The organism is Streptomyces sp. NPDC050625 (assembly GCF_040654755.1).
Classification (GTDB): Bacteria; Actinomycetota; Actinomycetes; order Streptomycetales; family Streptomycetaceae; genus Streptomyces.
In genome coordinates this window covers 169,104-226,142 of record NZ_JBFAIQ010000006.1, presented here as the reverse complement: position 1 = coordinate 226,142, position 57,039 = coordinate 169,104, and the positions used below count along the sequence as shown (strand labels likewise).

The window sequence follows — 57,039 nt, the reverse complement described above, 5'->3', positions numbered from 1 at the left end:
GGACGACAGTGTCGATCTCACCGCCGGCGACGAGGGTGTGCAGCTCCTCGACGCTGAGCGGGGGTGTGCGGTCTGCCACGGGAGAGCTCCTTCGGCTTCTGCGCTTTTTCGGCCGGGCCGGGAGCCATAAGGTATTGCGGAGAACCATTGCTTGGGAAGGGGGTACGGCCGGATGTCGCAGGACACTGAGCCCGGGAGGCTGGGCGACCGCCTCACGCCGGTGCTGCGGCCGGTGCGTGCGGGGAACGGCTTCGAGGAGGCTCTGGAGCAGATCCTGCAGGTCGTGCGGCTCGGTCTGGTGCCGGGAGGCGAGCGGCTGCCCGCCGAGCGGGAGCTGGCCGAGCGGCTCGGGATCAGCCGGGTGACGCTGCGCGAGGTGCTGAAGGTGCTGCAGGACCAGGGGCTGGTGGAGTCGCGGCGCGGGCGGTACGGCGGAACGTTCGTGCTGCCGCGGGCCGATGCCGGCGGCGAGGACGAGCTGCGGCGGCGGATCGCCGAGGTCGACATCGAGGACATGCTGCGCTTCCGGGAGGTCCTGGAGGTGGGCGCGGCCGGGCTGTGCGCGGCGCACGGACTGACCGACGAGCAGGCGGGGCGGCTGCGCGAGGCACTGGCCCGCACGCATGACGCTCCGCTGGCCGACTACCGGCGCCTGGACACGCTGCTCCACCTCACCCTGGCGGAGCTGTGCGGCTCGCCGACGCTGACCTCGCAGTACGCGGCGGTGCGGGCGACGGTGAACGACCTGCTCGACTGCATCCCGCTGCTGGTCCGCAATCTGGAGCATTCGCAGCGGCAGCACATCGCGCTGGTGGAGGCCGTGCTGGACGGCGACGCGGACGGGGCGCGGGAGATGATGCGGGAGCACTGCGCGGGCACGGCCGCGCTGCTGCGGGGGTTCCTGGCCTGAGGGCGCGGACTCCTCGCCCGGCGCGAGGGCTTGCCGTTCATCGGTACCTCGGCAAAGGTATGAACTCAATCCATTGCGGGGAGCGTGAGGACGTATGACGGGCAGGCCGCTGATCGGCATCAGTACCTATCTGGAGTCCGGGGTGCGGTGGAGCGCGTGGGCGATGGAGGCCGCGCTGCTGCCGGCCGGCTATCCGCGCCTGGTGCAGCGGGCCGGTGGGCTGGCCGCGATGCTGCCGCCGGACGGGCCGGAGCATGCGGCGGCGGCCGTGGCACGGCTGGACGGCCTGGTGATCGCCGGCGGTCCGGACGTCGAGCCGGTGCGCTACGGCGCGGAGCGCGACCCCCGTACGGGGCCGCCGGCCCGGGAGCGCGACGCCTGGGAACTGGCCCTGATCGACGCGGCGCTGGACGCGGGCGTACCGCTCCTCGGCATCTGCCGGGGTATGCAGCTGCTGAACGTCGCCCTCGGCGGCACGCTCACCCAGCACATCGACGGCCACGCGGAGGCGCCCGGGGTGTTCAGCGCGCACCCGGTCAAGCCGGTGCCGGGAACGCGGTACGCCCAGGCGGTCCCGGAGGAGACGTCCGTACCCACGTTCCACCACCAGGCGGTGGACCGCCTGGGCGAGGGACTCGTCGCATCGGCGCACGCGGCCGACGGCACGGTGGAGGCGATCGAACCGGCACTGGGCGACCGGTGGCTGCTGGGCGTGCAGTGGCATCCGGAGATGGGCGAGGACCTACGGGTGATGCGAGAACTGGTACGGGCCGCTTCATGAGCGGCAGCGGCGCCTGAGCGTTCACCCCCGCGCGAGGGGCAGGGCATCAAGCACCTGGCGGGTGCCGGAGCCGTGCTCCCGCAGTCGGCGAGGTGGCCGCCAAGGCGCGGGCCGCTTCGTGAGCGGCAGCCGCGCCTCAGCGGCGGCGTCCGCGCCGAAGCATTCACCTCCGCGTGAGCGACAGCAGCTCGCGTGCCTGAGGACCGCCGGGCCCGCCCCCGCCGACCGCGGAAGCTTTCACCACCCTGGTGCAGGAGAGCTCGATGAGCGGGCGGGCAAGGCCGCCAAGCGCCGCATCAAGCACCCGGCGGGTGCCGGAGCCGTGCTCCCGGCAGGATCGGCGAGGTGGCGGCCAAGGTGCGGGCCGCTTCGTGAGCGGCAGCCGTGCCTCAGCGGCGGCGTCCGCGCCGAAGCATTCACCTCCGCGTCAGCGACAGCAGCTCCCGTGCCTGACGACCGCCGGGCGCCCGCCCCCCGCCGACCGCGGAAGCTTCACCGTGTTCAGCCTCGCGTCAGTGACAACAGTTCCCGTGCCGGGCCCGTTGGGCGGTGGCCCGTCGGCCAGACCGCGCGTAGGTCTCTGGCCAGCAGGATCCCGTCGACGGGGATGCTCACCAGGCGGCGCATGGCGAGTTCCTCGCGAACCGCGAGTTCGCTGAGGACCGCCGGGCCCGCCCCGCTGACCGCGGAGGCCTTCACCGCCGTGGTGGAGGAGAGCTCGATGAGGGGCCGGGCCAGGCCCCCGAGGGCCGCGTCGAGAACCTGGCGGGTGCCGGAGCCGCGCTCGCGCAGGATCAGCGGGGTGGCCGCCAGTTCGGTGGCCGGGAGGGGCGTTCTGCGGCGGGCCCAGGGGTGGCCGGGGGCCGTGACGACGATCAGGCGGTCATGGGCGATCACGGCGGAGTCCAGCCCCGGAGGCACCGTCAGTCCCTCCACGAAGCCCACGTCGGCCTCGTCCGCCAGCAGGCGCTCCGCCACCGCCGTCGAGTTGCCGGCCAGCAGCGACACCGCCGTGTCGGGGCGATCGGCACGCAGCGCCAGCAGCCAGCCCGGGAGCAGATACTCGGCGATCGTCATGCTGGCCGCGACCCGCAGACGCGAGTCGCGGCGGTCGCGCAGCGCCTGCGCCCCCACGTCGAAGGCCTCCGCCGCCTCCACGACCCGTCTCGCCCAGTCCGTCACCAGCGCACCGGCGTCCGTGAGCCGGGAGCCGCGCGGCGAGCGGTCCACCAGGGCCACCCCCAGCTGGCGTTCCATCGAGCGGATCCGGCTGCTGGCCGCGGGCTGGGTGATGCCGACCTCCCGCGCGGCCGCCCCGAGACTGCCCAGCCGGGCCACCGCCAGCAGCAGTTCCAGCGCCCCGAGGTCCGGCACCCGGTGCGCCAGGGTTCCCGGTCCGCGCCGCTCCTCCACCTCACTCATAAGACCAGCTTATGCCCTCATAGAGACGAACTCCCTGGTCGCTGCCGTACGCCCGCACGAGGGTGGAGCCATGGTCACCACAGCCGTCCGCAATCTCGGCCCCAACTGGTACGCATCCGTCATGGGAACGGCGGTCGTGGGCACCGCCGGCGCCGCACTCCCCCTGCACAGCGGCGCCCTGCGCCTCGCGTGCACCGTCGTATGGGCGGCCTCGGGCGTGCTGCTCCTGGTCCTCCTCGGCGCCCGCGCCCTGCACTGGACCCACCACCGCGACCAGGCCCGGGCCCACCTCCTCGACCCGGCGACGGCCCCGTTCTACGGCTGTCTGTCCATGGCCCTGCTGGCCGTCGGCGGCGGCGCGATGGCCGTCGGACGGGACTGGATCGGCATCCGGGCGGCGGTCGCCCTCGACGGCGTGCTGTTCGTCGCCGGTACGGTCGTCGGGCTCGCGACCGCCGTCGCCGTGCCGTACCTCATGGCCGTACGGCACCGGATCGAGCCGGGGCAGGCCACACCCGTGTGGCTGCTGCCGTTGGTCGCCCCCATGGTGTCCGCCGCGCTCGGTCCTGCCCTGGTGCCCCATCTCCCGGCCGGCCAGCCCAGGGAGACCCTGCTGCTCGCCTGCTTCGCGATGTTCGGGCTCAGCCTGCTCGCCACGCTCCTGATGCTGCCCGTCGTCTTCGCCCGGCTGATCACTGGGGGCCCGCTGCCGCTCGCGCTCACACCGACGCTGTTCCTGGTCCTCGGGCCGCTCGGGCAGTCCACCACCGCCGTCGGGGCGTTCGCGGACGTCGCGCCCGGGGTCGTACCCGCCCCGTACGACCAGGGCTTCAGCCTGCTCGCCGTCCTCTACGGGGTGCCGGTCATGGGCTTCGCGCTGCTGTGGTTCGGGCTGGCCGCCGCCCATGTGGTGCGGGCCCGGCGGGACGGGATGGGGTTCGCGATGACGTGGTGGGCGTTCACCTTCCCGGTGGGCACCTGTGTCACCGGGGCCGCGGCGCTCGCCCGGCACACGGGGCTGGCCGTGTACGGCTGGCTGGCGGTGGGGCTGTACGCCGTGCTCGTCGCGGCCTGGGCGGCGGCGGCCCGCGGCACGGCGCGCGGGCTGGTCAGCGGTGAGCTGCTCGCAGGGCCCCGGCCAGCACCCGCGGCGCCTCGGCCAGTGACGGCCCGTACCACGTCAGGTGCCGTCCGCTGACGAGCGCGCAGGGCAGGCCGGGGAAGGCCTCCGGACCGTCCTCGGATGTGAAGCGGTACGGCTCGTCCGGGAGGACGACCAGGTCGGGAGCCGCCGCCCGCAGCTCGTCGAGCGGAATGCGGGGGTAGCGGTCCGCGTGCCCCGCGTAGAGGTGGTCGACCCCCAGGCGGGCGAGTACGTCGCCCGCGAAGGTGTCCCGGCCCAGGACCATCCACGGTCGCCGCCAGATCGGTACGACCGCCGTGGCCCGGGCAGCGGGTGCCGCGAGCGACGACCAGGCGCGCTCCGCCTCCACCAGCCAGCCGGGGCGTTCCGGCGCGCCGCACGCGGCCAGGACCCGGGTCAGCTCCCGGAAGGCCTGCGGTACGTCCCGGACCTCGGTGACCAGCACCTGAAGGCCGGCCGCGCGCAGGGCGTCGAGGTCGGGGGCGCGGTTCTCCTCCTCGTTGGCGACCACCAGGTCGGGGGCCAGGTCCACGATCCGGTCGAGCCGGGGGTTCTTGGTGCCGCCCACGCGGGTGACGTCCAGGCCCGCCGGATGGGTGCACCAGTCCGTCGCGCCGACCAGGACACCGGGCGCGGACACGGCCACCGCCTCGGTGAGCGAGGGGACCAGGGAGACGACTCGCACTAGCGGGACCGGTCCTGGACCGCCTCGATGTGCTCGGCCACCGCCACGACGATCACACGGGTGTCGGGCACCGTGGCCCGCCAGCGGTGCCGGACCCCGCCGGTGAGGTAGAGGGTGTCGCCGCGGCCGAGCCGGTAGGCGCGGCCCTCCGCCTCGATCTCCACGGCGCCGTCGGCGACGTACATCAACTCGTCGTTGCGGTGCTGGAATTCGCGTCCGGCGTCATGGTCGCCGGTGAACTCCGAGGCGTGCAGCTGATGGTGGCCGCGGACCAGGGAGCGCACCCGGGGCGTGAAGTCCTGCTCGGGGCTGTCGGAGCGCACGACGTCGACACTGCAGGCGGGGTCGGCGGCGGCGAGCAGTTCGACGGCCGTCGTGCGCAGGGCGTCGGCGACCTTCTCCAGGGAGCCTGTGCTGGGGCGTGCCCGGTCGTTCTCGATCTGGCTCAGGAAGGGCACCGACAGTCCGCTGCGCTCGGATACGACGGCGAGGGTGAGCTCCAGCGCACGGCGTCGTCGCCGGACGGCCGCGCCCACCCGAACGGGCTGTTGTTCTTTGTGGTCGCCCATCGCTCCGGCTCCCTCCTTCGCTCGTCGCTGAGCTGTACGGTGCCCGGCGTCGGGCACAACACGTCTGATGAGTTCTCTGCACCCTACGCATGTTCGGCAAACCGTTTCATGCGGCCGTCACATCCATGTCACATCGCGTGGGTGTGACCCTTACGGTTCGCGCCAGTGGACGAGCCCGTGCGCCCGCCCCGTCCTGGGGTCATGATCGTGCGTCACCCCCTCGATACCGTGCGCGGTCGGCCGCTCCCGGTCACGGCGACGCGAAACGTGGGCGCTGACGTAGCGCTATGTGGTTGGCCGGATCCTTCTCGTGGGCGGTGAAGGAGCCTAGGATCACCGCCGGTGGTCGGCATCGCTGTTGGGGGGACAACTGTGCAACGCCCGGACGACCGTCTCGCATCCGCACTGCGCTTCGCGACGGAGCTCGTGGCCTGGGTGGCCACGCCCTGGGTCCTGGCCGCGCACTCCTGGGCGTTGGCGGTGCTCTCGCTGGTGCTGCTGATCGGTCTGCCGACCGTCTTCGCGACGCCGGGCGACAAGTCGAACGTGATCGTCCCCGTTCCGGGCGAGGTCACCATCCTGCTCGTGCTGCTCCAGTTCGGCGCGGCCGTGACCTCGGCGTGGTACCTGTGGCCCGCCTGGGCGGCCGCCCTGGTGTCCGTCCTCACCGCCGTCGCCCTCGTCACGGAACGCCCGCGGTGGCGGTGGCTGCGGTCCCTGCCGTTTCGTCGCGGCGGGTGACCGTCAGTGCCGTACGGCATGATGCGAGGCGTGACCGGACGACTGATGCTCCTCGACACCGCCTCGCTGTACTTCCGCGCCTACTTCGGCGTCCCCGACTCGGTGAAGGCGCCTGACGGCACGCCGGTGAACGCCGTGCGCGGGCTGCTGGACTTCATCGACCGGCTGGTCAAGGACCACCGGCCCGACCACCTGGTGGCCTGCATGGACGCCGACTGGCGGCCGCGGTGGCGGGTCGACCTCATCCCCTCCTACAAGGCGCACCGGGTGGCCGAGGAGCACCAGGTGGGACCGGACGAGGAGGAGGTGCCGGACACGCTCTCCCCGCAGGTGCCGGTCATCGAGGACGTGCTCGACGCGCTGGGCATCGCGCGGGTGGGAGTGGCGGAGTACGAGGCCGACGACGTGATCGGCACGTTCACCGCGCGCGCCGACGGCCCGGTGGACATCGTCACCGGTGACCGCGACCTGTACCAACTGGTCGACGACGCGCGCGGGGTGCGGGTGCTGTACCCCCTCAAGGGCGTGGGCACCCTGCAGATGACCGACGAGGCGCTGCTGCGCGAGAAGTACGGGGTGGACGGCAGCGGGTACGCGGACCTGGCGCTGCTGCGCGGCGACCCGAGCGACGGACTGCCCGGCGTGCCCGGCATCGGCGAGAAGACCGCCGCCAAGCTGCTGGCCGAGTTCGGCAATCTGGACGGGATCATGGCCGCGGTCGACGACCCGAAGGCGAAGCTCACGCCGTCGCAGCGCAAGCGCCTCGACGAGGCCCGGCCGTACGTCGCCGTCGCCCCGAAGGTCGTCCGGGTGGCCGCGGACGTGCCGCTGCCGCAGGTCGACACGGCGCTGCCGCGCACACCGCGCGACCCTGCGGGGCTGGACGAGCTGGCGGTGCGCTGGGGCCTGGGAGGTTCCCTGCACCGGCTGCTGACGACGCTGGGGGCCTGAGCGGCCCGAGTATTTTTCCGGCAAAACACGGTCACCCGGTCCGCATGATGGAGGTGTCACCCGGAAGGGGATGCTAACTTAGGTAAACCTAACCAATGGAGCAGGGAGGCCGACATGGCAGAGCGCCCGGGACGCAGGCCGCGCAGGGCTCATTCCGCCCAGGTCGTCCGCACGCAGCGGCTGACCCCGCACATGCAGCGTGTGGTGCTCGGCGGCGACGGCCTCGCGGACTTCGTCGCGGACACCTGCACCGACCATTATGTGAAGCTCCTGTTCGGCCCCGCGGGCGTGACCTACCCGGAACCCTTCGACCTGCAGCGCATCCAGGAGGAGTTCCCGCGCGAGCAGTGGCCGGTGACCCGGACATACACCGTGCGCGACTGGGACCCCGAGACCCATGAGTTCACCCTTGACTTCGTGGTCCACGGCGACGAGGGCCTGGCCGGCCCGTGGGCGCTGCGGGCACAACCGGGCGACGTCGTACGGTTCATGGGCCCCGGCGGCGCCTACGCACCCGACACGGACGCCGACTGGCATCTGCTCGTCGGCGACGAGAGCGCGCTGCCCGCGATCGCCCGCTCCCTGGAGACGCTGCCCAAGGGCGCCAAGGCGGTTGCCTTCGTGGAGGTCTCCGGCCCCGAGGAGGAGCAGAAGATCGACTCCGACGCGGAGATCGTCTGGCTGCACCGCGGGGCCCGGCCGATCGGTGACGCTCTCGTGGAGGCCGTGCGGGCGCTGGAGTTCCCCGAGGGCCGGGTGCATGCGTTCGTGCACGGTGAGGCGAGCTTCGTGAAGGAGCTGCGCCGGCTGCTGCGGGTCGAGCGCGAGATCCCGCGCGAGGACCTGTCGATCTCCGGCTACTGGCGCCTGGGCCACAACGAGGACGGCTGGCAGGCCTCCAAGCGGGAATGGAACGCGCGCATCGAGGCGGAGCAGGAGGGCGGCTCGGCAGCCGCCGCGTGAGACGACGGGAGCGGCGGCACCTGACCGGGTGCCGCCGCTTCCGCGTTTTCGCGTCAGGAGGCAGGCACGCAAGGACGTGAGCACTTGGGTCCGCACCGGACACGCCGGTGTGATGCCCGCGAAACAGGCGGTCCCTAATTTCTGTCGCCCGACAGGAATACCGTGCCGAAGGCAGGTGCCGCCGTGACGACCACCGACGACCGCTCCCTGGAGGAGTTCGGCTACCGCCAGGAACTGCACCGCAGCCTGGGCCGGTACGCCTCGTTCGCCGCCGGGTTCTCCTTCATCTCCGTACTGACGACCGTCTTCCAGTTCTTCGCCTTCGGGTACTCCTTCGGCGGACCCGTCTTCTTCTGGGCCTGGCCCGCCGTGCTGATCGGCCAGTTGACGGTCGCGGCCTGCTTCGCGGAACTGGCGGCGCGCTATCCGATCTCGGGCGCGATCTACCAGTGGTCCTCGCGTCTGTCGAACGCCTCCTTCGGCTGGTTCGCCGGCTGGATCATGGTGATCGGGCAGATCGTGGTGGTGGCCGCGGCCGCGCTGGCGCTGCAGATGGTGCTTCCCGCGCTCTGGTCCGGCTTCCAGCTGGTCGGCGACGACCCGGCGCCCACATCGCCCGACGGGGCGGCCAACGCCGCCGTCCTCGGAGTGATCCTGCTGGCCCTGACGACGCTGGTGAACCTCGTGGACAACCGCGTGATGTCCGTGATCAACCGGGTCGGTGTCACCGCCGAGATCATCGGCGCGGTCCTCATCGTCGTACTCCTGCTCACCCACTCGAAGCGCTCCCCCGGCATCACCTTCCACACCGGGACCGCCGCCGGAGGCGGCCTGTTCGGCGCCCTGCTGGTGGGCTCGTTCACCGCGGCGTACGTGATGATCGGCTTCGACAGCGCCGGTGAGATGAGCGAGGAGACCCGCCTTCCGCGCCGCACCGCGCCCCGCACCATCCTCACCGCGCTGGGCGCGGCGGGTCTGCTCGGCGGACTCGTGGTGCTCGGCGGGCTGCTCGCCGCGCCCAGCCTCGGCGACGGGCAGCTGGCGGTCGACGGGCTCAGTTACGTCCTGACGAGCAGCCTCGGGGACGGAGTGGGCCGGGTGCTGCTCGCCGACGTGGTGGTGGCGATCGCCGTGGCGACACTGGCGATCCAGACGGCGGCCTGCCGGATGCTGTTCTCCATGGCCCGCGACGGCCAACTGCCCTTCGCCCGCCGTCTGTCCAGGGTCGACCCGCGCACCGGCATGCCCAGCGCCCCGGCCGTGGTCGTCGGCGTCCTGGCGGCGGCACTGCTGCTGCTCGACTTCGCCTCGCCGGACGCCTTCCTGGCCATCGGCACCACCTGCATCGTGATGCTGTACCTCGCCTACGCGATGGTCACCGGCCCCCTGCTGGTCCGCCGGCTGCGCGGTCGGTTCACCGTCGCCGGCACCGACGAGACGGGCGCCCCCTTGTTCTCCCTCGGTCGCTGGGGCGTCCCGGTCAACACGCTCGCCGTCCTCTACGGCCTGGCCATGACCGTCAATCTCGCGTGGCCGCGGGCAGCGGTGTACGACCCGACGGGCGGACACTGGTACTTCCGCTGGTTCACGGTGCTGTTCCTCGGCGCGACGGTCGTGCTGGGGGCCGCCTACCGCGTCCGCCGAGCGCGCACGGTCGTGATCGAGCCGGAGGCGGCCGAGCCGGTACCCGCGTAACGCCTACGCTTGGCACCGATGAGACGCAAGACCCGCACCCCGCCCTCCCCCCTGCCCCAGCGCGAGGGGGTGGACCCGGTGCGGGTGCGGCTGCCCATGGCCGGGTCCTGGGCCACCGTGGGCGAGCATCTGGTGGAGCGGTTGTCCGGGGCCGGGCCCGGGGTGGTCGAGGCGATGCTGGACGCGGGGCGGATCGTCGGGGCCGACGGGCTGGCGGTGGCGGCCGACGCTCCGTATGTGCCGGGGATGTTCGTGTGGTTCCACCGGGAGCTCGCCCCCGAGGTGCCGGTGCCGTTCCCGCTGACGGTGGTGTACCGCGACGCGCATGTCGTCGTGGCCGACAAGCCGCACTTCCTCGCCACCACACCGCGCGGCAGCCATGTCACCGAGACCGCGCTGGCCCGGCTGCGGCGGGAGCTGGACCTTCCGCAGCTCTCCGCGGCGCACCGGCTGGACCGGCTCACGGCCGGGCTGGTGCTGTTCACGGTGCGGCCGACGGAGCGCGGCGCGTACCAGACGCTGTTCCGCGACCGGCTGATACGCAAGGAGTACGAGGCCGTCGCCCCGTACGACCCCGCGCTCGCCCTGCCCCGCACCGTGCGCAGCCGGATCGTGAAGGAGCGCGGGGTCATGGCCGCGCGGGAGGTCGAGGGCGAACCCAACGCGGTGACGCGGGTCGAGCTGATCGAGCACCGGGAGGGCGACGGCCTGGGGCACTACCGGCTGATCCCCGACACCGGGCAGACCCATCAGCTGCGGGTGCACATGAACGCCCTGGGCGTGCCCATCCTCGGCGATCCCCTGTATCCGGAGGTGACCGACCCCGTGCCGGCCGGTGACTTCCGACGCCCGCTCCAACTGCTGGCGCGGAAGCTGGAGTTCACCGATCCGGTCACGGGCACGGAGCACCGGTTCACCAGCGGGCGCGAGCTGGAGGCCTGGTCCTCCCATGGGCGGTGGGCCGGTCAGTGACCGCGCCACCACCGCTTGAGACGCTGCCAGACACCGCGCGGGCGTGCCGATGGCGCGGCAGGGGGCGGAGTCGGAGTCGGGCTCGGGGGTGTCGGCAGGGGCTCGGCGGCGGGTGCCGGCTGTGGGCGGGCGGTGCTGACCTGCCAGTTGGGGCGCTGCGGCGGGACGGGGGCGGGGCTGGGCTTGAGCATGACGTCCTGCTGGGGCTTCGGTTCGAACCGCACGGGCAGTTCCACCAGATGCCGTGAGGAGATGGACGCGCGCCAGCGCAACTCGTCCTCCTCGCAGTCCAGTTGGATGTCGGAGAGTCGCGTCAGCAGCGCGTCGACGCCGACGTCGGCGATGGCGCGGCCGATGTCCTGGCCGGGGCACTCGTGCGGGCCGCCGCCGAAGGCGAGATGGGAGCGGTTGCCCTGCATGTTGGCCGACAGGTCGGGCCGTACCCGGGGGTCGATGTTGCCCGGAGCCGGGGCGAACAGCAGACCGTCGCCCCTGCTGATCTGCCGACCGCCCAGCTCGGTGTCCTGCTTGGCGAAGTAGCCGAGGACGGCGCTGAACGGCGGCTCGTCCCACAGGGACTGCTCGACCGCCTCCGGCACCGTCATCTGGCCGCCGTTGAGCTGGGCGCGGAAACCGGGCTCGGTCAGGACCATGCGCAGCGCGTTGGCGAGGAGGTTGGTGGTGGCCTCGTAGGCGGCGATGAGCACGACTCTGAGGTGCTGGCCGATCTCGTCGTCGGACAGCTTCGTCGGGTGGTTGATGAGGTGGCTGGTGAAGTCCTCCTCGGGCTGGGCGCGGCGGCGCGCGGTGAGCCGCATCAGGCAGCCCATGATGTACTCGTTGCTGGCGATCGCGGTCTCGGTGCCCTTGAGCATGTCGCGGGCGGCCTGCACGATCCGGTCGTTGTACTCCTCCGGCATGCCGAGGATCTCGCACATCACCGCCATCGGCAGGTGCTCGGCGAACTGGGAGACCAGGTCGGCCCGCCCCTTCTCGCAGAACTCGTTGACCAGGCGCTGGGTGTAGCGGCCGATGTGGCGGCGGATGGAACGGTGGTCGATGGTCGACATGGCGCCGGTGACCGCCGCGCGCAGCCGCTGGTGCTCGTCGCCCTCGGCGTGGGAGCAGATGGGCTGCCAGGCGATGTGCGGCATGAGCGGATGGTCGGGCTTGACCATGCCTTGCAGGAGCGGGGTCCAGATGCGGCTGTCCCGGGTGTACTGCGAGGGGGTACGGACCAGGTGCAGGTTCTCGGTGTGCCCGAGGACCACCCAGATCGGCACGTCGTCGTGGAGCAGCACCGGCGCCACGGGCCCGTACTGGTCGCGCAGTTTCTCGTACAGATCGCCCAGGTCGTCCGCCTCCGGGCCGTACAGCCGATGCAGTCCCCCGGGTCCGAGGCCGTGTGCCGGGCAGCCGGGCGGCGGGCCGGACATGGGGTCGTCCGTACCGGTCGGGGAGTGGGATTCAGGCGTCACAGTGGTCGCTCCGAAGCTGAGGTGGGTCCGGGGTGAGGGGAGGTGGGGGGTCAGCTGAGCACGCCGGCCATGGCGAGCGAGTGCAGGAAGTGCATCAGGGTCATCAGGACGTCGCGGCTGGAGGCCCGGCGGCGGGCGTCGCACTCCACGATGGGGATGTCGGGAGCGAGGTCGAGTGCCGTACGCAGTTCCTCGACGGGGTAACGGGGCGCGTCCGGGAAGGAGTTGACGGCCACGATGAAGGGCACGCCGCGCTCCTCCAGACGCCCTATGACCTCGAAGCTGACCTCGAGGCGGCGGGTGTCGGCCAGGACGACCGCGCCGAGGGCCCCTTCGAACAGCCCGTTCCACAGAAACCAGAAGCGCTCCTGGCCGGGGGTACCGAAGAGATAGAGCACCAGTCTCTCGGTGATGCTGATGCGGCCGAAGTCCATGGCGACGGTGGTGGCCGTCTTCGTGTCGGAGCCGTAGTTGTCGTCCACGCCGACACCGGCCTGGGTCATGGTCTCCTCGGTGGTCAGCGGCCTGATCTCGCTGACCGAGCCGACCATGGTGGTCTTGCCGACCCCGAAGCCGCCCACGATGACGATCTTCACCGCGGCCTGGGCCGTGTGCGGCAGATGGTCCTCCGTGCGTGGACCGGGGACGGTGTCAGAGCTTTTGAAGTCCATGCATCACCGCTTCGAGGATGGAACGGTCGGGGAGCGCCTGACGGACGATCGGGGCGCGCGCCTGCACCAGTTCGGCCGTGATCAGCTCGGTGATCAGCACCGTCATCGCGCTGAACGGCAGGTTGAGATAGGCCGAGAGTTCGGCCACGGACAGGGGGGAGGTACAGAGCCGGAGCAGCGCCGCCTGCTCCGGTGCGACGGACGGCGGTGGATCGGCGCGCGCCACGATCAGCGTCACGAGGTCGAGTTCGGCGCGCCCGCCGTCGGTGCCGCCGGCGATGACATACAGCCGCTCGGGGTTCTTCTCCTCCCCCTCCTGGTCCCCGGTGGCGGGAGGCACCAGGGGTGGCGGCGGGGGCGGCTCCTGCCTGGGGTGTCGCCGCTTGCGCTGCGGAGGAGTCATACGGTCTGCCCGTTCCGCCGGGGCGGACTGGTGAGATGGGCGCCGATACGGACGACGAGGTCGCGCATGCGGTTGCTCATCCGGCCGGGCTCGCAGACCACGTCGGCGAGCACGGCGAGATAGGCGTTGGCACCGGCCGACATGAGGTAGAAGTAGCCGCCGTCGATCTCGATGACGACCAGGTTCATGTCGCCGTTGCTGCCGGGGAGTTCCTGGGCGACGGCACCCGCGAGGCTCTGCACGCCCGCGCAGGCCGCGGCGAGGCGGTCGGCGGCGTCGGGGTCACCGCCGTGGCGGGCGATGCGCAGCCCGTCGGACGACAGCACCACGATCATCTCGATGCCCGGCACGCCGTCGGCGAGATCCTTGAGCATCCAATCGAAGTTCGCTCGCTGCTGGATCACTTGAGGTCCCCCTCGTCGTCGGCCTCGCTGGGGGCCGGCTTCTCGATCAGGTGCATGTATGCGGTGGGGTTGCGCGTGAAGTCGGTGGGGTGCACGCCCGGGTTGCCCTCCTTGAGGCCCTCCCAGAACGCCTCGACCCACATGCCGGGCTCGCGGTTGCGCAGCTTTTCGCGCTCGGGGTCGACCTCCGGTTCGGGTTCGGGTTCGGGCTTGGGCTGCGACCAGATGGTCGGCTTTCCCTCGCGTTCGGCCTTTTCGATGGCGGCCTGTTCGGCGTACCGCTGGGTCAGCGGGATCTTCATCTTGCTCCGGCGCTGCGGCAGGCCGCCCTCCGTCCACTCGGTGACGACGGGGACGTCGTCCTCCATGGAGATCCCGGCGGGGATGCGCGGACTGGTGGGGCGGCGCTTCTTGGGCGGGCGCTTGGGACCTTCCAGGGCGCCCAGTTCGGCCTTGGGCACGGCGGTGGCGCCGATGCCGTGCGCGAGTCCGGGGGCGCGTTCGGTGGTCATCATGTTGCTGGGCACGATGAGGACGGCACGGACACCGCCGTACGCCGAGGAGCGCAGCGAGACCTGCATGTTGTACGCCGAGCAGAGCCGGCCCACGACGGCGAGGCCGAGGCGGGGGCTCTCGCCGAGGTCGTCGAGGTCCACCCCGGCCATGGCGCGCTCCAGCATGTTCTCGACCCGGGCGCGGGACTCCTCGCTGAGGCTGACGCCGCCGTCCTCGATCTCGATGGCCACACCGGTCTGCACCTCGGTGGCGGTGACGTGCACCTTGGTCTGCGGCGGCGAGTAGCGGGTGGCGTTGTCGAGGAGCTCGGCCGCGGCGTGGATGACCGGCTCGACGCAGGTGCCCTTGATGTTGACCTTGGCGATGGAGGCCAGGTCGATGCGCCGGTACTCCAGGATCCGGGACATGGCGCCGCGCAGCACGCTGTACAGGGCCACGGGGTTGGGCCACTGGCGGCCGGGGCGGCCGCCGCCGAGCACGGAGATGGAGTCGGCGAGGCGGCCGATCAGCGCGGTGCCGTGGTCCAGCCGCAGCAGGTCGTCGAAGACCTCGGGGTTGCGGCCGTGGTCCTCCTCCATCTCCCTGAGTTCATTGGCCTGTTGGTGGACGATGGCCTGCACGCGCTGGGCGATGTTGACGAAGGAGCGCTGCGCGGCGTCGCGCATGGAGATCTCGTCGTCCACGCCCTTGAGCACGGTGCGCAGCAGGCGGCGCCGCGAGTCGGGGACCTGCCGCAGTTCGGGGTCGGCGTCGAGGACCGCGAGAATCGCCTCTCGGGGGGATTCTCCGGCGCGCACCCGGTAGAGCGCGGTCGGCACCACGTCCTTGCTGAACCGGACCCACTCCTCGTCGTGGGCGGCGATGCGCCGCTCCAGATACGCGGTGTGACGGTCGTGCTCGGCCCGCAGGCGCTTCAGGTTCCGTCCGCGTCGTACCGCTTCCGCCGCCGTCGCGGTCACCAGCACCGTGGCGACGGCTCCGCACCAGCCGACGGCGGCCCGGGCCGGCCCCGCCACGAGGGCGACGGCGGCCCCGGTCGCCGCGGCCATCACTATGGCCGGCAGCAACAGCACACGCGCAAGGGGAAGTTCACGGCCACCGGGAGGCGATTGCACACTCACCATGTATGCCCTCTGAGACGAATCGGCTGGGTGTCGGGGGAGCTCGCAAGGGGAAGAGTCCTGGGGTACTCGGGATCTTCGTGACCCTTGGGAACAAGCGCACGAATTCACCTCAACTCGGTGCGCCGCGGGCGAGCCTAGTCCGACCGGATCATCGCCGTGTCATATTCAGCAAGCGCCTGAAATCGCCTGTGCGACAGGAGTACTCTCGGCTCTTTTATACGCTCGGATTGCACTCGCACACGGCGCGTGACGGCACACGGGCGTACGACGACAACTCATCGTGACGAGTGAGCGGCCCGCGAAGAGGGGGACCGGACGAGGAGGGGGATCAGACGCCGACGATGCGCAGGGCCGCGTCGGCGGTGGCACGGGCGAACTCGGAGACGGGCCGCTCCGGATCCGACCGGTGCACGAGGATGACGCCCTCGATCAGCCCGAAGACCAGATCCGTGCGCAGGTCCAGCTCGCTCTTGGCCAGCGCTCCCCCGGCGCGGGTCGCGGCGAGCAACTGCCGGTAGGCGTCCTTCAGTTCGGCGCGCACGGCGTGGAAACCGGCGAAGCGCTCGGTGCGCACCTCGGGAAGGAGGTACAGCCCGCCGAGGTTGTGCGGCCCGCCGCACAGCAGCTGCACGTCCGTCCGGCACAGCTCCCACAGCCGGTCCTCGGCGGGGCTGCCGTCGTCCGCGAGCAGCTGGCGGGCGCGGGTCAGCGAGGGGGTGACGGTGGACTCCAGCAGCTCGGCGAGCAGTTCCTCCTTGCCGGAGACGTAGTGGTACATCGACGCCTGCCGCATACCCGCGCGCTCCGCGACGGCCCGGGTCGTGGTGGCGGCATAGCCCTGGCTGGTGAACAACTCGGCTGCGGCGACGAGCAGTTCGGCACGCGGCTCCATCCCCCGGTCCGGCCGCTGCGCAGCCCGCGGCCGCCCGACCCGACGACCACCGCTCGTTCCCATGCGTTCGATCCTCGCACACGGCGGCGCCGGTGGATCCGAGACGGGCGGGGCCGTGCGCCAGGCCCTGCGGTGAGGCCTCGGTAACCGCGCGGCAACGCGTCGGCAACGCCCGCGACCCGGCCCGCTCCTAATTTCTGTCGCACGACAGAAATGACGACGGAGCCGGAGGTCCCGCCATGGCGACAGCGACCACTTACGGAGCCCGGGCCCATGCCCGTGCCCAGGAGGGCACCCGTACCGAGGCCATGCCCGTGGTACCGGCGCGGGAGTGGCCCGCGCCGCCCTGCGCGGCCGGGCACCTGGTGTGGGCGGAGACGGTGGCGGGCGGCAACTACACACACCGCGTCCTGGCCCGCGGCACCGAACTGCGCCTGACCGACCTGCGTGGCGACGCCTGCGCCCATCTGCTGCTGTACGTCGCCGACCGCCCCTGGGAGCGGCTGAACGTGGCCGACACCGTGAAGGTCCAGTGGAACGCCTACCTGGGAGAGGGGCGGCTCCTGCTCTCCGACCAGGGACGGGTGCTCGCGTCGGTCGTCGCGGACACCTCCGGACGGCACGACGCGCTCTGCGGCACCTCCACCCTCGTCCGCAACACCGAACGCTACGGCGACGGCAGCCCGCACTCGCCCTCCCCCGCCGGCCGCGAGCTGTTCAAGCTGGCCGCCGCCAAGAACGGACTGGAGCCGCGCGATGTGTCACCGTCGCTCTCGTTCTTCCAGGGCGTCGAGGTGCGCGACGACGGCACCCTGGACTTCACCGGCTCGGCCGGCCCCGGCGGCAGCGTCACGCTCCGCGCCGAGCAGGACCTGACCGTACTGATCGCGAACGTCCCGCACCCGGCCGATCCCCGCCCCGGCTACCTCAGCACCCCGCTGGAGGTCCTGGCCTGGCGCGCCGCGCCCACCGCGCCCGGCGACCCGCTGTGGGAGGCCTCCCCCGAGAGCCGGCGTGCCTTCCTGAACACCGCCGAACTCCTTGCCGCGAGGGGGCTCGCATGACCGTGACCGTCGTCCCCGCACGCGCCGCCTGGTCGTCCGTCGTCCGCGCCGGCGAGACACTGACCATCACCGACCTGCACGGCAACCAGGCCGTCGACTTCCTCGTGTACGACGCCCACGACACCTCCGTCCGCTACAGCGCGCCCGACACGATGCACGCCCAGGGCAATGTCTTCCTGACCACCGGCAGCGTCCTGCTCTCCAACGAGCACACCCCGCTGATGACCCTCGTCGACGACGAGGTCGGCCGCCACGACACCCTCGGCGGCGCCTGCTCCAAGGAGTCGAACACCCTCCGCTACGGACACCACACCTGGTCGCAGCACGCGTGCGTGGACAACTTCCTCGCCGAGGGCGCCCGGTACGGCCTCGGCAAACGCGACCTCGTCTCCAACGTCAACTGGTACATGAACGTGCCCGTCGAGAAGGACGGCACGCTGGGCATCGTCGACGGCATCTCCGCCCCGGGCCTCGCCCTCACCCTGCGCGCCGATCGCGATGTGCTCGTCCTCGTCTCCAACTGCCCGCAGATCAACAACCCCTGCAACGGCTTCGAGCCGACGGCGGTGCGGATGACCATCACCGAGGCGGACGGCGCATGACCTTCGACACCCTCCTCGTCGCCAACCGGGGCGAGATCGCCGTCCGCATCATCCGCACCGCCCGCGAACTGGGCCTGCGCACCGTCGCCGTCCACTCCGACCCCGACCGCTCGGCGCCCCACGTACGGCTCGCCGACGAAGCGGTGCGCCTCGGCCCGGCACCCGCGAAGGAGTCGTACCTCGACCCGGATCTGATCCTGATGGCGGCCAAGGACACCGGCGCGGGCGCGATCCACCCCGGCTACGGCTTCCTGTCCGAGGACGCGGCCTTCGCACGGCGCTGCGAGGACGCCGGCATCGTGTTCGTGGGGCCGACGCCGGAGCAGCTGGAACTGTTCGGCGCCAAGCACACGGCACGGGCGGCGGCCGAGGCGGCCGGGGTGCCACTGGCGCCGGGGACCGGACTGCTGGGCTCGCTCGCACAGGCCCTCGACGCGGCTGAGCGCATCGGCTACCCCGTGATGCTCAAGGCCACCGGCGGTGGCGGCGGCATCGGTATGTCGGCATGTCGCTCCGCCGATGAACTGACCGGGGCCTGGGAGCAGGTGCAGCGCGTCGCCGCGGCCTCCTTCTCCTCCGCGGGCGTCTTCCTGGAACGGCTCGTGGAGCACGCCCGCCATGTCGAGGTGCAGGTCTTCGGCGACGGCGCCGGCCGGGTCGTCACCTTCGGCGACCGGGACTGCTCGCTGCAGCGCCGCAACCAGAAGGTGCTGGAGGAGGCCCCCGCACCGGGCCTGCCCACGCATGTCCGCGCCCGACTCGGCGCATCGGCAAGCAAGTTGTGCGCGTCGGTCGGCTACCGGTCCGCGGGCACGGTGGAGTTCGTGTACGACGCGGCCCGCGAGGAGGCCTACTTCCTGGAGGTCAACACCCGTCTCCAGGTGGAGCATCCGGTCACCGAGGAGATCTACGGCGTCGACCTGGTCGCCTGGATGCTGCGCCTCGCGCGCGGCGAGAAGGGCGTCGTCCGCGACCCCGGCCCGCCGCGCGGCCACGCCGTCGAGGCCCGTCTGTACGCCGAGGACCCCTCCCGTGGACACCGGCCCAGCGCGGGCCTGCTGACACGGGTCGAGTTCCCGGGCGGAGTGCGCGTCGACGGCTGGGTGGAGACGGGCACCGAGGTGACGACGTCGTACGACCCGATGCTCGCCAAGGTGATCGCCCGTGGCCCCGACCGCGAGCACGCGCTGCGCCGCCTCGACGAGGCCCTGGCCCGCACCCGCGTCGACGGCATCGAGACCAACCTGGGCCTGGTGCGGGCGGCACTCGCCGAGCCGGAGTTCCGGGCCGCCGCGCACTCCACGGCGACCCTGGCCGCCGTCACCGACCCGACCCCGCGCATCGAGGTGGCCTCGGGCGGCACGCTCACCACGGTCCAGGACTGGCCGGGCCGCACCGGCCACTGGCAGGTCGGCGTCCCCCCGAGCGGCCCGATGGACGGCCTGTCCTTCCGGCTCGGCAACCGTGCCCTCGGCAACCCGGAGGGCGCCCCCGGTCTCGAGTGCACGCTGAAGGGCCCGTCGCTGAGGTTCACGCACCCCACGACCGTGTGCGTCACCGGCGCTCCGGCCCCGGTCACCGTCGACGGCACGCCCGTCGCCCAGTGGGAGCCGGTGACCGTGCCGGCCGGCGCGGTGCTGGAGATCGGCGCACCCGAGGAACACGGCCTGCGGACGTACGTGCTCTTCGCGGGCGGCGGCCTGGACGTGCCGGCGTTCCTGGGCAGCGCCAGCACCTTCACACTGGGCCGGTTCGGCGGACACGGCGGCCGAGCCCTGCGCACCGGCGACGTCCTGCACGGCGGGAGCGTCACCACGGGGACACCGGTACCGCCCGCGGACCGCCCGGACTTCACCGCCGTATGGCACCTCGGGGCCGTCGAAGGCCCGCATGCCGCACCCGAGTTCTTCACCGAGGACGACATCCGCACCTTCTACGCGGCCGACTGGAAGGTCCACTTCAACTCGGCGCGCACCGGCGTCCGTCTGATCGGTCCCAAGCCGCGCTGGGCCCGCACCGACGGCGGCGAGGCGGGCCTGCACCCCTCCAACATCCACGACACCCCGTACTCGGTCGGCGCCATCGACTACACCGGCGACATGCCGGTGCTGCTCGGCCCCGACGGGCCCTCACTGGGCGGCTTCGTGTGCCCGGCGACGGTCCTGAGCACGGAGCGCTGGAAACTGGGACAGCTGCGGCCGGGCGACACGGTGCGGTTCGTACCGGTGGACGTGACGGGGACACCCAGGCCGGAGATCGTCGACGGGGGCGTGCTGGCGCGGGACGGGGACGTGACGTACCGCCGCAGCGGCGATGACAACCTGCTGGTCGAGTTCGGCCCGATGCAGCTCGACCTGGGGCTGCGGATGCGGGTGCACGCACTGATGGAGGCGGTGGCGGCGGCCGGCCCGGACGGGGTCACGGACCTCACTCCGGGCATCCGCTCGCTCCAGATCCGGACGGACCCGCACATCCTGCCCCTGCACCGGCTCCTCGCGGCCGTACGGCGGATCACGGCGGCGCTCCCGCCCACGGACGAGCTCGTCGTCCCCTCCAGGACGGTGCACCTGCCGCTGTCCTGGGACGATCCGGCGACCCGTGAGGCGATCGCCCGCTATATGGCGGGGGTCCGCGACGACGCTCCGTGGTGCCCCTGGAACATCGAGTTCATCCGCCGGATCAACGGCCTGGAGTCGGCGAAGGACGTGTACCGGACGGTCTTCGACGCGGAGTACCTGGTGCTGGGCCTGGGCGACGTGTATCTGGGCGCCCCCGTGGCCACCCCCCTGGACCCGCGCCACCGCCTGGTGACCACCAAGTACAACCCGGCACGCACCTGGACCGCCGAGAACTCCGTCGGCATCGGCGGCGCGTATCTGTGCGTCTACGGCATGGAGGGACCCGGTGGCTACCAGTTCGTGGGCCGTACGACCCAGGTGTGGTCGGCGTGGCAGCAGCGCGGCGCCTTCGAAGCGGGCTCGCCCTGGCTGCTCCGGTTCTTCGACCGCATCAAGTGGTATCCGGTGGAGGCGGACGAACTGCTGGAGCTACGGGCCGACATCACCTCGGGCCGGTTCGTGCCCCGTATCGAGGAGGGGACCTTCTCGCTCGCCGAGTACCGGTCCTTCCTCGCCGAACACGCCGATTCCATCGCGGAGTTCAGGTCCGGGCAGCGGGCCGCGTTCGCGGCGGAGCGGGACGCCTGGGAGGCGGCGGGAGAGTTCGCGCGGGCGGAGGCGGCGGCCGCACCGGTGGCGGCCCCGGCCGAGGTGACGGTACCGGAGGGCGGCCGGCTGGTGGAGGCGGAGTTCGCCGCTTCGGTGTGGCAGGTGAATGTGTCCCCGGACGACACGGTGACCGCGGGCCAGCCGCTCCTGGCCCTGGAGGCGATGAAGATGGAGTCCTGGGTGCGTGCGCCGGCCGACGGCGTGGTCGCCGAGATCCTGGCCGGTCCGGGCGACCAGGTCGAGGCGGGCACCGCCCTCATCGTCCTGGGACCGGCCCCGGTCCACCCGGTGGCGGGCGGGCGCACACTGAAAGTCGAGGAGCACGCATGACCACCACCGTGTCCCGGGTGCGCGCCGCGTACGCCCGGATCGAGGCCACGGACCGCCCCGAGATCTGGATCGACCTGCGTCCGCGCGAGGAGGTCGAGGCCGAGGCGCGGGAGCTCGACGCGCGCGTGGCCGCCGGTGAGCGCCTCCCGCTCGCCGGGCGCGTGTTCGCCGCCAAGGGCAACATCGACGTGCGCGGGCTGCCCACGACGGCGGGCTGCCCGTCGTACGCCTACGAGCCCGCGGCCGACGCGCCGGTCGTCGCCCGGCTGCGCGCCGCCGGTGCGATCGTCCTCGGCACGACCAATCTCGACCAGTTCGCGACGGGCCTGGTCGGCACCCGCTCCCCCTACGGCGCGGTCCGCAGCGCCCTCGACCCGACGAGGGTGGGCGGCGGCTCCAGCTCCGGTTCGGCGGTCGCGGTCGCCCTCGGCATCGTCGACTTCGCGCTGGGCACCGACACCGCCGGGTCGGGCCGGGTCCCGGCCGCGTTCAACGGCATCGTGGGCCTCAAGCCGACCCGGGGCCTGGTCCCGGCAGCGGGTGTGGTCCCGGCCTGCGCGTCCCTCGACTGCGTGACGGTGTTCGCGCGCACGCTGCCGGAGGCCGAGCAGGCGCTGGCCGTCATGGCGTCCCCGCCCGGCCGCGAGCTTCCGGCACTTCCGCCGCGAGCGCCCGGCCCCTGGCGCGTCGCGGTCGTCCCACGCGGGCGGCTCGGTGAGCTGGAGGAGGGCTGGGCGGAGGCCTACGAGGCGGTGGTGGCGCGACTGGCCGACGCGGGCGCCTCGGTGCGCGAGATCGACCCGGCCCCCTTCACCGAGGCGGCCGCGATGCTCTACGAGGGCGCGTTCGTCGCCGAGCGCTACACCGCCGTGGGGGGCTTTGTCGACAAGTTGATCGCCGAGGGCGGTGAGGGCCTCGACCCCACCGTCGCCGGGATCATCACCCGCGCCCGGGACATCCCGGCCCACCGCCTCTTCGCCGACCAGGCCCGGCTGGCCACCCTGCGCGCCCGCGCCCTGGCGGAACTGGGCGACGCGGACGCCCTGTTGCTCCCCACCACCCCCGGGCACCCCACCCTCGCCGAGGTGGCCGCCGACCCCCTGGGCGCCAATGCCCGGCTGGGCCGCTTCACCAACTCCACGAACCTCTTCGACCTGGCCGCCGTCGCCGTCCCGGCGGGCGAGGTCGACGGCCTGCCCTTCGGCGTGATGCTGATCGGCCCCGCGTTCACGGACGAGCGGCTGGCCGCGCTCGCCCGGTCGCTGGAGCCGGAGGTGAGGCTCGCCGTGGTGGGCGCCCATCTGACGGGGCAGCCCCTCAACCCTCAGCTGCTGTCCCTGGGCGCCCGCCTGGACCGCACGACCACGACGGCCCCGCTCTACCGCCTGCACGCCCTGCGCACCGACCCGCCCAAGCCGGGCCTGGTCCACGTCGGCGAGGGCGGGGCGGCGATCGAGACGGAGGTGTGGCGGCTACCCGCGCAGGGCCTGGGCCGCCTGTTGGCCATGCTCCCCCGCCCGATGACGCTGGGGCGGGTGGAACTGGCGGACGGCAGCAGGATCCCGGGCTTCCTGTGCGAACCGAGCGCACTCGAAGACGCGGAGGACATCACGCGATACGGCAGCTGGCGTGAGTTCGCGTGGGCGCGACAAGCCACAACGCACCCGCACCCGCACCCGCACCCACATCCACACCCGCCGACGAACCATCACCCCACCGACGAATAGGCGACAACACCCCGCAGCAACTGATCAACCGCCTTGCGCGCGACCTTGGCCACGGTCGAGCCCTCCACAGGAGACGCCGCCGAGATCTGGCCCAGCACATCGATCACCTGCTTGCACCACCGCACGAAGTCGCCCGCCGGCATCTCCGCCTCCCGCAGCACCTCGTCGAGCCCCTTCCCCGAGGCCCACATGTACGCGGCCCAGGCGAAGCCGAGGTCGGGCTCGCGCTGGCCGACGCCCTCGGTCTGGGTGATCCGGAACTCCTCCTCCAGCGCGTCGAGCCGGCCCCAGATACGGACCATCTCGCCGAGCGCGGCCTTCGCTTTGCCCGAGGGCAGCTTCGGCGCCATGGCGTCGTCGCCGACCCGCGCCTCGTACACCAACGCGGAGACGCACGCGGCGAGTTCGGCGGGCCCCAGGCCCTCCCAGACGCCCTCGCGCAGGCATTCGCTCGCCAGCAGGTCCAGCTCGCCGTACAGCCGGGCGAGCCGCTTGCCGTGCTCGGTGACCTCGTCGCCGCGCAGATAGTCGAGCTCGGTCAGCAGCGCCACGATCCGGTCGAAGGTGCGCGCGATGGTGTTCGTACGGCCCTCGATGCGCCGCTCCAGCTGCGAGGTGTCGCGCAGCAGCCGGTGGTAGCGCTCGGCCCAACGGGCGTGGTCCTCACGGTCGTTGCAGCCGTGGCAGGGGTGGGCGCGCAGCGCGGTGCGCAGCCGGGCGATCTCCCGGTCGTCGGCGGCCTGGGAGCGCTTCTTGCGGGCCCGCTCCGGCGGGATGTGCCCGGCCTTGGTGCGCAGCGCGGAGGCGAGGTCCCGGCGGGACTGCGGGGAGCGCGGGTTGAAGGACTTCGGGATCCGCATCCGCTCCAGCGGCTCGACGGGCACCGGGAAGTCCATCGACGCCAGCCGCTTGACCTGCCGCTCGGCGGTCAGGACCAGCGGGCGCGGGCCGTCGTGGTGCTCGAAGCCACGGTGGCCGTTGGAGCGCCCCGCGGGCAGGCCTGGGTCCAGCACCAGCGCCAGCCCCGCGTACTTGCCCGTCGGTACGTGGATGACGTCGCCCGGCTTCAGCTTCTCCAGGGCGACGGCCGCCTCGGCGCGCCGCTGGGCCACGCCCTGCCGGGCCAGTTCGGTCTCGCGGTCCTTGAGCTCGCGGCGCAGCCGCGCGTACTCCTCGAAGTCGCCGAGGTGGCAGGTCATGGAGGCCTTGTAGCCCTCCAGGCCCTCCTCGTTGCGCTGCACCTGCCGGGAGATCCCGACGACCGACTTGTCGGCCTGGAACTGCGCGAAGGAGGTCTCCAGCAGTTCGCGCGAGCGGTGCCGGCCGAACTGCTCGACGAGGTTGACCGCCATGTTGTACGACGGCTTGAAGCTGGAGCGCAGCGGGTAGGTGCGCGTACCCGCCAGACCCGCCAGGTGCTCGGGGCTCATGCCGCGCTGCCAGAGCACCACCGCGTGGCCCTCGACGTCGATGCCGCGGCGGCCCGCGCGGCCGGTCAGCTGGGTGTACTCACCGGGGGTGATGTCGGCGTGCTGCTCGCCGTTCCACTTGACGAGCTTCTCCAGCACCACCGAACGGGCCGGCATGTTGATGCCGAGGGCGAGGGTCTCGGTCGCGAACACGGCCTTGACCAGTCCGCGCACGAACAGTTCCTCGACGACCTCCTTGAAGGTCGGGAGCATGCCCGCGTGGTGGGCGGCGATACCGCGCTCCAGGCCCTCCAGCCACTCGTAGTAGCCGAGGACGTGCAGATCCTCGGAGGGGATGGAGGCGGTGCGCTCCTCGACGAGGGCGCGGACCTGTTCCCGTGCCTCCTCGTCGTTGAGTCTGAGGCCCGCGTACAGGCACTGCTGGACGGCGGCCTCGCAGGCCGCGCGGCTGAAGATGAAGGTGATCGCGGGCAGCAGGCCCTCGGCGTCGAGCCGCTCGATGACCTCGGGCCGGCCCGGCGTCCAGACGCGCGAGCGCTGTCTGCGCTCGCGCTCGCGGTCGGCCTCGCGCATCGCGCGGCCGCGTCTGCGGTCCTGGTAGGAGGGCCGGCTGGCCTCCATACGGGCCAGCCGGGCGAGGTCGGGGTTGACGGCCTTCTTGTGGCCCTCGCCCTCCTCGAACAGGTCGTACATCCGGCGTCCGGCCAGCACGTGCTGGAACAGCGGCACCGGCCGGTGCTCGGAGACGATCACCTCGGTGTCGCCACGGACCGTGTCGAGCCAGTCGCCGAACTCCTCGGCGTTGGACACGGTCGCCGACAGGGACACCAGGGTCACCGACTCGGGCAGGTGGATGATCACCTCTTCCCACACCGCGCCCCGGAAGCGGTCGGAGAGGTAGTGCACCTCGTCCATGACCACATATCCGAGGCCGAGGAGGGTCTGGGAACCGGCGTAGAGCATGTTCCGCAGCACCTCGGTGGTCATCACGACCACCGGGGCGTCGGGGTTGACGCTGTTGTCGCCGGTGAGGAGGCCGACCATGCCCGTGCCGTAGCGGCGGCACAGGTCGGCGTACTTCTGGTTCGACAGCGCCTTGATCGGTGTCGTGTAGAAGCACTTCTTGCCCTGCATCAGGGCGAGGTGGACGGCGAACTCGCCCACGATCGTCTTGCCGGAGCCGGTGGGGGCGGCCACCAGCACGCCCTTCCCCGCTTCGAGCGCCTGGCAGGCCTCGATCTGGAAGGGGTCGAGGCCGAAGTCGTACATCTCGCGGAAGGACGCGAGTGCGGTGGCCTGCTCGGCAGCCCGCCTGCGGGCCGCCGCATACCGCTCGGCCGGTGAGAGGTCCTCTGTCATCGTGCTTTCGAGCGTACCGGGCCGCACTGACAACAGGACGATCATTATCCGGAACGAGGGACGAACGACAACAGGAGGTGTCTTCGTCCTCGGGGACGAAGGCACCTCCTGACGGTGTGGCGGCCCGACGGTGTGGTGGCCTCGGGTCAGGTCACGTCGTCGTAGCCGTTGACCCGGTCCGGACCGGACTGCTCGGGCAGTGTCCGGCCGGCGGAGACGGCCTCGGCCTCGCCGATGTCCTCGGGGGTGAGATCCAGGTCGGAGGCCTCGTCGTCGTCGGGGCCCTCGGCCTCGCGGCGGCGCTTGCGCCTGTCGTTCATCAGCGAGAAGGCGACCGCGCCGAAGTACAGCACCCAGATCGGTCCGGCGAGCGCCAGCATGGACAGCGGGTCGGTGCTGGGCGTGGCCACGGCAGCGAAGACCGTGATGCCCAGGATCATCGCGCGCCACCAGCCGAGCATCCGCCTGCCGGTGATGATGCCGGTGAGATTGAGCATCACCAGGAGCAGCGGCAGCTCGAAGGAGAGACCGAAGACGATCACCATGCGGGTGACCAGCTGCAGCAGGTCGTCGAGCGGCAGCAGGTTGTCCACCCCGTGCGGGGTGAAGGTGATGAGCACCTTCGCGGTGGTCGGCAGGACCTTGTACGCGAAGAACGCGCCGCCGAAGAAGAGCGGGACGCCGGTACCGACGAACGCGTAGGCGTACTTCTTCTCGTGCTTGTGCAGACCGGGCGCGACGAAGGCCCACAGCTGGTACAGCCAGATCGGCGAGGCGAACACCACGCCGGCCATCAGGGAAACCTGCAGGGCCAGTGTGAAGGGCGCGAGCAGACCGTTGATCGTGATCTGTGCGCACGGGTGAGAGCTGGCCTTGGACTTGGCCAGTTGCTCGAAGGTCTCCCCGCACCCGACCGAGTCGAGAACCGGTCTGGTGAGGAAGTTGATGATGTCGTTGTAGAAGAAGGCGGCGACCACCGTGATGACGATGATGGCCAGCATCGCTTTCGCGAGCCGGTTGCGGAGCTCACGAAGGTGATCCGCGAGAGGCATCCGCCCCTCGGGATCCTTCTCCTGTTTGCGGGCAGACTTGGGCAACCCACGTCCTCATCTCGTGCGGCGGGCCGGGGGCTACCGGCCCTGCGTCAGCGCTGGGTGGTGTCCGTCGGCTCGTTGACCGGCCGCGAGCTGGTCACGTCGCCGGGAGCCGCCTGGATGGTGCGCTGCGCCGCGGGCTGCTCGTTGGTGGTGGGCGCCTGGGCGGAGGCGTTGCCCTCTTCCTTCATCGCCTTGGCCTCGCTCTTGAGGATGCGCGCGGACTTGCCGAGCGAGCGGGCCATGTCCGGAAGCTTCTTCGCGCCGAACAGCAGGATGATGACGACGAGGATGAGAATGATCTCGGGAGCTCCGAGCCTTCCGAACATAAGTCTTTACCTTCTCACCGAGGCGGCTGGGTGGGTGCTGTCCGATCCGTCGGACATGTGTCCGAGTGATCGTGCTGACAGCGATCGTAACGCTCAGGGGTAAACGTGAGGCAATCCCCGTGCGTACTCCCGGTCAGCGGTACGGGCCTCGTTCTCCGCGCCGCGATCAGCAGCGTACCTGCCGGGGTGGGCAGCAGGACAGGGCGAAGTGACGCAAAACGCTTGCGGCTCGGTACTCACAGTGCGTCCACAAGGGCCGTCACAGTGAGTCGACGGTGCGGGCCGCGCTCACGGCCGCCCGCTCCAGGTCCTCGGCCGCCCGGTTGATTCGGCGCGCCGAGTCCGCGACCTGCGCTCCCAGGCGCCGCGCCTCCAGGAAGACCCGGACGGCGAGCACGCCGAGGACGGCGAGACCCACGAAACCCACAGCTATCGCGAACATCGGCCAGAACATGAGGGCGAGCCTAACCCCCGTCACACCGTCGAGTGCAGCCGCAGCGTCTTGACCCCGCCCCCGGTCAGCAGTTCGACGATGCGTTCTCCCGCCGGCTTGCGGACAGAGACCCCGCAGTCCGGGCACGTGAAGGAGTAGAAAGTCGTACGGCTGGTGGCGCCGATGGCGAGGCGCAGGGCGCCCGCGGAGAGTTCGAACCTGCCCCGGCAGTCCGGGCAGCCCGCCTTGAACACCACGGGGACCACTCTCTTCATCCCCGCGAAAGCGGCCGCGACCGTCATTTCCCTGGCACCGGACACCGGAGACTCGCTCAAAGCTCTCGCTCCTCTTTCTCTGGTCGTTCGCCTCTGGGACGCCACAGCCGGCGTCGGCCACGGCGGCGGCCCGGGCCGCCGCGTCGCAGCCGGTCAGCCGGCTCCCTGCGCCGCCTCCAGCCCGTCGTACGCGGCCAGCGCCTCGCGGGCCGCCTGCCGGGCGCTGTCGGCGAGCTCGGGCGGCGAGACGATCCGGCCGTCACGGCCCAGGCGCAGCGCCAGTCGTCTCAGCGACGCCGGGTCGGGGGTACGCAGAGTAATACGCAGCCCGCCGTCGGGAAGCTCATCGGCGCTGTCGTGGGGGTAGTACTCGGCGACCCAGCGGCCGCCCGGGGCGACCTCGACGACGACCTCCGGGTCCTCGGCGGCCGGCTGGACCAGGGCCTGGGACAGATCGCGCAGCTCGATCTCCGGCGGCGCGGACGGCTCGTCCAGGATCCTGATCTCCGCGACCCGGTCGAGCCGGAAGGTGCGGCGCGCCTCGGAGCGGCGGCACCAGGCCTCCACATAGGTGTGCCCGACGCTGACCAGGCGGATGGGGTCGATCTCGCGCTCGGTGACCTCGTCACGGGCGGGCGAGTAGTAGCGGATCCACAGCCGGCGGCGCTCGGAGATCGCCCGGTCGACGTCGGCGAAGACACCGCCCTCGGACTCGAAGGTCACCGACAGGCGCGCGCTGGCGCCCGCCGCCTCACCGGCCGACGCCTCGACCTTGGCCGTCGCCCGCAGCAGGGCCTGCCGGTCGCCCTCGCGCAGACCCGGCAGGGTCGCCACCGCGCGGGCGGCCACCAGCAGCGCGGTCGCCTCGTCGGCGGCCAGTCTGAGCGGCTCGGCGGCCTCCGCCCCGAGGGCGGCGGGGTTGTGCCACCAGATGCGCTCGCCGTCGGTGTCGATGTCGAGCAGGTCGCCGCCGCGGAAGCTGGTGCCGCACATGGGCAGCACGTCGAGGTCGGAGACCAGCTCGTCCTCGCTGATGCCGAAGGCACGCGCGACGTCCGCGACCCGGGCGCCGGGGCGCTCCCGCAGATAGGTCACCAGGGAGAGCATCCGCCGGGTCTGGTCGATGGCGTTCACGGCCCTGACCGGTTTGCCTGCCACTGTCTTGCTCCGCTCCCCCTCAGCCCTTGGCCACGGCACGCAGCCGGTCCACCACGTCCGCACGCAGCTCGGCCGGCTCCAGCACCACCACGTCCGGCCCGAACTCCACCAGCCAGGCGTCCAGCCCGTGCCCGTACGGAATCTCCAACTCGTCCCACCCGTCACCGAGTTCCCGCACCGCGGTGGCCTTCGCCCGAAGGGGGTACCCCGAACCCGAGCGCAGCCGGATCAGCGCCGAGCGGTCGGCCGTCTCGCCGGCCCAGCTCGCGACGGTCTCGCGCACCGTGACGACGTCCGGCACCGGCGCCGTGAAGCCGGTGCCCCGGGAGCGGACCCTGCCGGGGATCCGGGACAGCCTGAAGACCCGCTCTGCGCCCCGGTCGCGGTCCCAGCCCGCCAGATACCAGTGGCCGCGCCAGCACTCCAGGGCCCACGGCTCCACATGCCGGGTCTCCGGGTGGGCGGCGTTGGCCTTGCGGTAGTCGAAGACCACCGGGCGGCGGTCGCGGCAGGCCAGCATCAACGGCTCGAAGGCGGCCTCGTGCACCGGGATGCGCGGCTCCAGGGCGCCATGGGCCTCGTACGGGTCGACGTCCTCGGGCAGCCCGGCCGCGCGCAGCTTCTGCAGGGCGCCGCTGGCCGCACCCGCGAGCCGGGCCTGCTGCCACACCTTGGCGGCCAGCCCCAGCGCGGCGGCCTCCTCGGCGTCCAGGGTGATGGGCGGGAGGCGGTTGCTGTCGCGGCGGGCCAGATAGCCGACCTCGCCGTCCAGGTTCTCGACGGTCTCGATGACCAGGCCCAGCTCGCGCAGGTCGTCCTTGTCCCGCTCGAACATACGGTTGAAGGAGTCGTCGCTGCCCGCTTCGAGATAGGCCTCGATGGACTCACGCAGCTCACGCTTGCTGAGCGGCCGCCGCGTCCCCAGCAGACACAGCGCCAGGTTCATCAGCCGCTCGGCCTTGGCAATGGCCATCGACGCCCTTCGCCTCCCTATGGTGCTTATGATCGAAGACCGTACCGCTCCGCGGTGGCGCGGCAAAAGCCGAGGGCCCATGCCGAGTCAGGCATGGGCCCCAGATGATCGACTCCGATCGGACGACGATCAGACCCCGAGCAGGTCCACGACGAAGATCAGCGTCTCACCGGGCTTGATCGCCGGCGTCGGGCTCTGGTTGCCGTAGGCGAGGTGGGCCGGGATGGTCAGCTGGCGACGGCCGCCGACCTTCATGCCCTGCACGCCCTGGTCCCAGCCCTTGATGACGCGCCCGCCGCCCAGCGGGAAGCGGAACGGGGTGCCCCTGTTCCAGCTGGCGTCGAACTCCTCGCCGGTGCTGAAGGCGACACCCACGTAGTGGACGGTGACAGTCTGACCCGCCTTCGCCACCTCGCCGTCGCCCTCCCAGATGTCCTTGATCTCAAGGTCCGCCGGGGGCTCGCCGCCCGGGAAGTCGATCTCGGGCTTGTCGATGCTCACGTCTCTAGCTCCTGCTTGTGTACGACACGGAACGCGAACAGTCTTTCATCTCCGCCCGGGTCCTGCCCGCGACGGCAGGCCCCGGACGGCGGGCTCCGCCCGCACCGCTACATCGCCGCGAGGATGTCCACGGAGAACACCAGGGTGGACCCCTTCTTGACGACACCGCCGGTCGGCGGGTTGTCGCCGTACGCCAGGTCCGGCGGGACGACGATCATCACCCGGCTGCCCACCTTCTTGCCGGTCACGCCCTGTGCCAGACCGTCGACGACCTGCTTCATCTGCTCCACCGAGAACTGGCTCAGCCGTCCCGAGTCGTACGTCTGCTGGAACGTCTGGCCACCGTCCCAGACCACGCCCTTGAACTGGCACAGGATCGTCTGGTCCGCCTTGACCTCGGCGCCGTCGCCCTCCAGGACGTAGTTCGACACCAGCTTCTTCGGCGGGTCCGTCTTGGGGATGTCGATCGAGGGAGCCTTGCCGTCGGTGTTGGTACCCACCTTCGGCAGGGCCGCGTCGCTCTGGGCGACCGGCTTGCCCTGGGAGGAGCTCTTCGAGTTGAAGGAGTCCAGCACGTCGACGACGAACACCAGCGTGTCCGTGCCCTTGATGCCCGCCTGCGAATTGCCCGACTTGCCGTAGCCCCACGTCGGCGGCACCGCCATTTCGACGCGGCTGCCGACCTTCTTGCCGGTCAGCGCGTACCGCCAGCCGTCGATCACGCTGCCCTGCGCGAGCTGGATGACGATCGGCCGGTTGCGGTCGTAGGAGTTGTCGAAGACCTTCCCCGAGGACCAGATCTGGCCGAGGTAGTTCGCCTGGATGAAGTCGTTCTCCGCGATCGGCTTCCCGGAGCCCGCGATCACCGTCTTGACCGCGAGGTTCGGCGACGGCTCCCCCGGCCCCTTGGCGACCGTCGGCTTCTCGTTGAACTTGGTGCCCGCCGTGATGGCCGGCAGCGGGCCCTCCACGATCTTCGGCGGTGGCACCGAGGCCGAGGGCGACGGCGACGCGCTCGCCTTGCTGGAGTCGGACTTGTCGTCACCGCATCCGGCGAGCGTGACCAGTCCTGCGGGCAGGGCGGCAAGGAGAAGTGAGCGTCGGCGCACGGTCATGACCTCGTAATCGGTCGATCTTGATGATGGCGTGCGCGCAACTCTACGGCGTGACAGGGGCGCCGTACGGAAACGTACGGCGCCCGTGTGGCGTTCCGGCACTCTGGTGCGGAAACGCTCCGCTCACCTCATACCGATCACATTCCTGCGATCAGCTTCTCCACCCGGTCGTCCACCGAACGGAACGGGTCCTTGCACAACACCGTGCGCTGTGCCTGATCGTTCAGCTTCAGATGTACCCAGTCGACCGTGAAGTCCCGGCGCTGTTCCTGCGCGCGCCGGATGAAATCGCCGCGCAGCCTGGCCCGAGTGGTCTGCGGGGGCACCGACTTGCCCTCGAAGATCTTCAAGTCATTGCAGATCCGGGCGGCTTGACCGCGCTTCTCCAGCAGGTAGTACAGGCCACGACGACGGTGGATGTCGTGGTACGCGAGGTCTATCTGCGCGACCCGCGGATGCGACATCGTCATATTGTGCTTGGCCCGGTACCGCTCGATGAGTTTGTACTTCATCACCCAGTCGATCTCGGTGCCGATCCGGTCCAGATCCTCCGCCTCGATGGCGTCCAGCGTGCGGCCCCACAGCTCCAGGACCTGCTCGACCGTGCCGGTGCGGATCCCGCGGCGCTCGCAGAAGTCCACGGCCTTCTCGTAGTACTCCCGCTGCACCTCCAGCGCGGAGGCCTCCCGGCCGCTGGCCAGGCGCACCTTGCGCCGGCCCGTGATGTCGTGGCTGACCTCGCGGATCGCCCGGATCGGGTTCTCCAGGGTCAGATCCCGCATCACCGTGCCCGCCTCGATCATGCGCAGCACCAGGTCCGTCGCGCCGACCTTCAGCAGCATCGTCGTCTCGGACATGTTCGAGTCGCCCACGATGACATGCAGCCGGCGGTAGCGCTCCGCGTCCGCGTGCGGCTCGTCCCGGGTGTTGATGATGGGCCGGGAACGGGTCGTCGCCGAGGAGACGCCCTCCCAGATGTGCTCCGCCCGCTGGCTCACGCAGTACACCGCACCCCGCGGCGTCTGCAGCACCTTGCCCGCGCCGCACAGCAGCTGCCGGGTCACCAGGAACGGAATGAGGATGTCGGCGAGCCGGGAGAACTCCCCGTGCCGCGCCACCAGATAGTTCTCGTGACAACCGTAGGAGTTGCCCGCCGAGTCCGTGTTGTTCTTGAAAAGGTAGACGTCGCCCGCGATTCCCTCCTCGTGCAGGCGTCGCTCCGCGTCCACCAGAAGCCCTTCGAGAATGCGCTCTCCGGCCTTGTCGTGGGTGACCAGTTCGATCACATTGTCACATTCGGGTGTCGCGTATTCCGGATGTGACCCCACGTCGAGATAGAGCCGGGCGCCGTTCCGCAGAAAGACATTGCTGCTACGACCCCATGACACGACACGGCGGAAGAGGTACCGCGCCACCTCGTCAGGCGACAGGCGGCGCTGTCCCCTGAACGTGCACGTGACGCCGTACTCGTTCTCCAGCCCGAAAATGCGGCGGTCCATGACTGAACATTACGCCCGATCCCCTGAGCTGAAACGGGGTTCGGCAGCACGATTTGGATCATTTTCCGATGAAGCCGCAACCACCGCACCCCCAGCGGGAGCTGCGAGGACCCGCCCGGTGGCCAGCAGAACCAGCAACGACACGGCCCCCGCCGCACCCGGCACCGCGAAGCCCCACAGCGCGCCACCCGACTGGACCACCGGGCCCGCCACGCCCGTTCCCACCGACGCGCCCACCGTGAACGTCGTCACGAGCCAGGAGAACGCCTCGGTGACCGTACCGCTCGGCGCATGCCGGTCCACGATCACGAACGCACAGGCGATGGCCGGCGCCAGGAAGACTCCCGCGACCACCGTGAGCAGCACCATCGCCACCGCGCCCGGCATCAGCATCAGCGGCAGGTAACACACCGCCAGAAGCCCCACCAGGACCCTGAGTCGCCGCTCCGGCGCGCCGGCCCACCGCCGCGCCCCGTACACGGACCCGCCCAGCAGCGCGCCAAGACCCAGCGCCGCCATCAGCCAGCCGTACACCGCGTCACCGCCGTGGTCGTCCGCGTACGGCACGGAGGCCACCGTGATGGAGCCCATCGCGATGCCCACGAACAGGAACGAGCCCAGCAGCGCCAGCAGCCCGGGCGACCTGAGCGCGCCCAGCCAGTGCGCCTCGCGCGGCGCCGAACGCCATGCGCGCGAAGGCGGCGAGACGACCACGGACAGCGCCCCCAGCACGCCGACGGCGCTCAGGACGAGCAGCGCGGCCCGCTCCGACCACAGCGACACGCACAGCGTCACGAGCAACGGCCCGACCGTGTACATCACTTCCTGGGCCACCGCGTCCATCGCGTACGCCGTGTGCACCTGCCCCTCCCGGCGCAGCACCGAGGGCCACAGAGCACGCAGCCCGCCCTCCAGGGGCGGAGTGAACAGACCCGCGCCCGCGACCGTCGCGTACGCCACGGGCAACGGGTCGGTGCCCGCGAAGGCGAAGGCGGTCATCGAGAGGGCCGACAGGACCGCGGCGGGAAACTGCACGCGCGGCTGCCCGTACAGGTCCACCAGACGCCCCAGCACCGGCTGTCCCACGGCGTTGGCCACTCCGTACACGGCCGCCAGGGCGCCGGCGAGGCTGTAGGTGCCGCCCTGCGCGCGGACGAACAGCACCATCGCGATCGCCGCCGTGGCGTTCGGCAGCCGGCCCACCAGCGTGCCCACCAGCAGCCGGGCCGCGTGCCTCGCCCTGAGGATCTCCAGGTATCCCGCGGCCATGCCCCACCCTCAAGTTTTACGTATAACTTCCACTCTCATACGTACCATGTGCGCTGTTCGGCCGTCCAGACGACGAACAGCACGGGACCCTACGAAGGAGCACATCCACGGTGTCACGCAGCAGCACGCGCCCCACAAGCCGTGACGTGGCACAGGCCGCCGGGGTCTCCCAGGCCGCCGTCTCGCTCGTGCTCGGCGACAAATGGCGCGGCCGCGTCGCCGAAGCCACCGCCGAACGCGTCCGCGAAGCCGCCCGCGAACTCGGCTACCGGCCCAACCTCGCCGCCCGCAACCTGCGCCTGGGCCGCACCCGCACCGTCCTCCTCGTCGTCCCGGCCCTCACCACCGAATTCTTCGCCGGCGTCTACACCGGCGCCGCCCGAGTCGCCGCCCAGCACGGCTTCGGCGTCGTCCTCTACCCCTCTCCCGAAGGCATCGGCCCCGCCCGCGACCCCTTCGCCTCCGCACAGGCCGCCCTCGACGGCGTCATCGCCTCCTCCATGGCCGCCGACGCCCTCACCGCCATCCGCGGCGACCAGCTCCCCCTCGTCATGCTCGACAGCGACCCGGAAGGCAGCCTCGGCGCCGCCACCGTCAACCTCGACATCACCGACGGCGTCCGCCAGGTCGCCGACCACCTCCTCGGCCTCGGCCACCGCCGCTTCCTCCACCTCGCCGCCGACATCGCCTCCTGGACCTTCGAGGTACGCGCCCGCGAACTGGCGGCACGCATCGGCACCGTCCCCGGCACGGACCTCCGCACCGTCCACGCCCCCATCTCGATCGAGGGCGCCCTCACCGCCACGGAAGCCGCGCTGACCCAGCCCGGCCCCCGGCCCACCGCCCTCGTGTGCGACGACGACAAGCTCGCAGCCGGCGCCTACAAGGCACTGCGCCGCCGAGGCCTGCGCATCCCCGACGACATCTCCGTCACCGGCCTCGACGACCTCGCCCTCGCCACCGCCATCGACCCCGAGCTCACCACCGTGCGCCTCGACGCGGAAACCTTCGGCGAACGCGGCATGCAGGCCCTCCTGGCCGTCCTGGAGGGCCGCGAGCCCGCCGGCGGCGACATCCCGGTGGAACTGGTCGTACGAGGCTCCACGGCGCCGCCACGGGACGCCTGAGGCCCGCCGCTCACCCCTCGGTCCCGCCCGCCATCACGACCGCGCCCCGGCCGATGACAACCGGCCGGGGCACACGGGGCGAGGTGAGACGCGGAGCTACTCCTCCTCGGAGCTCTCCGCCTCCGTGGCCGCACCGTCCGCCTCCAGCAGGCGGGACAGCTGACGGCCGACGATGCGCTTGAACTTGCGCTGCTGCGGACGCGTCCGGTCCAGCACCGCGACCTCCAGGCGCTCCGCGGGAATCTCCCGCTCACTGCCGTTCGTATCGCGGGACAGGGCCTGCACGGCCAGCTTCAGCGCCTCGGCCAGACTCATACCGTCCTGGTGACGCTGATCGAGAAAACTGCTGATCTGCTCGGCGTTACCGCCCACCGCAACCGAACCGTGCTCGTCCACGATCGACCCGTCGTGCGGCAGCCGGTAGATCTGGTCACCCTCCGGCGTCTCCCCGACCTCGGCCACCACCAGCTCCACCTCGTACGGCTTCTCGGCCGCACTGGAGAAGATCGTGCCCAGCGTCTGGGCGTACACGTTGGCCAGACCCCGGGCGGTCACATCGTCCCGGTCGTAGGTGTAACCCCGCAGATCGGCATAGCGGACACCGCCGATGCGCAGATTCTCGTACTCGTTGTACTTGCCGGCGGCCGCGAAGCCGATCCGGTCGTAGATCTCGCTGAACTTGTGCAGCGCGCGGGACGGGTTCTCACCGACGAAGACAATGCCGTCGGCGTACTGCAGCACGACCAGGCTGCGGCCACGGGCGATGCCCTTGCGGGCGTACTCCGCCCGGTCGGCCATGGCCTGCTGGGGTGAGACATAGAACGGCGTCGACACCGGTTATCCATCCCTTTCTGTCGAAGTCACTGGACCACCTTCACAAGACCGGGCGCCGGGCTAGAGCAGAGCGGCCCGCGGGCCGTCCGGCTCCTCCAGACGCCGCGCCAGCACCGCACGGGCGATCTCGGAGGACTCGTCCTCGGTCAGCCGGCGGAAACCGTCCTCGGTGATCACGGTGACGATCGGGTAGATCCGGCGGGCGACATCGGGACCACCGGTCGCCGAGTCGTCGTCTGCCGCGTCGTACAGGGCCTGCACCACGAGCGTGGTGGCCTGGTCCTCGGTCAGATCCTCACGGAACAGCTTCTTCATCGCACCGCGCGCGAAGATCGAGCCCGAGCCGGTGGCGGCGAAGTTGTGCTCCTCGGAGCGGCCGCCCGTCACGTCGTAGGAGAAGATCCGCCCCTTGGCCCGGTCCACGTCGAACCCGGCGAACAGCGGCACCACGGCCAGGCCCTGCATCGCCATGCCGAGGTTGGACCGGATCATCGTCGACAGCCGGTTCGCCTTGCCCTCCAGCGACAACTGCGCGCCTTCGACCTTCTCGAAGTGCTCCAGCTCCAGCTGGAAGAGCTTGACCATCTCGACGGCCAGACCGGCGGTGCCGGCGATACCGACGGCCGAGTACTCGTCGGCCGGGAACACCTTCTCGATGTCCCGCTGGGCGATGACGTTGCCCATGGTGGCCCGGCGGTCACCGGCGAGCACGACGCCCCCCGGGAAGGTCACGGCGACGATGGTGGTGCCATGGGGCGCCTCGATCACACCCTGCGTGGGCGGCAGCTGCCGCTTGCCGGGCAGCAGCTCGGGCTGGTGCTCGGAGAGAAAGTCCATGAAGGAGGAGGACCCTGGCGTCAGGAAGGCAGCTGGTAGACGCCCGGTGCCACGAGTATTGGCTTCCACGAGTTTCCTTCCAGATAGGCGGCGGCCCGGCGTACGGCGTCGGGATCGTCACCCAACTTGCCGATGGCCGAATTGCAGTTGAAGCACAGTACGCCACGGACCCTACCCGTCTTGTGGCAGTGATCCACATGTACGGCCGGGGCCTTCAGACAGATCACGCAGAGCCCCTTCTGAGCGGCGACCATCGCGTCACGCTCGGCTTCCGTCATGCCGTACTGGCGCTTCAGGTGACGCTCACGTCCCGCGACAGCTCGGCACGCTTTACAGCGCGTCGACAGCCCATCGGGGGCCGACGCATTCTTGTCCCACTCACTACACGGCTTGACCTCGTCACACCCCAGGCAGTGCTTGTGCCCCTCGGGCACATTCACTCGGCGAACCTTCTTGCCCTGAGCCTCGCGGCCCCGCCGGTAGGCCTCTGCCCCGCATTCGCGGCAACGATCCTGAAGCCCATCGAGCTTGGACCTGTTGGCCGCGAATGCGCTGGTGGGGAGTGTCCGCTTGCATGCCGAGCACGACTTCCCGACATCCAAATCGGACATTTACCGCTACTCCCCACCTTTCTGTACAAATGAGCGCACGAAGTCCTCCGCATTTTCCTCGAGGACGTCGTCAATCTCGTCCAGGACGGAGTCCACGTCGTCCGACAACTTCTCGTGCCGCTCCTTGAGGTCGTCGGAAGCCTGCGCGTCCTGCGCCTGCTCCTCGACCTCCTCCGTGGAGCGTGTCGCCTTCTGCTGGCCGCCGCCGGTGTCCTTGGTCGCCATTACCCTCACCCCGCTCAGTTCGCCCGACATGGTCGACAGGTCGGCATTCCTGCCGATCGGTGATGATCAGACCCTACAAGCCGGGTCCGACATCGGCCCCGCAGTTTCTCCAACGTACGGGGGCCACCTCGATGATTCCCGGGCGCCGGGATTTCCACCCCGCGCGCCCGATGCGGTCCGTGTGTCCGGTCAGCCGCCGGAAAGGACCCTGACCAGGTCTTCTGCGGTGCGGCAGCGGTCCAGGAGCTCCTTGACGTGATTTCGCGTTCCGCGAAGCGGTTCGAGGGTTGGGACGCGCTGGAGGCTGTCGCGGCCGGGGAGGTCGAAGATGACCGAGTCCCAGGAGGCCGCGGCGACGTCGTCCGCGTACTGCTCCAGGCAGCGGCCGCGGAAGTAGGCCCGGGTGTCCTCCGGAGGGCTCGTACGGGCCCGCTCGACGTCGGCCTCGTCCAGGAGCCGCTTCATGCGTCCACGGGCCGCCAGGCGGTTGTAGAGGCCCTTCTCGGCCCGTACGTCCGCGTACTGCAGGTCGACGAGGTGCAGCCGGGCGGCGTCCCAGTCGAGGCCGTCGCGGCGGCGGTAGCCCTCCATGAGCTCCCGCTTGGCCACCCAGTCCAGCTCCCCCGCAAGGCTCATGGGGTCGTTCTCCAGGCGGTTCAGGGTGTCCTCCCAGCGGGTGAGGACGTCCTTGGTCTGTTCGTCGGCGTCGGCGCCGAAGCGGTCCTCGACGTACTTGCGCGACAGCTCGAAGTACTCCATCTGCAGCTGGACCGCGGTGAGTGTCCGGCCGCTGCGGAGCGTGACGAGACGCTTGAGGGTCGGGTCGTGGGAGACCTGGTGCAGGGTCCTTACAGGCTGGTCCACGGCGAGGTCGACCGCGATGAAGCCGTCCTCGATCATGGACAGGACCAGGGCCGTCGTGCCGAGCTTCAGGTAGGTGGAGATCTCGGAGAGGTTCGCGTCGCCGATGATCACATGGAGGCGGCGGTACTTCTCCGCGTCGGCGTGGGGCTCGTCGCGGGTGTTGATGATCGGCCGCTTGAGGGTCGTCTCCAGGCCCACCTCGACCTCGAAGTAGTCGGCGCGCTGGCTGAGCTGGAAGCCGTGCTCGTGGCCGTCCTGGCCGATGCCGACGCGGCCCGCTCCGGCGAAGACCTGACGGGAGACGAAGAAGGGCGTGAGGTGGCGCACGATGTCCGAGAAGGGGGTCTCCCGCTTCATCAGGTAGTTCTCGTGCGTGCCGTAGGAGGCGCCCTTGTTGTCGGTGTTGTTCTTGTAGAGGTGGATGGGCTGGGCGCCGGGCAGCTGGGCGGCGCGTTCCGCGGCCTCGGCCATGATCCGCTCGCCGGCCTTGTCCCAGAGGACGGCGTCGCGGGGGTTGGTGACCTCGGGGGCGCTGTATTCGGGGTGTGCGTGGTCGACGTAGAGGCGGGCGCCGTTGGTGAGGATCACATTGGCGAGTCCGATGTCCTCGTCGGTGAGCTGGCTGGCGTCGGCGGCCTCGCGGGCGAGGTCGAAGCCTCGGGCGTCCCGCAGCGGGTTCTCCTCCTCGAAGTCCCAGCGGGCCCGGCGGGCCCGGTGCATCGCCGCCGCGTAGGCGTTGACGATCTGGGATGAGGTGAGCATGGCATTGGCGTTGGGGTGGCCGGGGACGGAGATCCCGTACTCCGTCTCGATGCCCATTACTCGCCGTACGGTCATGCGGCCCTCCTTGCCCGGCGGCACCCTCGGTCGTGGACGCCGCTCAAGTACCGCTGGCGCTCCGGTGCGTGTGCGGTGCCCGTCCCCGCACTGCGCGACTCGGCGGTAGGAAAGAGCCTAGAACGCCTTTGCGCTGGTGGGGAGATCATTTGCGTCATTGCCTGCTCCAGCCGTGGCCCGAAAAACAGTCGGCTGCGGGTACCCGGTGAGGGCACCCGCAGCCGCCCTGGCTTTTACAGGTACTGACCGGTGTTCGCCACCGTGTCGATGGAGCGACCGGTGTCCGCGCCCTGCTTTCCGGTGATGAGGGTACGGATGTAGACGATCCGTTCGCCCTTCTTTCCGGAGATCCGGGCCCAGTCGTCGGGGTTGGTGGTGTTGGGCAGGTCCTCGTTCTCCTTGAACTCGTCCACGCAGGCCTGGAGCAGGTGGGAGACGCGGAGACCCTTCTGGTTGTGTTCGAGGAATTCCTTGATCGCCATTTTCTTGGCGCGTCCGACAATGTTTTCGATCATGGCGCCGGAGTTGAAGTCCTTGAAGTAGAGGACTTCCTTGTCACCGTTGGCGTAGGTGACCTCCAGGAAGCGGTTTTCCTCGGTTTCGGCGTACATGTGCTCGACCGCGGTCTGGATCATGCTCTGGACCGTGGTGGACTTGTCGCCGCTGTGCTCGCCGAGGTCGTCCGCGTGCAGCGGGAGGCGCTCGGTGAGGTACTTCCCGAAGATGTCCTTGGCCGCTTCGGCGTCCGGACGCTCGATCTTGATCTTCACGTCGAGGCGGCCGGGGCGCAGGATGGCGGGGTCGATCATGTCCTCGCGGTTGGAGGCACCGATCACGACCACGTTCTGCAGGCCCTCGACACCGTCGATCTCGGCGAGCAGCTGGGGGACGATGGTGTTCTCCACGTCCGAGCTGACGCCGGAGCCACGGGTGCGGAAGAGGGATTCCATCTCGTCGAAGAAGACGATCACGGGGGTGCCCTCGCTGGCCTTCTCCCGTGCGCGCTGGAAGACGAGGCGGATCTGCCGCTCGGTCTCGCCGACGTACTTGTTCAGGAGCTCGGGGCCCTTGATGTTGAGGAAGAAGCTCTTGCCGGCGGCCTGGCCGGTCACCTCGGCGACCTTCTTGGCCAGCGAGTTGGCCACGGCCTTGGCGATGAGTGTCTTGCCGCATCCGGGGGGCCCGTACAGCAGGACGCCCTTCGGCGGCCGCAGTTCGTGCTCCTTGAACAGGTCGGGGTAGAGGTAGGGGAGCTCGACCGCGTCGCGGATGGCCTCGATCTGGTTGCCGAGGCCGCCGATGGCCTCGTAGCCGATGTCGGGCACCTCTTCGAGGACGAGTTCCTCGACCTCGCTCTTGGGGACGACCTCGTAGACGTAGCCGGAGCGGGGTTCGAGCAGGAGGGCGTCGCCGGGGCGGATGGTGACGTCCAGCAGCGGCTCGGCGAGCCGTACCACCCGTTCCTCGTCGGTGTGCCCGAGCACCAGGGCGCGCTCGCCGTCCTCGAGGATCTCCTTGAGGGTGACGATGTCCCCGACGCGCTCGTACTCCATGGCCTCGACCACGTTGAGCGCCTCGTTGAGCATGACTTCCTGGCCGCGCCTGAGGTCGTCGAGGTCGACGCTGGGGCTGACGTTCACCCGGAGCTTGCGGCCCCCGGTGAAGATGTCGGCCGTGCCGTCCTCGTTCGCCGTCAGGAAGACGCCGAAGCCGGCCGGTGGCTGCGCGAGCCTGTCGACCTCTTCCTTGAGGGCCACGATCTGGTCCCGGGCCTCGCGGAGCGTGTTGGCGAGTCGCTCGTTCTGGGCGGACACGCCGGCCAGGTTCGTCTGCAGCTCGACGATCCGCTCTTCGAGAATCCTCGTGTGTCGCGGAGAGTCGGCGAGCTTGCGTCGCAGGACGGCGATCTCCTGCTCAAGGTAGGCGATCTGCCCGGCCGGGTCGTCGGACCCTCGTCCCGGGCGGATGCCGCGGTTCATGTCGTCGTCGTGGGCTGCCACGGTCCTCACCTCCTCCAAGGGGAGCTGGACGCTTCCAGACCCTACCTGGGTGGGTGTCGATTGAAACCCCTAGATCACAAAGACTGTCAAGGAGTGTCCGATCTTCACCCTTGCGCTCTCCCTCACGCCAGGGGAATACCCACCGAACATGATTGGGAAGCCGCCGGAGGTAGGCTCCAAGGGTTCAACACCCGTCAGAGCTGGCCGGATTCCCGTCGGCTCGGCGCAGATACGTCAGGAGAGATGACCGTGCAGCAGGCGACCCGAAGCGACGGCGAGGCGCTGGAGGTCTGGATCGACCAGGACCTGTGTACGGGCGACGGGATCTGCGCCCAGTACGCGCCGGAAGTGTTCGAGCTGGACATCGACGGGCTGGCCTATGTGAAGGGTGCGGACGACGAGCTGCTGCAGGCCAAGGGGGCAGTCACCGCGGTGCCGTTGCCGCTTTTGACGGACGTGGTGGACTCGGCGAAGGAGTGCCCCGGCGAGTGCATTCATGTGCGTCGGATTTCGGACAAGGTGGAGGTCTACGGCCCCGACGCGGAGTGAGCATTCGACCACTCACCGTGATCATTGTCTGATTTCTCACACGCCCTGGGATCCCAGGGCGTGTTTCGTGTGTCCGGCGTGCGCGCCGGAGCTCACACGCTGTGGGCGCCGGCGGGTGTGGAGCGGACGAACGCGCCGTCCTTCCACTGCCACTTGGCTCCCGTCCTGACGTCGGGGCAGCAACTGGGCACGTCTGCCGTGGAGTAGCCGAGCAGGGTCGCGGTGACGGCTCCGGTGCGGACGGTGAAGTCGGTGACGGTGAGCCGGTCCTTGGGGTCGACGAGGGTGGCGACGACGCGGGGCCGTTGGGCGTCGGCGGCCTGGGTGAGGACGTAGACGCCGTCGGGCGGGGTGCCCATGGGGGCGTCGCAGTGGACCACCGCGACCGTCTCGGGCCGGCCGTCGCCGTCGAGGTCTCCGGTGGCCTTCTTCTGGACCTTCACTTTCACCGGACCGCATTTGAGGGGGAAGTCGACGCCCTCGGTGCTGGGCGGCGCGGCGGCCGCGGGGGCGGTCTTCGTCCCGGTGCCGGGGTCGGGCTGGGCGGCCTTGGCCGAGCCGGGCTGCAGCACGGAGGAGAGGGCGACGACGCCGGCGACGGCGGCCGCGGTGGTGACCCAGTGGATGGGGCGGGCGTGAGTGTGAGCCAGTTCCGGGACGGCGGATTGCTGCACTAGGAGTGTCTCCTGTGGTGGCTGTGCCGGTGGGGGTGGGTGTGGGGGTGGCCAGCATGGTGCCACACGTCACACTGCGGGGGAACGGCGGGGTCCGGGATTTCGGCAGGCTGTGCGGCTTGTGGGCGGCCAAGGCCCGGGAATCCTGGTGCTCTGCCAACGCGCGGGCGCCGTGGCCGAGTTCCGGAAAGGTCCTGGGAACTCGGCCACGGCGCCCGTGCGTTGTTCTGGCGAAAGGCGACGAAGGTGGCGATAAGGCGGCAGGAAGGCGCGATGGCGGCGCCTCAGCGACCGGCGCCTCCGTCGGCGTTGGGGCCTGCGTAGTCCTCGCCGTAGGCGCCCTTGGCGGGGCGGCGGCGGCGCATGGGCGGCTCGACGCCGTCGGCGAGGCGGCGGGCGGTGAGGAGGAAGCCGGTGTGGCCGATCATCCGGTGGTCGGGGCGGACGGCCAGGCCCTCGATGTGCCAGTTGCGGATCATCGTCTCCCAGGAGGTCGGCTCGTTGAAGCAGCCGATCTCGCGGATGGACTCGACGGTCCGGGCGAGCTGGGTGGTGGTGGCGACGTAGCAGCACAGGATGCCGCCGGGCACGAGTGCCTTGGAGACGGCCTCCAGGCACTCCCAGGGGGCGAGCATGTCGAGGATGACGCGGTCGACGTCGGTGTCGGAAAGGTTGTCCTGGAGGTCGCCGACGGTGAGCTGCCAGGCCGGGTGCGGGCCGCCGAAGTAGCGCTCGACGTTCTGCCGGGCGATGTCGGCGAAGTCGTCGCGGCGCTCGTAGGAGTGCAGCATGCCCTGGTCGCCGATGGCCCGCAGCAGGAAGCTGCTGAGCGAGCCGGAGCCGACGCCGGCCTCCACGACGCGGGCGCCGGGGAAGATGTCGGCGAAGGCGAGGATCTGTCCCGCGTCCTTCGGGTAGACGACGGCTGCCCCGCGGGGCATGGACAGGACGTAGTCGGGGAGCAGGGGGCGCAGCGCGAGGTAGGCGACGTTTCCGGTGGTGCGGACAACGCTGCCCTCGGGAGCGCCGATCAGCTCGTCGTGGGGGAAGGAGCCCTTGTGGGTGTGGAAGTTCTTCCCGGCTTCGAGCGTGAACGTGTAGTGGCGGCCCTTGGGGTCGGTCAGCTGTACCTGGTCCCCGACCTTGAAGGGCCCGCGCCTGCGGGCGGCACCGGTCGGTTCGGACATGTGAACAGCCTACCGGTCCCCACGGGCGGCTCGGACCAACGCAAGCGGCGGGCGGGCGGACGGTGCGGGCGAACGATGGGGGCCGGCCGCGGCCGCGTCACGCGGGTCTTGCCATGGCCTTGACGAAGGCGCGCTCGACGTCGGCGGCGGAGAGCACTCCGTAGATCTCCCCGGTCTCCTCGACGACGAGGTACTCGGTGGCCGGGGTGGCGCGCAGGGCGTCGAGGAGTTCCTCCCCGGAGAGCTCGGCGGAGACGCGCATGCCTTCGGTGAGTTCCTGGGCGAGACCGCCGACGGAGACCCAGGGGCGGCGGTGTTCGGGTACGCCGACGATGGCGGCCTCGCGGACGAGCGAGAGGGGGTTGCCGTCGGCGTCGACGACCACGAGGGCGCGGGCACCGGCCGCGTTGGCCCGGCGCAGGGCTTCCGAGAGCGGGGTGTCGGTCTGTACGGGGACGGCCCGGCGGGTGAGGGCGCGGGCGCGCAGCTCGGGGAGGTGTTCGCGCAGGCGGGCCATGCGGAGGCTGTTGCCGGCGCCGGTCCAGATGATCGCGGCGAGGATGGCGGCGAGCAGGGCGTCGGTGACCGTGTCCATGCCGTTGATCTCCGCGTTGCCGGAGCCGAGGGCGCCGGACTGGTTGAGGAGGGGCAGGCCGATCAGGACGGAGATGGCGAGGGCGCGGCCGACCCAGGCGGCGGCGACGGTGCCGCTCATGGGCTTGCCGGTGATCTTCCAGACGACGGCGCGGAGCATACGGCCGCCGTCGAGGGGGAGGCCGGGCAGCAGGTTGAAGGCGGCGACGATGAGGTTGGAGATCATCAGGCCGGCCAGCAGGACACCGGGGACGGTGCCGGGTCGCACGGGTTGCATGGCGAGGTAGAACACCCCGGCGAGCACGAGGGAGAGCAGCGGGCCGACGAAGGCCAGCACGAACTCCCGGCCCGGTGTCTCGGCCTCCTTCTCGATCTCGGAGACGCCGCCGAAGAACTGGAGCTGGATGCGGCGGACCGGGAGTTTGAAGCGGATGGCGGCGACGGTGTGGGCGAGCTCGTGGACCAGGACGGAGGCGTAGAAGGCGACCGCGAAGAAGAGGGACACGAGGTAGCGGGCGGCGCCGAGCTCCGGCAGCACGCGGTCCAGCTGTCCGCCGAACACCCAGGTGATCAGGGCGGCGACCAGGAACCAGCTGGGCGCCACGTAGACGGGCACTCCGAAGGGCCGTCCCATGAGCAGCCCGCCGCCGGGTTCCTTGGGTCGTACCGGCGGCTGCCCCTTGGCGATCCCGGCGTCGGCGTGGGACCGGTCGGGGTGCTTGTCGAAGCCGGGGGCGGGGTCGGGTTCCGGGTGGCCGGCGGGGGTGGTGCCGGGGGCCGGGGTGTCACCGGTGTCCTCCTCGCCGTCCGGGGCCGAGTCCTTGCCCTCGGCTTCCGCGGGAGTGGTCGGCTCCGGCTTCGGCTCGGGGCGGGTGGGGCTGTCGGCGCCGTCCGCGGTGGGCGGCCCGGCGGCGTCGTCGGGCTGCGGCCCGGGGGGCTCGGTGGCCGGGGTCGTAGGAACTGTGGGGTGTTCGGTCGGCTTTTCGTTGCCGGGCCGCGGCTGCCCGCTCCCGCCGCTCACGTCCACGGTGTCCCCTCGTTCGAAGCTTCTTCCGCACCATCCGGGCGGAAGGGTCTGTGGTCGATGGTATGCGGCCGTCGTGACTCGTTCCGCCCCGGCACCCCCTGTGTTTGCCCGGCGGCAGTACGGGACCGCGGCCCGCGGGTGGGTGACTGTCAGTGGCGGGCCGTATGGTCTGTGGTCATGGACAGCAGCATCGAGGGCGCAGAGGCGGTTCCACCGGTCACGACCGAGCCGGTGACGGCGGAGTCCGAGGCTGCGGCGGCGGCCGCTGCCCGGCCCGTGGTCATGGCGCCCGCTTCCCTGTCCCCCTCGCGGGCCAGTGACTTCATGCAGTGCCCGCTGCTGTACCGGTTCCGGGTGATCGACCGGCTGCCGGAGAAGCCGAGCGAGGCGGCGACCAGGGGCACCTTGGTGCATGCGGTCCTTGAGCGGCTCTTCGACGCACCCGCCGCCGAGCGGACCGCGCCCAGGGCGAAGTCGCTGATCCCGGGACAGTGGGACCGGCTGCGGGAGACGAAGCCCGAGGTGCTGGAGCTGTTCGCCGAGGATCCGGAGGGCGAGCGGCTCGCACGCTGGATGGGCGAGGCCGAGCGGCTCGTGGAGCGGTGGTTCACGCTGGAGGACCCGACGCGGCTGGAGCCCGCCGAGCGCGAGCTGTTCGTGGAGGCCGAGCTTGAGTCGGGGCTGCGGCTGCGCGGGATCATCGACCGGGTCGATGTGGCGCCGACCGGTGAGGTGCGGATCGTCGACTACAAGACGGGCAAGGCGCCCCGGCCCGAATACGCCGAGGGCGCGCTGTTCCAGATGAAGTTCTACGCCCTGGTCGTGTGGCGGCTGAAGAACGTGATCCCGCGGCGGCTGCAGCTCGTCTACCTCGGCAGTGGTGATGTGCTGACGTACGACCCGGTCCTCGCCGACCTGGAGCGCGTCGAGCGGAAGCTGCTCGCGCTGTGGGAGGCGATCCGGCAGGCCACCGAGACGGGCGAGTGGCGGCCGCGTCCGACCAAGCTGTGCGGCTGGTGCGACCACCAGGCGCACTGCCCGGAGTTCGGCGGCACTCCCCCGCCGTATCCGCTGCCGGTCACCGGGGCCGGGTCCGGCGAGGTGTGAGCCTTCGGGGCCGTGCCCCGGAGGCGAGCCGGTGAGCCCGCGCAGGGCAGAATGGGGCCGGACTAGCGAAGGAGACTCACGTGGCCATCCGCGTCCTACTGGTCGACGACCAGCCGCTGCTGCGTACGGGCTTCCGGATGATCCTGGAGGCCGAGCAGGACATCGCGGTCGTCGGCGAGGCCGGAGACGGCCTCCAGGCGCTCGACCAGGTGCGGGCCCTGCAGCCCGATGTGGTTCTGATGGACATCCGCATGCCGCGGATGGACGGTGTGGAGGCGACCCGGCAGATCACCGGGCCGGGCCGGGACGGGCCGGCGAAGGTGCTGGTGCTGACCACCTTCGACCTGGACGAGTACGTGGTGGAGGCGCTGCGGGCCGGGGCCAGCGGGTTCCTGCTGAAGGACGCGCCCGCCAATGAGCTGGTGCAGGCGATCCGGGTGGTGGCCGACGGTGAGGCCATGCTCGCGCCGAGCATCACGCGGCGGCTGCTCGACAAGTACGCCACGCATCTGCCGTCGGGTGACGAGCCGGTGCCGGACACGCTGCACACGCTCACCGACCGTGAGGTGGAGGTGCTGAAGCTGGTGGCGCGCGGCCTGTCGAACGCCGAGATCGCCGCGGACCTGTTCGTCAGCGAGACGACGGTCAAGACGCATGTCGGGCATGTGCTGACCAAGCTGGGGCTGCGGGACCGGGTGCAGGCGGCGGTGTACGCGTACGAGAGCGGGCTGGTGCGGCCCGGCGCGCAGTAGCAACTAGCGGCGAGAGCAACTAGCGACAGCGGTAGGAGAGCGGCGGAGCAGTCCGTCGTGACGACGAGGGCGCCTCTTCCCCGGTGGAGAGATCCGGGGGGAGGGGCGCCCTTCGTGTGTGTGCCGGGCGCCGTCAGCTCTTGCTGAGTTCCCAGAAGCGGAACACGGTCGAGGCGTCGAGGCAGTACTCCAGTCCGTAGACGCCGTCGCGGGTGACCGCGTACTGCTTGGCCTGCCAGACGGGGAGCACCGGGAGTTCGTCGGCGACGATGTCCTGGAGGCGGCCGAAGTCCCCGTCGGTGGCGGAGCGGTCGCTCTGGGCGGCGGTGCTCGGGATGAGGGAGCCGGTGATCGTGGTGTTGCGGTAGTTGTTGCTCAGCACGTTGCCCTTGCCGAAGAAGGGGGCCGTGAAGTTGTCGGCGTCCGGGTAGTCGGGCACCCAGCCCTTCACGTACACGCCGTACTTGCCCTTGGCGATGTCCTTCTCGTACTGGTCGAAGGCGACGGACTTGACGTCGGCGTCGAACAGGCCGCTGGCGTTGAGCTGCCCGGCGATGGCCTTCAGCTCCTGGTCGGTGGCGGGGCCGTAGCGGGACGGGGTGGACCAGAGGGTGAGCTTCACCTTGCCGTTGATGCCGGCGGAGTGCAGGGCGGCGGCGGCCTTGGCCTGGGAGGGGCGGGCGCCGTAGGTGTCGAAGAAGGCCGTGTTGTGGCCCGCGATACCGGCCGGGATGATCGAGTAGAGCGGGGTGGCGGTGCCCTGGTAGACGTTCTTGATCAGGGCGTCGCGGTCGATGAGATGGGCGATGGCCTTGCGGACGCCGACCTTTCCGGCGACCGGGTCGTGCATGTTGAAGACCAGGTGCTGGACCTCGGCGCTGCTGCCCTCGATGACCTCGATGCCCTTGGTGTCGTCCTGCTTCTCGATGTCGGCGATGTCGCTCGCGGTCAGACCGCGGTAGGCGATGTCGACCTCGTCGTCGAGGAGGGCCTTCTTGAGGGCGCTCTGGTCGCCGTGGAAGAACTTGAGGGTGACGCCGGAGTTCTTGGTCTCGGCGGTGCCCTTGTAGTGGGAGTTGGGTGAGAAGACGGCTTCGTCGTCGCCGAAGGAGTCGAGTTTGTAGGGGCCGGAGCCGACGGCCTTGTCGTCCTTGCGGAGGCCGTTCGCGTCGTACTGCCGGTGGTCGACGATGGAGCCTGCACCGGAGGCGATCTTGCTGGGGAAGGTGGCGTCGGGGACGCTGAGCCGGAAGACGACGGTCTTCTCGTCCGGGGTCTCGACCCGCTCCAGCATCGGGAACATGATCGCGGGGCCGGCCGAGTCGTTGATCTTCAGCATGCGGTCGAAGGAGAACTTGACGTCCTTCGAGGTGAGCGGGTCACCGTTGCTGAACTTGAGGCCGTCCTCGAGTGTGCATCGGTAGACCTTGGCCTGGCTGTCGGTGAAGGTGCACTCCTTCGCCGCTTCCGGCTGGGGCTCCACCGCGCCCTTGGGGAAGCTCAGCAGGGACTGGAAGACGTTGTTGAACAACAGCCAGGACCCGGGGTCGTAACCGGAGGCGGGGTCCGTGGCGAGGACGTCGTCGGACATCCCCATCACCACGGAGGAGCCGGTTCCCCCGGAATCACCGGTCTCCGAGCCGCAGCCGGTCAACAGGCCGGAGGCCAGTCCCGCCACGATGGGCAGGACCGGCCACTGGTTGCGCTTGTTCACGTGCATGTGCCTTGTCGTCGGATCTCGTCCCCGGAGCCACGGTCCCGGACCCGGGGCACAAACCCGATCACCTTATCGCCCGTCGGCACTATGCGTCCGACGGGCGGTAGGTGAGGGATCGTCAGCTGCCCGCTCCGCGGCTGAGCTCCCACAGCTGAAGCGTGGAGGACGAGTTGAGCGCGTAGGAGGTACCCGAGATGTCACTGCGCGCGGCGACGTACTGCTTGCCCTGCCACAGCGGCAGCACCGGAACGTCGCCGGCGACGAGGTCCTGGATTTCCGTGAGGCTCTTGGATGCGGTCAGCCGGTCGGCCTCGCGGCGGGACTCCGGGATCAGGGTGCTGCGGATCTTGCTGTTGGCGTACGGCGAGCCGAGGAAGTTGTCCTTGTCGAGGAACGGCGCCAGGTAGTTGTCGGCGTCCGGGAAGTCGGGGAACCAGCCCATGCCCCAGACGTCGTACGTGCCCTTGCGCGAAGCGGACTGGAACGTCGCCCACGGGGTGCCCTGGATACGGACGTCGAACAGGCCGCTGTCGTTGAGCTGCTTCTGCAGGACCTCGAACTCCTGCTTGGTGGCCGCACCGTAGTGGTCGGTGGTGTAGTGCAGGGTCAGCTTCACCGGGGTGGTGATGCCGGCCTGCGTCAGCAGCGCCTTCGCCTTGGTGACGCTGGGGTTGCCGTACTTGTTGAAGAACGAGTTGGAGTGGCCGGTCAGGGTGGCCGGGACCAGCGAGTACAGCGGCTCGGCCTGGGTGCCGTACACCTTGGAGACGAGCTCACCGCGGTTGATGACCTGGGCCATCGCCTCGCGGACGGCCTTGTTCTTCACGGTGGGCGCGTTGGTGTTGAAGGCCAGGTAGCGGATCTCCAGGCCCGGCATGTCGACCAGTTCGACGTTCGCGTCGGTGCCGGCGTCGAGCTTCTTGATCTGCGACGGCGTCATCGAGCGGATCATGACGTCGATGTCGCCCTTGTCGATGGCGGCACCCATGGCGTCGGCATCCGTGAAGGAGCGCATCACGACCTTGTCGTTGCTCACCTTCAGGCTCCCCTTGTAGTTGGGGTTCTTGACGAAGGTGGCGGTGACGATCTCGTCGTTCTTGACGTCGGCCTGCAGGGTGTACGGGCCCGAGCCGTCGATGTCGAACCCGTCGCGCAGCTTGCCCTTGTCGTAGTCCGCGGGGTTGACGATGCCCGCGACCGGAGTGGACAGCTTGTAGGGGAAGGTGGCGTCGGCGGTCTTGAGGTGGAAGATCACCTCGCGGTCGCCCTGCGTCTCGATGGTGTCGATGTCGGACATCAGGGCGAACACACCACTGTCCGCCTTGATGCGCAGGGCACGCTCGATGGAGTACTTGACGTCCTCGGCCGTGATGGCGTCGCCGTTGGCGAACTTCAGGCCGTCGCGGAGCTTGCAGGCGTAGCGTTCGTTGCCGCTGTCGGTGAAGCCGCAGCTCTCTGCGGCCTCGGGCACCGGGTCGCCCTCGCCCTTGGGCTGGATCATCAGGGTCTGCACGGTCTGGCGCAGGATGTTCCAGCTGCCGACGTCGTACGCGTAGGCGGGGTCGAGCGGCGCCGGAGCGTCCTTGGTGGCGGTGAACCGATCCGTGGTGCCGACGACGATCGCGTCGCCGCTCTTGCTCCCGCTGTCGGATCCGCCGCACGCGGCGAGAACCGGCGTGAGCAGGCCGGCCAGGGCCGGCAGCACCAAATGCTTACGGTTCATGCTCGAAGTTCTCCAGCTCTTCGGATCCGTGTACCCGGCATGCAGGGGTGTCGCGGCGGATCACGGGGGTAACGGCGATGTTCTCGCGATGAGATTAGTCCGCGCCCGCACGCGGGTTCACAGCCGCTGGAGTTGAGTCCCCATCACGCAGTGGAACCGGGTGCGGACACACCGAAAACCCGACAGAGGCATGATTAGTGCAGCGTTCCACCAATCGGGACACAAAGACACGGCGATTCCCCCCGAACGGGGGTGTCCTGCACACGTCGACATCGATGTCGACCCCTGGGGGCGTGGCGAACGTCACAGCCTCAACCAGGTGGGGAGCTGGCCGAATTCGGCCAAACGACCCGGTTCGAATTTCGGCGGGTCGGGCCCGGTGCCCTTCTACCCCAATGGACTTTGCACGCTGGGTGAACGGCTAGCGCATTTGCGTCATCAGACCGCGCAGAAATGCCAGGTCGACCTCTTCGAGAGAGGTCACCACGGTGCGGCGGTCGGCGGGGGCGATGGGGGCCACGGACGGCACCGCGACGACCTGGCAGCCGGCGGCCTCCGCCGCCGCGACGCCGGTCGCGGTGTCCTCGACGACGGCACATCTGGCCGGATCGACACCCAGTCCGGAGGCGGCGAGAAGGTACGGGTCCGGGTACGGCTTGGTGCGTGACACCTCGTCGCCGGCGATGGACAGCGCGAAGTGCTGGGTGCCGAGGGAGGTCAGCACGCGGTCGATGATGCGCCGGTGCGAGGCGGAGACGAGGGCCGTGGGGATCTCGTGCTCGTACAGCTCGGCGAGCAGCCTGGCGGCGCCCGGCATCAGGGGCAGGGCGCGGTCGATACGGTCCTCGAAGCCCTCGTTGAGCAGCACCGTCAGCTCGGCGAGGGTGATGTCGGCGCCGGTGGCCTCGATCAGGAAGCCCGCGCTGCGGGTCATGGGGCCGCCGACCACGACATGGCGCCAGGAGTCGTCGAGGGCGTGGCCGAGGCGCGCGAAGATCTCGACCTCCACGTCCCACCAGAAGCCCTCGGTGTCCACCAGGGTTCCGTCCATGTCGAGGAGCACGGCTTGGAGGGCTGAGCCTTCCGCCGTACGGGTTCCGAGCGCGGGGACCGTGCTGGTCATCCGGGCGCACCTCCTTGAGGGACGATCAGGCCGGTTCCCAGCGGGGAACCGGCCTGCGGTGGATCGACCAGTGTACGACTCCCGCAGGTGAAACGCCTGGTTTATCGCTGGGGCACCCGGGAATCCCCAGAAACACCCCCTGGACGCCCGGGAGGCTTCAGGTGTGCCCACGGGGGTCTTTTCGACGGGGTACGCCGACCTGCCGGGGGCACGCCCGGGAGGGCAACGGCGCACGGGCACACGCCTGCCGGGGCACCACCCAAGACACCCGAGGGGCCCTTCGGCGGCACCACACCGCGCCCAGGACGCCTGAGGCATGCCCACGGGTCTCTTTTCGCGGAACACACCGGCCTGCCGACAGGCACGCCGGTGCCCGGGCGACCACCCACGGGCACACACCTGCCGGGCACCGCCGAGCATGTGCTCGCTGGGGGCTCCCACGGCAGCCACCACGGAGCCGAGCCTTGTGGCTCGCACACGGGTGGAGCCCGACGAGCCGTCGGCTGCGGGTACCGCCCGGCGATGCTTCGCGCTGCGCGTCGGGGCGTACTGCTGCCCTGGGCTCCCCCGCGGGCAGGCACCTCGCCGTGCCTCGGCAGGTGCCCCGAGGTGCTGACGACCCGGCTGCGCCCGCCCGGCGGCGTGACACCACGGCCCGGAGCGGGGCCGGGAGGTGTCGGCGGCCTCGTCACCCCGCCCGACGATGCTTCGCGGCGCACGTCCGGGCGCACTGCTGCCCTGGGCTCCCCCGGGGCAAGCGCCTCGCCGTGCCCTGGCAGGTGCCCCGAGGTGCTGATGACCCGGCTGCGCCTGCCCGGCGGCGTGACACCAGGCCCGGAGCGGGGCCGGGAGGTGTCGGTGTCCTCGTCGCCCGGCCCGGACGTCCTCCGGTGAACCCCCGGAGGGCTCAGCGAGCGTTGAAGTACTTGGCCTCCGGGTGGTGGATCACGATCGCGTCCGTGGACTGTTCGGGGTGCAGCTGGAACTCCTCGGACAGGTGGACGCCGATGCGCTCCGGCTGGAGGAGGTCGGCGATCTTGGCGCGGTCCTCCAGGTCGGGGCAGGCGCCGTAGCCGAGAGAGAAGCGGGCGCCCCGGTACTTGAGGGCGAACATGTCCTCCATGTCGGCCGGGTCGTCCCCGGCGAAGCCCAACTCGGAGCGGACGCGGGCGTGCCAGTACTCGGCGAGTGCCTCGGCCAACTGCACCGACAGGCCGTGGAGTTCGAGGTACTCGCGGTAGGAGTCCGACGCGAACAGCTTGGCGGTCCGCTCGCCGATCCTGGAGCCGACGGTGACGACCTGCAGTCCGACGACGTCCGTCTCCCCCGACTCCTCCGGGCGGAAGAAGTCGGCCAGGCAGAGGCGGCGGCCGCGGCGCTGGCGCGGGAACGTGAAGCGGGTGCGTTCGTTGCCCTGCTCGTCGAGGATGATGAGGTCGTCGTCCTTGGAGACGCAGGGGAAGTAGCCGTAGACCACGGCCGCCTCCAGGAGGTTCTCCGTCTGGAGCAGGTCCAGCAGGCCGCGCAGCCGGGGGCGGCCCTCGGTCTCGACGAGTTCCTCGTAGCTCGGTCCCTCACCGGTGCGGGCCTGCCTGAGGCCCCACTGGCCCTTGAACAGCGCGCCTTCGTCGAGCCAGCTCGCGTACTCCTTGAGCTGGATGCCCTTGACGATCCGGGTGTCCCAGAACGGCGGGGTCGGCACCGGGTTGTCGGTGGCGACGTCCGAGCGGACGTGCCCCTCCTCCGGGCGGTCCTCGATCTCGACCGCGGCCGCGGCGCGCACCCGGCGCTGCTTGAGCTCCGGCAGCTTCGCCCCGGGCACACCGCGCTTGACGCCGATGAGGGCGTCCATGAGGCGCAGCCCCTCGAACGCGTCGCGGGCGTAGCGGACCTCGCCCTCGTACAGCTCGTGCAGGTCCTGCTCGACATAGGCGCGGGTCAGGGCCGCTCCGCCGAGGATGACGGGGTAGTCGGTGGCCAGGCCCCGCTGGTTGAGCTCCTCCAGGTTCTCCTTCATGATCACCGTGGACTTGACCAGGAGCCCGGACATGCCGATGACATCGGCGCGGTGCTCGTCGGCCGCCTCCAGGATCGCGGAGACCGGCTGCTTGATGCCGAGGTTGACGACGTTGTAGCCGTTGTTGGACAGGATGATGTCGACGAGGTTCTTGCCGATGTCGTGCACGTCGCCGCGCACGGTGGCGAGCACGATGGTGCCCTTGCCCTCGGCGTCCGACTTCTCCATGTGCGGTTCGAGATGGGCGACGGCGGCCTTCATGACCTCGGCGGACTGGAGCACGAACGGCAGCTGCATCTGGCCGGAGCCGAACAGCTCGCCGACGACCTTCATGCCGTCCAGGAGGGTGTCGTTGACGATGTCCAGCGCGGGCCGCGTCCGCAGCGCCTCGTCGAGGTCGGCCTCCAAGCCGTTGCGCTCGCCGTCGATGATGCGGCGCTTGAGGCGCTCCTCCAGCGGCAGGGCGGCCAGTTCCTCGGCCTTGCCCGCCTTCAGCGACTTCGCCGTGGCGCCCTCGAACAGGGCCATGAGCTTCTGGAGGGGGTCGTAGCCCTCGGCGCGGCGGTCGTGGATCAGGTCGAGGGCCGTCTGCACCTGCTCCTCGTCGAAGCGGGCGATGGGCAGGATCTTGGAGGCATGCACGATCGCCGAGTCGAGGCCCGCCTTGACGCACTCGTCGAGGAAGACGGAGTTGAGCAGGATGCGTGCGGCCGGGTTGAGGCCGAAGGAGATGTTGGACAGGCCGAGGGTGGTCTGGACGTCCGGGTGGCGGCGCTTGAGCTCGCGGATCGCCTCGATGGTGGCGATGCCGTCCTTGCGCGACTCCTCCTGACCGGTGCAGATGGTGAAGGTCAGGGTGTCGATGAGGATGTCCTCCTCACGGATGCCCCAGTTCCCGGTCAGGTCGTCGATGAGCCGTTCGGCGATCTCGACCTTCTTCTCGGGGGTGCGGGCCTGGCCCTCCTCGTCGATGGTGAGCGCGATCAGGGCGGCGCCGTGCTCCTGGGCGAGCCGGGTGACCTTGGCGAAGCGGGACTCGGGGCCGTCGCCGTCCTCGTAGTTGACGGAGTTGATGACCGCGCGTCCGCCGAGCTTCTCCAGGCCCGCCTCGATGACGTCGACCTCGGTGGAGTCGAGGACGATCGGCAGGGTGGAGGCGGTGGCGAAGCGGCCGGCCAGTTCCTCCATGTCGGCGACGCCGTCGCGGCCGACGTAGTCCACGCACAGGTCGAGCATGTGCGCGCCCTCGCGGATCTGCTCGCGGGCCATCTCGACGCAGTCGTCCCAGCGGGCGGCGAGCATGGCTTCGCGGAACTTCTTGGAGCCGTTGGCGTTGGTCCGCTCGCCGATCGCGAGGTAGGCGGTGTCCTGGCGGAACGGGACGGTCTGGTAGAGGGAGGCGGCGCCGGGCTCGGGCTGCGGGCTGCGCTCGCTCGGGGTGAGGTCGCGGACGCGCTCGACGACCTGGCGCAGATGCTCGGGGGTGGTGCCGCAGCAGCCGCCGATGAGGGAGAGGCCGTACTCGCGTACGAAGGTCTCCTGGGCGTCGGCGAGCTCGGGCGCGGTCAGCGGGTAGTGGGCGCCGTCCTTGCCGAGGACCGGCAGGCCCGCGTTGGGCATGCAGGCCAGCGGGATGCGGGCGGTGCGGGCGAGGTAGCGCAGGTGCTCGCTCATCTCGGCCGGGCCGGTGGCGCAGTTCAGGCCGATCATGTCGATGCCGAGCGGCTCGAGCGCGGTGAGCGCGGCGCCGATCTCCGAGCCGAGGAGCATGGTGCCGGTCGTCTCGACGGTCACCGACACGATCAGCGGCAGGTCGAGGCCGAGGGCCGTGAGCGCGCGGCGGGAGCCGAGGACGGCGGCCTTGGTCTGCAGCAGGTCCTGGGTGGTCTCGACGAGCAGCGCGTCGGCGCCGCCGGCGACCAGTCCCTCGGCGTTGCGCTGGTAGGCGTCGCGCAGGGTGGTGTACGGGGCGTGGCCCAGGGTGGGCAGCTTGGTGCCGGGGCCCATGGAGCCGAGGACCCAGCGCTGCCGGCCGTCGCGGGCGGTGAAGTCGTCCGCGACCTCGCGGGCGACGCGGGCGCCGGCCTCGGACAGTTCGTACACGCGGTCGGCGATGTCGTACTCGCCCAGCGCGGAGTGGTTGGCCCCGAAGGTGTTGGTCTCGACGCAGTCGACGCCCACGGAGAAGTACGCCTCGTGGACGGAGCGGACGATGTCGGGGCGGGTGAGGTTGAGAATCTCGTTGCAGCCCTCAAGATTCTCGAAGTCGTCGAGGGTGGGTTCCTGCGCCTGGAGCATGGTTCCCATGGCTCCGTCGGCGACCACCACACGCGTGGCGAGTGCTTCTCGGAGCGCGGACACACGGGTCCGGCTGTCGGCGGAAGGGGACGGTGGCAACGAGGCCATGAAGGGGCTCCCTGGGATGCGACGGCTGTCGGCTTTGCGGCTTCCCGGACGGGCCGGGCAGAACGCACGGCGCCAGAGTAACCGGCTGTGGGCTTGGATGGTCAGGGCGTCCACGAGGCGGA

50 protein-coding genes (1 of these 50 cut by a window edge) are annotated in these 57,039 nt (G+C 70.6%); 16 read left to right on the top strand and 34 right to left on the bottom strand.

Annotation, left to right across the window (positions count from 1 at the left end; translation table 11 throughout):
• Positions 1–79 carry the 5' end (the start) of a glutamine synthetase family protein gene (locus tag AB0I54_RS16710; RefSeq protein WP_363296719.1) on the bottom strand. The gene continues 1,280 nt to the left of window position 1, outside the view, so the window shows 79 of its 1,359 coding nt (coding positions 1–79); its start codon is at positions 77–79; its stop codon lies off the left edge, out of view.
• 93 nt (positions 80–172) lie between these two features.
• Here AB0I54_RS16710 and AB0I54_RS16705 point away from each other — a divergent pair, with 93 nt between their 5' ends.
• Positions 173–910 carry an FCD domain-containing protein gene (locus AB0I54_RS16705; protein WP_363296718.1) on the top strand — a complete coding sequence of 246 codons (738 nt, stop codon included), beginning with the start codon at positions 173–175 and terminating at the stop codon, positions 908–910.
• Between the two features lie 94 nt (positions 911–1,004).
• The gene (locus AB0I54_RS16700; RefSeq protein ID WP_363296717.1) at positions 1,005–1,691 is read left to right on the top strand and encodes a gamma-glutamyl-gamma-aminobutyrate hydrolase family protein; all 687 of its coding nucleotides are present in this window, start codon (positions 1,005–1,007) and stop codon (positions 1,689–1,691) included.
• A gap of 501 nt (positions 1,692–2,192) precedes the next feature.
• Here the strand turns inward: AB0I54_RS16700 and AB0I54_RS16695 are convergent.
• Complete coding sequence (locus tag AB0I54_RS16695) at positions 2,193–3,113, bottom strand: LysR family transcriptional regulator (protein ID WP_363296716.1); 921 nt, start codon at positions 3,111–3,113, stop codon at positions 2,193–2,195.
• A gap of 70 nt (positions 3,114–3,183) precedes the next feature.
• Here AB0I54_RS16695 and AB0I54_RS16690 point away from each other — a divergent pair, with 70 nt between their 5' ends.
• Positions 3,184–4,311 carry a TDT family transporter gene (locus AB0I54_RS16690; protein ID WP_363296715.1) on the top strand — a complete coding sequence of 376 codons (1,128 nt, stop codon included), beginning with the start codon at positions 3,184–3,186 and terminating at the stop codon, positions 4,309–4,311.
• On the opposite strand, the gene AB0I54_RS16685 is transcribed toward AB0I54_RS16690, so the two are convergent.
• Together AB0I54_RS16685 and AB0I54_RS16680 are read right to left on the bottom strand one after the other, a co-directional pair.
• Positions 4,223–4,942 carry a helical backbone metal receptor gene (locus tag AB0I54_RS16685; protein ID WP_363296714.1) on the bottom strand — a complete coding sequence of 240 codons (720 nt, stop codon included), beginning with the start codon at positions 4,940–4,942 and terminating at the stop codon, positions 4,223–4,225. The two genes, AB0I54_RS16690 and AB0I54_RS16685, sit on opposite strands and share 89 nt — an antisense overlap.
• The gene (locus AB0I54_RS16680; protein WP_363296713.1) at positions 4,942–5,511 is read right to left on the bottom strand and encodes an XRE family transcriptional regulator; all 570 of its coding nucleotides are present in this window, start codon (positions 5,509–5,511) and stop codon (positions 4,942–4,944) included. Before AB0I54_RS16680 ends, AB0I54_RS16685 begins: the two co-directional genes overlap by 1 nt.
• A gap of 372 nt (positions 5,512–5,883) precedes the next feature.
• On the opposite strand from AB0I54_RS16680, the gene AB0I54_RS16675 reads away from it, so the two are divergent.
• From AB0I54_RS16675 to AB0I54_RS16655, 5 genes are all read left to right on the top strand, one after another.
• On the top strand, positions 5,884–6,252 hold the full coding sequence (locus AB0I54_RS16675) for a hypothetical protein (RefSeq protein ID WP_363296712.1): 369 nt from the start codon (positions 5,884–5,886) through the stop codon (positions 6,250–6,252).
• A 21-nt stretch (positions 6,253–6,273) separates the two neighbouring features.
• Positions 6,274–7,203: a 5'-3' exonuclease gene (locus tag AB0I54_RS16670; RefSeq protein ID WP_363296947.1), complete on the top strand. Its 930-nt coding sequence runs from the start codon at positions 6,274–6,276 to the stop codon at positions 7,201–7,203.
• A gap of 114 nt (positions 7,204–7,317) precedes the next feature.
• Positions 7,318–8,166, top strand: coding sequence for a siderophore-interacting protein (locus AB0I54_RS16665; RefSeq protein WP_363296711.1), 849 nt, complete (start codon positions 7,318–7,320; stop codon positions 8,164–8,166).
• Positions 8,167–8,349: 183 nt separating this feature from the next.
• On the top strand, positions 8,350–9,861 hold the full coding sequence (locus AB0I54_RS16660; protein ID WP_363296710.1) for an amino acid permease: 1,512 nt from the start codon (positions 8,350–8,352) through the stop codon (positions 9,859–9,861).
• 18 nt (positions 9,862–9,879) lie between these two features.
• A complete protein-coding gene (locus AB0I54_RS16655) occupies positions 9,880–10,833 on the top strand; it encodes an RluA family pseudouridine synthase (protein WP_363296709.1) in 954 nt (317 codons plus the stop codon).
• Here the strand turns inward: AB0I54_RS16655 and AB0I54_RS16650 are convergent.
• The 6 genes from AB0I54_RS16650 to AB0I54_RS16625 all read right to left on the bottom strand — a co-directional run bounded on the left by AB0I54_RS16650 (position 10,827) and on the right by AB0I54_RS16625 (position 16,384).
• The gene (locus AB0I54_RS16650; protein WP_363296708.1) at positions 10,827–12,311 is read right to left on the bottom strand and encodes a cytochrome P450; all 1,485 of its coding nucleotides are present in this window, start codon (positions 12,309–12,311) and stop codon (positions 10,827–10,829) included. The two genes, AB0I54_RS16655 and AB0I54_RS16650, sit on opposite strands and share 7 nt — an antisense overlap.
• Positions 12,312–12,361: 50 nt before the next feature.
• Complete coding sequence (locus AB0I54_RS16645) at positions 12,362–12,982, bottom strand: ATP/GTP-binding protein (RefSeq protein WP_363296707.1); 621 nt, start codon at positions 12,980–12,982, stop codon at positions 12,362–12,364.
• Positions 12,963–13,385 (bottom strand): DUF742 domain-containing protein, encoded by a 423-nt coding sequence (locus AB0I54_RS16640; RefSeq protein ID WP_363296706.1) that lies wholly within the window; start codon positions 13,383–13,385, stop codon positions 12,963–12,965. The genes AB0I54_RS16645 and AB0I54_RS16640 overlap by 20 nt, the downstream gene beginning before the upstream one ends.
• Positions 13,382–13,789, bottom strand: coding sequence for a roadblock/LC7 domain-containing protein (locus AB0I54_RS16635; RefSeq protein WP_363296705.1), 408 nt, complete (start codon positions 13,787–13,789; stop codon positions 13,382–13,384). The genes AB0I54_RS16640 and AB0I54_RS16635 overlap by 4 nt, the downstream gene beginning before the upstream one ends.
• Entirely contained in the window at positions 13,786–15,429 is a 1,644-nt protein-coding gene (locus AB0I54_RS16630; protein WP_363296704.1) for an ATP-binding protein, read from the bottom strand. The genes AB0I54_RS16635 and AB0I54_RS16630 overlap by 4 nt, the downstream gene beginning before the upstream one ends.
• Positions 15,430–15,757: 328 nt before the next feature.
• Positions 15,758–16,384 carry a TetR/AcrR family transcriptional regulator gene (locus tag AB0I54_RS16625; protein ID WP_363296703.1) on the bottom strand — a complete coding sequence of 209 codons (627 nt, stop codon included), beginning with the start codon at positions 16,382–16,384 and terminating at the stop codon, positions 15,758–15,760.
• Between the two features lie 176 nt (positions 16,385–16,560).
• Here AB0I54_RS16625 and AB0I54_RS16620 point away from each other — a divergent pair, with 176 nt between their 5' ends.
• From AB0I54_RS16620 to atzF, 4 genes are read left to right on the top strand one after another with little or no spacing between them, the layout of a single operon-like run.
• On the top strand, positions 16,561–17,385 hold the full coding sequence (locus AB0I54_RS16620) for an urea amidolyase associated protein UAAP1 (RefSeq protein WP_363296702.1): 825 nt from the start codon (positions 16,561–16,563) through the stop codon (positions 17,383–17,385).
• Complete coding sequence (locus AB0I54_RS16615; protein ID WP_363296701.1) at positions 17,382–17,987, top strand: urea amidolyase associated protein UAAP2; 606 nt, start codon at positions 17,382–17,384, stop codon at positions 17,985–17,987. The genes AB0I54_RS16620 and AB0I54_RS16615 overlap by 4 nt, the downstream gene beginning before the upstream one ends.
• Positions 17,984–21,544, top strand: coding sequence for a 5-oxoprolinase/urea amidolyase family protein (locus tag AB0I54_RS16610; RefSeq protein WP_363296700.1), 3,561 nt, complete (start codon positions 17,984–17,986; stop codon positions 21,542–21,544). Before AB0I54_RS16615 ends, AB0I54_RS16610 begins: the two co-directional genes overlap by 4 nt.
• Positions 21,541–23,271, top strand: coding sequence for an allophanate hydrolase (atzF, locus tag AB0I54_RS16605; protein WP_363296699.1), 1,731 nt, complete (start codon positions 21,541–21,543; stop codon positions 23,269–23,271). The genes AB0I54_RS16610 and atzF overlap by 4 nt, the downstream gene beginning before the upstream one ends.
• Here atzF and AB0I54_RS16600 read toward each other — a convergent pair.
• The 11 genes from AB0I54_RS16600 to AB0I54_RS16550 all read right to left on the bottom strand — a co-directional run bounded on the left by AB0I54_RS16600 (position 23,253) and on the right by AB0I54_RS16550 (position 34,706).
• Entirely contained in the window at positions 23,253–26,105 is a 2,853-nt protein-coding gene (locus AB0I54_RS16600) for a DEAD/DEAH box helicase (protein WP_363296698.1), read from the bottom strand. The genes atzF and AB0I54_RS16600 overlap by 19 nt on opposite strands.
• A 101-nt stretch (positions 26,106–26,206) precedes the next feature.
• Positions 26,207–27,157: a twin-arginine translocase subunit TatC gene (gene tatC, locus AB0I54_RS16595; RefSeq protein ID WP_363296697.1), complete on the bottom strand. Its 951-nt coding sequence runs from the start codon at positions 27,155–27,157 to the stop codon at positions 26,207–26,209.
• A gap of 47 nt (positions 27,158–27,204) precedes the next feature.
• Positions 27,205–27,483, bottom strand: coding sequence for a Sec-independent protein translocase subunit TatA (gene tatA, locus AB0I54_RS16590; RefSeq protein ID WP_316754967.1), 279 nt, complete (start codon positions 27,481–27,483; stop codon positions 27,205–27,207).
• A 259-nt stretch (positions 27,484–27,742) separates the two neighbouring features.
• Complete coding sequence (locus tag AB0I54_RS16585; RefSeq protein ID WP_316754966.1) at positions 27,743–27,937, bottom strand: hypothetical protein; 195 nt, start codon at positions 27,935–27,937, stop codon at positions 27,743–27,745.
• 20 nt (positions 27,938–27,957) lie between these two features.
• Positions 27,958–28,251 (bottom strand): hypothetical protein, encoded by a 294-nt coding sequence (locus AB0I54_RS16580; RefSeq protein ID WP_363296696.1) that lies wholly within the window; start codon positions 28,249–28,251, stop codon positions 27,958–27,960.
• Positions 28,252–28,344: 93 nt separating this feature from the next.
• Complete coding sequence (locus AB0I54_RS16575) at positions 28,345–29,349, bottom strand: WYL domain-containing protein (protein WP_363296695.1); 1,005 nt, start codon at positions 29,347–29,349, stop codon at positions 28,345–28,347.
• Positions 29,350–29,368: 19 nt separating this feature from the next.
• Positions 29,369–30,322 (bottom strand): WYL domain-containing protein, encoded by a 954-nt coding sequence (locus tag AB0I54_RS16570; protein ID WP_363296694.1) that lies wholly within the window; start codon positions 30,320–30,322, stop codon positions 29,369–29,371.
• Positions 30,323–30,451: 129 nt separating this feature from the next.
• Positions 30,452–30,823: an FKBP-type peptidyl-prolyl cis-trans isomerase gene (locus tag AB0I54_RS16565; protein WP_006132299.1), complete on the bottom strand. Its 372-nt coding sequence runs from the start codon at positions 30,821–30,823 to the stop codon at positions 30,452–30,454.
• A gap of 107 nt (positions 30,824–30,930) precedes the next feature.
• Positions 30,931–31,932, bottom strand: coding sequence for an FKBP-type peptidyl-prolyl cis-trans isomerase (locus AB0I54_RS16560; protein WP_363296946.1), 1,002 nt, complete (start codon positions 31,930–31,932; stop codon positions 30,931–30,933).
• 143 nt (positions 31,933–32,075) lie between these two features.
• Positions 32,076–33,437, bottom strand: a complete 1,362-nt coding sequence (gene pafA / locus AB0I54_RS16555) for a Pup--protein ligase (RefSeq protein ID WP_363296693.1) — start codon at positions 33,435–33,437, stop codon at positions 32,076–32,078.
• Positions 33,438–33,446: 9 nt separating this feature from the next.
• Positions 33,447–34,706: an MFS transporter gene (locus tag AB0I54_RS16550; protein WP_363296692.1), complete on the bottom strand. Its 1,260-nt coding sequence runs from the start codon at positions 34,704–34,706 to the stop codon at positions 33,447–33,449.
• 110 nt (positions 34,707–34,816) lie between these two features.
• Here AB0I54_RS16550 and AB0I54_RS16545 point away from each other — a divergent pair, with 110 nt between their 5' ends.
• On the top strand, positions 34,817–35,833 hold the full coding sequence (locus tag AB0I54_RS16545) for a LacI family DNA-binding transcriptional regulator (RefSeq protein WP_363296691.1): 1,017 nt from the start codon (positions 34,817–34,819) through the stop codon (positions 35,831–35,833).
• Between the two features lie 96 nt (positions 35,834–35,929).
• Here AB0I54_RS16545 and prcA read toward each other — a convergent pair whose 3' ends face one another.
• The 6 genes from prcA to arc all read right to left on the bottom strand — a co-directional run bounded on the left by prcA (position 35,930) and on the right by arc (position 42,041).
• On the bottom strand, positions 35,930–36,667 hold the full coding sequence (gene prcA, locus AB0I54_RS16540) for a proteasome subunit alpha (protein ID WP_263206871.1): 738 nt from the start codon (positions 36,665–36,667) through the stop codon (positions 35,930–35,932).
• 60 nt (positions 36,668–36,727) lie between these two features.
• Complete coding sequence (prcB, locus tag AB0I54_RS16535; RefSeq protein WP_316754947.1) at positions 36,728–37,573, bottom strand: proteasome subunit beta; 846 nt, start codon at positions 37,571–37,573, stop codon at positions 36,728–36,730.
• The gene (locus tag AB0I54_RS16530) at positions 37,525–38,115 is read right to left on the bottom strand and encodes an endonuclease VII domain-containing protein (RefSeq protein WP_363296690.1); all 591 of its coding nucleotides are present in this window, start codon (positions 38,113–38,115) and stop codon (positions 37,525–37,527) included. The genes prcB and AB0I54_RS16530 overlap by 49 nt, the downstream gene beginning before the upstream one ends.
• A gap of 6 nt (positions 38,116–38,121) precedes the next feature.
• Positions 38,122–38,340, bottom strand: a complete 219-nt coding sequence (locus AB0I54_RS16525) for a ubiquitin-like protein Pup (protein ID WP_363296689.1) — start codon at positions 38,338–38,340, stop codon at positions 38,122–38,124.
• A gap of 189 nt (positions 38,341–38,529) precedes the next feature.
• Positions 38,530–40,041 carry a depupylase/deamidase Dop gene (gene dop, locus AB0I54_RS16520; RefSeq protein ID WP_363296688.1) on the bottom strand — a complete coding sequence of 504 codons (1,512 nt, stop codon included), beginning with the start codon at positions 40,039–40,041 and terminating at the stop codon, positions 38,530–38,532.
• A gap of 233 nt (positions 40,042–40,274) precedes the next feature.
• A complete protein-coding gene (gene arc, locus AB0I54_RS16515; protein ID WP_363296687.1) occupies positions 40,275–42,041 on the bottom strand; it encodes a proteasome ATPase in 1,767 nt (588 codons plus the stop codon).
• Between the two features lie 243 nt (positions 42,042–42,284).
• On the opposite strand from arc, the gene AB0I54_RS16510 reads away from it, so the two are divergent.
• On the top strand, positions 42,285–42,590 hold the full coding sequence (locus AB0I54_RS16510; protein WP_363296686.1) for a ferredoxin: 306 nt from the start codon (positions 42,285–42,287) through the stop codon (positions 42,588–42,590).
• A 92-nt stretch (positions 42,591–42,682) separates the two neighbouring features.
• Here AB0I54_RS16510 and AB0I54_RS16505 read toward each other — a convergent pair whose 3' ends face one another.
• From AB0I54_RS16505 to AB0I54_RS16495, 3 genes are all read right to left on the bottom strand, one after another.
• On the bottom strand, positions 42,683–43,264 hold the full coding sequence (locus AB0I54_RS16505; protein WP_363296685.1) for a hypothetical protein: 582 nt from the start codon (positions 43,262–43,264) through the stop codon (positions 42,683–42,685).
• 284 nt (positions 43,265–43,548) lie between these two features.
• On the bottom strand, positions 43,549–44,451 hold the full coding sequence (locus AB0I54_RS16500; RefSeq protein WP_363296684.1) for a tRNA (adenine-N1)-methyltransferase: 903 nt from the start codon (positions 44,449–44,451) through the stop codon (positions 43,549–43,551).
• A 97-nt stretch (positions 44,452–44,548) separates the two neighbouring features.
• The gene (locus AB0I54_RS16495) at positions 44,549–46,072 is read right to left on the bottom strand and encodes a site-2 protease family protein (protein ID WP_363296683.1); all 1,524 of its coding nucleotides are present in this window, start codon (positions 46,070–46,072) and stop codon (positions 44,549–44,551) included.
• Positions 46,073–46,249: 177 nt separating this feature from the next.
• Between AB0I54_RS16495 and AB0I54_RS16490 the strand changes: the two genes are divergently transcribed.
• Both AB0I54_RS16490 and AB0I54_RS16485 read left to right on the top strand, forming a co-directional pair.
• Complete coding sequence (locus tag AB0I54_RS16490; protein ID WP_363296682.1) at positions 46,250–47,179, top strand: RecB family exonuclease; 930 nt, start codon at positions 46,250–46,252, stop codon at positions 47,177–47,179.
• 80 nt (positions 47,180–47,259) lie between these two features.
• Entirely contained in the window at positions 47,260–47,931 is a 672-nt protein-coding gene (locus tag AB0I54_RS16485; RefSeq protein ID WP_316754929.1) for a response regulator transcription factor, read from the top strand.
• A gap of 133 nt (positions 47,932–48,064) precedes the next feature.
• Here AB0I54_RS16485 and AB0I54_RS16480 read toward each other — a convergent pair whose 3' ends face one another.
• The 4 genes from AB0I54_RS16480 to metH all read right to left on the bottom strand — a co-directional run bounded on the left by AB0I54_RS16480 (position 48,065) and on the right by metH (position 56,917).
• Positions 48,065–49,645, bottom strand: coding sequence for an ABC transporter substrate-binding protein (locus AB0I54_RS16480; RefSeq protein ID WP_363296681.1), 1,581 nt, complete (start codon positions 49,643–49,645; stop codon positions 48,065–48,067).
• Between the two features lie 121 nt (positions 49,646–49,766).
• Entirely contained in the window at positions 49,767–51,371 is a 1,605-nt protein-coding gene (locus tag AB0I54_RS16475; protein ID WP_363296680.1) for an ABC transporter substrate-binding protein, read from the bottom strand.
• Between the two features lie 421 nt (positions 51,372–51,792).
• Complete coding sequence (locus AB0I54_RS16470; RefSeq protein ID WP_363296679.1) at positions 51,793–52,494, bottom strand: HAD family phosphatase; 702 nt, start codon at positions 52,492–52,494, stop codon at positions 51,793–51,795.
• Between the two features lie 907 nt (positions 52,495–53,401).
• Positions 53,402–56,917 carry a methionine synthase gene (metH, locus tag AB0I54_RS16465; RefSeq protein WP_363296678.1) on the bottom strand — a complete coding sequence of 1,172 codons (3,516 nt, stop codon included), beginning with the start codon at positions 56,915–56,917 and terminating at the stop codon, positions 53,402–53,404.
• Between the last annotated feature and the right edge of the window lie 122 nt (positions 56,918–57,039).

What these genes read in the sequence shown, in the direction of transcription:
- AB0I54_RS16705 (WP_363296718.1), top strand. Translation starts at nt 173, where the DNA reads ATGTCGCAGGACACTGAGCCCGGGAGGCTGGGCGACCGCCTCACGCCG.
- AB0I54_RS16700 (WP_363296717.1), top strand. Translation starts at nt 1,005, where the DNA reads ATGACGGGCAGGCCGCTGATCGGCATCAGTACCTATCTGGAGTCCGGG.
- AB0I54_RS16695 (WP_363296716.1), bottom strand. Translation starts at nt 3,113, where the DNA reads ATGAGTGAGGTGGAGGAGCGGCGCGGACCGGGAACCCTGGCGCACCGG.
- AB0I54_RS16690 (WP_363296715.1), top strand. Translation starts at nt 3,184, where the DNA reads ATGGTCACCACAGCCGTCCGCAATCTCGGCCCCAACTGGTACGCATCC.
- AB0I54_RS16680 (WP_363296713.1), bottom strand. Translation starts at nt 5,511, where the DNA reads ATGGGCGACCACAAAGAACAACAGCCCGTTCGGGTGGGCGCGGCCGTC.
- AB0I54_RS16670 (WP_363296947.1), top strand. Translation starts at nt 6,274, where the DNA reads ATGCGAGGCGTGACCGGACGACTGATGCTCCTCGACACCGCCTCGCTG.
- AB0I54_RS16665 (WP_363296711.1), top strand. Translation starts at nt 7,318, where the DNA reads ATGGCAGAGCGCCCGGGACGCAGGCCGCGCAGGGCTCATTCCGCCCAG.
- AB0I54_RS16655 (WP_363296709.1), top strand. Translation starts at nt 9,880, where the DNA reads ATGAGACGCAAGACCCGCACCCCGCCCTCCCCCCTGCCCCAGCGCGAG.
- AB0I54_RS16645 (WP_363296707.1), bottom strand. Translation starts at nt 12,982, where the DNA reads ATGGACTTCAAAAGCTCTGACACCGTCCCCGGTCCACGCACGGAGGAC.
- AB0I54_RS16640 (WP_363296706.1), bottom strand. Translation starts at nt 13,385, where the DNA reads ATGACTCCTCCGCAGCGCAAGCGGCGACACCCCAGGCAGGAGCCGCCC.
- AB0I54_RS16630 (WP_363296704.1), bottom strand. Translation starts at nt 15,429, where the DNA reads ATGGTGAGTGTGCAATCGCCTCCCGGTGGCCGTGAACTTCCCCTTGCG.
- AB0I54_RS16625 (WP_363296703.1), bottom strand. Translation starts at nt 16,384, where the DNA reads ATGGGAACGAGCGGTGGTCGTCGGGTCGGGCGGCCGCGGGCTGCGCAG.
- AB0I54_RS16620 (WP_363296702.1), top strand. Translation starts at nt 16,561, where the DNA reads ATGGCGACAGCGACCACTTACGGAGCCCGGGCCCATGCCCGTGCCCAG.
- AB0I54_RS16615 (WP_363296701.1), top strand. Translation starts at nt 17,382, where the DNA reads ATGACCGTGACCGTCGTCCCCGCACGCGCCGCCTGGTCGTCCGTCGTC.
- AB0I54_RS16610 (WP_363296700.1), top strand. Translation starts at nt 17,984, where the DNA reads ATGACCTTCGACACCCTCCTCGTCGCCAACCGGGGCGAGATCGCCGTC.
- atzF (WP_363296699.1), top strand. Translation starts at nt 21,541, where the DNA reads ATGACCACCACCGTGTCCCGGGTGCGCGCCGCGTACGCCCGGATCGAG.
- AB0I54_RS16600 (WP_363296698.1), bottom strand. Translation starts at nt 26,105, where the DNA reads ATGATCGTCCTGTTGTCAGTGCGGCCCGGTACGCTCGAAAGCACGATG.
- tatA (WP_316754967.1), bottom strand. Translation starts at nt 27,483, where the DNA reads ATGTTCGGAAGGCTCGGAGCTCCCGAGATCATTCTCATCCTCGTCGTC.
- AB0I54_RS16585 (WP_316754966.1), bottom strand. Translation starts at nt 27,937, where the DNA reads ATGTTCTGGCCGATGTTCGCGATAGCTGTGGGTTTCGTGGGTCTCGCC.
- AB0I54_RS16570 (WP_363296694.1), bottom strand. Translation starts at nt 30,322, where the DNA reads ATGGCCATTGCCAAGGCCGAGCGGCTGATGAACCTGGCGCTGTGTCTG.
- pafA (WP_363296693.1), bottom strand. Translation starts at nt 33,437, where the DNA reads ATGGACCGCCGCATTTTCGGGCTGGAGAACGAGTACGGCGTCACGTGC.
- AB0I54_RS16550 (WP_363296692.1), bottom strand. Translation starts at nt 34,706, where the DNA reads ATGGCCGCGGGATACCTGGAGATCCTCAGGGCGAGGCACGCGGCCCGG.
- AB0I54_RS16530 (WP_363296690.1), bottom strand. Translation starts at nt 38,115, where the DNA reads ATGTCCGATTTGGATGTCGGGAAGTCGTGCTCGGCATGCAAGCGGACA.
- AB0I54_RS16525 (WP_363296689.1), bottom strand. Translation starts at nt 38,340, where the DNA reads ATGGCGACCAAGGACACCGGCGGCGGCCAGCAGAAGGCGACACGCTCC.
- dop (WP_363296688.1), bottom strand. Translation starts at nt 40,041, where the DNA reads ATGACCGTACGGCGAGTAATGGGCATCGAGACGGAGTACGGGATCTCC.
- AB0I54_RS16510 (WP_363296686.1), top strand. Translation starts at nt 42,285, where the DNA reads ATGACCGTGCAGCAGGCGACCCGAAGCGACGGCGAGGCGCTGGAGGTC.
- AB0I54_RS16500 (WP_363296684.1), bottom strand. Translation starts at nt 44,451, where the DNA reads ATGTCCGAACCGACCGGTGCCGCCCGCAGGCGCGGGCCCTTCAAGGTC.
- AB0I54_RS16490 (WP_363296682.1), top strand. Translation starts at nt 46,250, where the DNA reads ATGGACAGCAGCATCGAGGGCGCAGAGGCGGTTCCACCGGTCACGACC.
- AB0I54_RS16475 (WP_363296680.1), bottom strand. Translation starts at nt 51,371, where the DNA reads ATGAACCGTAAGCATTTGGTGCTGCCGGCCCTGGCCGGCCTGCTCACG.
- AB0I54_RS16470 (WP_363296679.1), bottom strand. Translation starts at nt 52,494, where the DNA reads ATGACCAGCACGGTCCCCGCGCTCGGAACCCGTACGGCGGAAGGCTCA.
- metH (WP_363296678.1), bottom strand. Translation starts at nt 56,917, where the DNA reads ATGGCCTCGTTGCCACCGTCCCCTTCCGCCGACAGCCGGACCCGTGTG.